The sequence below is a fragment of the Alkalithermobacter paradoxus genome (assembly GCA_002029295.1).
GTDB classification, from domain to species: Bacteria; Bacillota; Clostridia; order Peptostreptococcales; family Peptostreptococcaceae; genus Alkalithermobacter; species Alkalithermobacter paradoxus.
The window spans coordinates 115,344-173,014 of sequence record MZGW01000003.1; the positions used below are offsets into that span (position 1 = coordinate 115,344).

Consider the following 57,671-nt stretch of genomic DNA (forward strand, 5'->3'; position numbering starts at 1 on the left):
AACTTTATTAGTTTACAATCTATATTCATTATGGGAATATCTTGAAAAATCTTTGCTGTACAGTAAATAAAGAATCCTAGAGATAAGATGGAGAAATAGTTGTCAATTGCAGTTCTAATTAAATCTACCATACTAAATATCAAAAATACTCCCATAAATATAGCTAATGTCCATTTTAATTTATTTTTTTTATAGATTCTAATATATTGTCTTAACTTATTTTTAATAAGCAATTGTAATCCTTCAATCCCCATAACTATCACCTATAATTTGTGCTATATTTTCTTTTGTTAACTTATTAGGCATATACTCCAAAAGTTGTCCATTTCTTAAAATTAGATATACATCACAAATACTTCCCAAACTATCAATATCATGACTTGAAATTAATAACGTTTTTCCTTCTTTCTTTGATTTTAAAACTAATGTTTCTACTGCTGAAACTTGCACTGGATCTAATGCATTAAAAGGTTCATCCATAAGTATTATTGACTCATTTCTTATCATTCCTAAAGCAATATTTAAACGCTGTAGTGTCCCTTTTGATAAAGTATTTGGAAAATTATTTTTATATTTTGTAAGTTTTAATTCATCTAATAGTATATCAATTCTAGCAATTGCTTCTTTCTTTTCAACCCTTTGTGAATTGCATACTAATAATAAATGCTCTCGTACGGTTAAGTCGCTATAAAATATTGGCGAATCACTTACAAAAACTGCTGGAATTTTAAAAAAATCAACATTATCTACACATTTGCCATCAAGAAAAATACTTCCTTGATTTTCTCTAATTAAACGCATTATTACTTTTAAGAGAGTTGTTTTACCTGCTCCATTTTTGCCTATTAATCCATAAATCAACCCTGTTTTAAACTTATAATTTAAACTTTTTAGGATATAATCGCTCCCATAACTCATATTAATATTTTTAATTTCAATCATTAACTCGCCTCATTCCTATAATAATTGAATTTTCATTATCATTTAGAACATAAAAATTTTCAATAAAATCAACAACATTGGTATTATATATAAATCTATAAATTAGATTTTTCATTTCATCTTTTACATTCATTACAATAGACATAATACCTGTATTAAAAGAAATTAATGTTGCATGGTTTATAACATTATCAACAACTAAATAATTTTTCATATTTTCTAGTTTTTTATCGCTTGCTGTACTAAGTATTCTTTCAATGCTTACATCATAATCTAAAGTTTTTATTATACCATCTTTTAACAAATAAATTTCTTCTACTTTGTTATTAGTTAAATTTTTTATTTCAACAGTGATTTTACTATTAGTATTAAAAACTAAATTTTCATTCGCTATATACTTTTCCTTACAGTATTGCATTATCAATGATAATATAATTCTTAACGGTTCTTCATTTAATATTAAATATTCATATTTATTTATCTCTTCTATTTTACCTTGCCTAAATAAAATTTTTTTTTCTATTTTATGAAATAACTTCTCAAGTTCTGATTTGAATGTACTATAAGATTCTACTATAGCAGTTTCAATTATAGTATTTAGTTGAACTCCTAGTAATGGCACTATAATAGTTATAGTAATAAACTGTTTTTCCCATTTGCTATTGCTACTATTTTTTGCTTTTATATTTAATATTGTAGTAATTTTACTATTATCTACATTAGATAAAAATTTTATTTTTTTTATTTTTTCTTTCATTAAATTTATTTCTTCAATACAAATATTCTCTAAAACTTCGTGCATAATTATATCATCATTATAATCAATTAAACGATATGAAAAATAGTCCTTATCATTAATATTAATATATTCTATTTCTAAATCCACTTTATCCATTTTATACTCCCACCTTTTTTGGCCATTTGATACATACAGAAGGTGTGCAGTAATTTACTTTTACAACCACTCCAAATTTTCCACATAAACTCATGCAACTTTCTATATCGTTACATACCTCCATATCTGCCTCTATTAATTGTCTTATATTGTAGTTTAAGACAAATTCATCTAATTCTTCCTTAATTACACCATTATTTATAATATAAGATTTAGTAACTAAAATTGAAAAATCACCAGTATATACATTTACTTCTCCCATAGAGATTTTTTCAATCAATATTCCTTTATCTGTATTGGAAATTAATTCCTCAATATTATTAGGTTTTTCTAATAATTTCATATTCCTCATTCTAATAAAAGGATACATATATGTATTTTCAGTAATTCCATTACCCGTATTTTTAATTCCTAATAGATTTGAATAAACTTCATTGCTTAAAACATTATTTATATATCCATCCTTTATTAGTTGTATACTGTTGCATACATTGCTCCCATAATCATCCACATCGTAGTTATACTCAAGATTTTCAATTATTGTTATATTCCTTGAACAAAATTTATTATCTTTTAATAATCTTATAGGGGAATTATAATAATGATCAGCTTCTAAAAAATGTCCGATACACTCATGAAAAAACATACCTGCAGCAGTATTTTTTAATATTATATCAAAATTTTTAGTACTGTTCAACTGAATTTTTTTTGATAAACTCCATGTAATTTCATTCATAATAATATTGCTAATTTTATCAATATCAATATCATTAACAGAGTTGAAAACCATAAAATCGCTAATTAACATTCTGTTACATTTACTTATAGAATATGTAACAATACAATAGTTATCTTTAACATTATGCTGTCTTAATGAATTATAAATAAATTTTTTTATTTCTACTTCTTCTAAAGATAATTGTATATCAAATTTTACGTTAATAGTTTTTTCAATTTTTTCTTTAATAGTCTTACTAATACTAATTAGTTTTTGCTCACTTATTTTTTTATCATTACAGCTAGAAGTCAAAAATTTATTTATAGCACAAATATCTTTGTGATTTATATTTGTATATTTTCTCAAGTATTTTTTGATGTTATCCTTTGTGCATTGAAATATAGTATTGTTATTCTCCATATACAATTGCATTCCATAATTTTCAGTAACATAATGCAAGCAATTATCATTTTCATTATTTAAAAGAAAAGTATTTCTAATAGTATTTAACCCCATAAATGTTTTATAATTGTATATCACGTATTACTACACACTCCTCCCTCGATTTTTCCAACATACTTGCAATACAATTGCCACACATATTGTATTGTTCGCAATCACCACAAATATCTTTAGTTGGTGTCGGAATATTCATAACTCTTTCTATATTATTATGTTGTAATATTTCGCTGATACTTTGATTACGTACATTACCTAAATTTATTTTTTTTATTGCAGGACACATGGATACTCTACCATCTGCAAATATGTGAATTACATTGTATCCTGCCCCACACTTATTAGCATATTCTATACTTTCAAAAAAATCTTTTATTTTAGTTTCACAAATATCTAAACCAACAAAAAAATCTGGAGTTGAAAATTTATTATGTGATTCTACTAATTTAGATGCAAAATCTTTTGCAATTTTAGTCGGAATATTATTTTGTTTAGCTCTACCCGAATTAGATGTTAATCCAATATTTACACCTATGCAACCTATTTCCTTAGCTTTTTTTATCACCCCTTCCAATTCATTAACATTTTTATCATTCATTGTAAATGATATGGCAACAGGTATTTTAAATTCACAGAGTTTTTTTATATTTTTTATTGTTTTATTGTAAGCTCCCAAAACTCCTCTTATTTTATCATGAGTATTTTCTATTCCATCTATGCTAACTTGAATACTTATGTTTTTATGTTTAGAAATTAATTCAATTGTTTCTTCTTCTAACGTATAAGCATTACTTGCAATATTAACAGTTGAAAATTCTTTAGCTACAAAATCTATTAGTTTATTAACATCTTTTTTTATAAAAGGTTCTCCTCCTGTTAAAAATATAGTTTGTGTTCCAAGTTCTGAAAATTGTTGTGCTATATTAATAAATTCATTAACAGTCAATTCATTATCTCTCATAATTCCCGATGAATTAAAACAATGAACACATCTTAATTGGCAACTATTGGTTAACTCTAACGATAAACTAATAGGAATAATTAAATTTTCATCACCTTTTTCATTTATAATTATTCTTTCTTTCTTTTCACAATATTCTAACACTTCTTTTTCAAAATATTCTTCTAAAAATGACTTTATATTATATAAAATATATTCATCGTCAATATTATACATATTTCTTATAATTTCTATTATTTCACTCTCAGTATGTGTGCCATCACATAATAATAGTATTTCTAACCCGCTCGGATTGACATCAAAAATTTCTACTCCTTCATCACTATACTTAGTGATCAATGCACCCATGTAACTTTTTTTTATTTTAATTTCTTTTCTCAAACGAATGTACATTTTTTCTCTCCAATCCAATATATTTTTTGTAAATATCTACAATTTAATGACAAAAGAGTTATTATTTTGAAATAATAACCCTTTTTGTCTACAAATTACTAAATCCTACATGTCATTTCTATAACGCCATTAAGTATTGATTCCAGCAAGCTGTAACTACTCTTGCTTTGAATGGTGTAATCATACATGCAGCTATGTTAGATTGTCTTGTTCTTGGTATTAAATATTTCATTTTCAATCTTCCCCCCTTCTTTTATATTTTAAACTGTAACCATAAAATTATATTGGTTACAAAATTAAATAGACAATTTGTCTACATTTGTAATTTTACCCCCCCCCATAACAAAAATGTCAATAATTTCTTTGGTAAATTTTACGACACAGAATGACAAAAAGTTATTTAATACCATGCTATTATTTTAAATAAGAAATATAGTAAGAATTGATACACCATCTTCAGCTGGTTGCAAATTATCCCTCATTCAATTACAACCTCAATCTCCGTCCCATCAAGCAAGCTTACAATAATCTTTTCTCCATCAAACACCGTCATTTTCTCTACCAATCTAAAATACATATCAACATCAAACTCTTCTACCTTCTCTACATCAGCTAAAATATTTATAAACAGTTTTGCCTTATATCTTACCAATACATTCTCACTATCTAATTCATCCTCCCACTTCTTAATAAAATACTCCTTATTTTCCACCATCACATTAAACGTATTTATAAACGCATAATACAAAACCTTATCATCTATATGCTTATTTTCACAGCTCTTTTTTCCCTTTACTTCATATTTTTTATTACATCTCCAAACCACTCTTCTAAGCCTTTCATCTGTAGAATTCCAAACCTTCCTGCCAAAGGCACTGCCGCAGTGTCCACAGATAACTCTTCCTGCAAAGGGATTATCAACTGTAGCATAATCAAGTTTACTGATGTTATATTTTTCTGCAAAAGCTCTTCTTCTCTCCATTTCAAGCTGTACTGCTTCCCACGTTTCTTTATCAATAATTGCAGGGTGGCTTTCTTCTACGTAATACATTGGAACTTCACCGTTATTTACTGCTCTTTTTTTGGTTAAAAAATCAACTGTATAAGTTTTTTGCAGTAGTGCATCTCCCTTATATTTTTCATTACTGAGTATCTTTCTTATACTGCTTTCATACCATTTAGGTTTTCCATTCCAGTTAGGAACACCTTCTTCTTCAAGTTCCCTTGCAATTCTGTTTGGACCTTTACCATCAAGGTAATCTTTATATATTCTTCTTACAATTTTAGCCTGCTTTTCATTTATAACAAGATTTCCTTCTTCATCCTTATCATATCCTAAAAACTTTGTATGATTTATATGAAGCTTTCCCTGTTCAAACCTTCTCCTTATACCCCATGTGGAGTTTTCACTTATACTTCTTGACTCATCTTGGGCAAGGGAGCTGAGGATTGTAAGCAGTACTTCTCCCTTTGAATCTAAAGTATTAATATTTTCCTTCTCAAATATTACTCCAATGCCTAATTCCTTAAGCTGTCTTACGTAGTTTAATGTATCAAGTGTATTTCTTGCAAACCTTGATATAGACTTGGTTATTATCATATCTATTTTTCCAGCTTTGCAGTCTTCTATCATTTTATTGAACTGTTCTCTCTTTTTAGTGTTTGTCCCTGAAATCCCCTCATCTGCGTAAATTCCTCCGAATTCATAATCTGGATGATTTGTTATATAAGATGTATAATAAGCTACCTGTGCTTCATAGCTTGATAACTGTTCTGATTGGTCTGTTGATACTCTGCAATAAGCTGCCATTCTCTTTTTCTGCGGCTGTATCTGCTCTGCCAGATTGGTTCTGTTTGCTCTTGCAGGTATAACTGTAATGTTTCTTGCCATCCTTAACTTCCTCCCTCACAATTATCGGTTCTTCTATATTAAGCCTGCTTATAACCTCATCATCAATTGATGTTCCACTGCAGGCATTTTTTCCATTTTTAATATAATTACTGCATTGCCATACAATCTTTCTGCAGGAATGCTTGCTGTTCCAAGTTCTTCTCCTTAGAGTGGAGCCGCATTTACTGCAGAAAAGCATTCCTGTTAATGGATATCTATTGGTATATTTTTTTGTATCTCCTGTTTTATTTCCCTTTGCTTTTGCTCTTTTTGCAATTTCTATTTGAACCTGTTCCCACATTTCTCTTGAAACTATGGGAGAGTGATTATCTTCAATATAATAGCTGTCAATTACACCTTCATTTCTTACGCTCACTTTTCTCAGATGGTCTGGTGTGTAATATTTCTGAAGTATGGCATCTCCCTTGTACTTTTCATTCTTTAAGATATTTAATATTGTACTTTCCTGCCATCTGCCACCTGCAACAGTAGGAATATTTTCTTCATTCAATTCTTTTGCTATAGTAAATGTCCCTTTGCCTTTTAAGTAGTCTTCAAATATTCTTCTAACTATTTCTGCTTCTTTAGGGTTTATAACTAAATCGCCGTATTCGTCCTTATCATATCCTAAAAACCTTGTGGTATTTATAATCAGCTCCCCTCGTTCAAACTTCTTCTTTACCCTCCACTTTAAGTTGTCGCTGACATTTTTGCTTTCTTCCTGGGCAAAAGAAGAGAGGACGGTTAGCATAAGCTCTCCATCCCCTGATAAAGTTTTGATATTCTCTTTTTCAAATATTATTTCTACACCAATGTCCTTTAGTTCTCTTACTACTTGAAGCATTATTGCTGTATTTCTTGCGAATCTAGAGATAGATTTTGTAATGATTAAATCTATTTTCCCTTCTCTTGCAAGATTAAGCATTCTTTGAAACTCTGGTCTGTTATCTGTAGTACCGGTAATTCCTCTATCAGCAAACACACCTGCATATTCGTAATCAGGATTATTTGAAATCAGATTCTCATAGTATTGAATCTGGTTTTCTAAAGATTCCCCCTGAGCTTCACTGCCGGTTGAAACCCTTGCATATGCACAAACCCTTTTCTTTTTGTTTTCATGCTTTTTTACAGGTTCAATAATCCTAACACGCATTATATCTCCTCCCTTCTATCAATTTGGTACTACTATACATCACTCTAAAGGTGATAGAAGTCAAGCTAAATAAAAGAAAAACCGCTACTTAAAACCTTAAGTAACGGCTACTTATTAAATATCATAATTACAGCATCAAACCCTGCTGCCCTAAGCCTTTGCACCTGCTTTTCAGCATTTTCTCTTGACTTATATGAACCTGCCATAACCCTGTAAAGAGTCTGCTCGTTTTCTACTTGAGCTTTTGCTGAAGGTTCAATATAACCAATACCTAATTGTGCAAGAACTGCTTTAGTTATAGCCTTAACTATTTCATTTCTCTTTGAATCAAATAAAATATTATCTCCTGTGTTATCAATAAAACCTATCTCTATTAACACTGCTGGAGCCTTGGTTTCTCTTAATACATGATAGTTAGCTTCCTTAACTCCTCTATCTGTAAATCCTAATGCTGCAAGTGATGTTTGTATCCTTTGTGCTAATGCTTTTGATTTTGCTCCTCCATTTAAATATGTGTATGTTTCAACACCTTTTGCCTTTTCTGGATCATAAGCATTCCTATGAAAAGAAATGAAGTAATCATAGTTATTCCTATTTTCAAAAGCACTTCTCTCATTAAGGCTTACTGTGGCATCTGAAGTTCTTGTTTCATCAACTGTAACTCCATGCCTTCTTACCTCTGCTGCTACAGCTCTGCCTATGCTTAGAACATCATTGCTTTCCTTTCTTCCCTTATATACTGCCCCTGAATCTTGGCCACCGTTAATGGCCAGGATCAATCATTATAATCCTTGGCATTTAAACCACCCCCTCAATAAAACGACCCAAGGAATCTCTTCTCCTTGGGTGTAAAATATTGTTATGGCATCTAGCACATACAACTTGTAGATTATTTAAATTGTTATTATTTCTATTCTTATCTTTATGATGAATGTGCAGACGTGTACCTTCTTCTTCTTTCCCACAAACTTCACATCTTTTAGGCTTATTTGCAAGTGCTATCCTACGCCAGACATCACCTGAGATGAAACTGCGTCCATCTATATAACTAGGTGCTAAAGAACCTTTCTTTCCATACATAGGATTATTTTTTCCTGATACATCTGCATGATTAACACTTATTTTTAATCTAACTTCTGATTGCCAAGCTGGATTATCTATTTTATTTCTATATGACATCCTACACGACTTTGAACAAAATTTACCTCCATTATTTCGTATTTGGGACTTATATACATAGAACTCATCATCACACCATTGACAATATCTTTTTATCTTAGTCAACCTTATCATCCTCCTTATTTAGCTGTTTTAAAACATCCTTTAGTTTCTCTGGTATTGGTAAGCCTATCTTAGCAGAGTTCTCTATAATGCTTATTCCTTCATTGGAAATGTAGAAAAAAATAACAGCAGTACGAATCGCACTACCGTTTTTAATCAAATGAACATCTACTATATTTCCTATGCCCACCATTACAAAAATTAAAACTTTCTTAAATATCCCTCTGAATCCTACCTCACTTGACAGCTTTCTTTCCAGCACTGCTACCATGAGACCTGTTACATAATCAATTACAACAAAGGTAATCAGTGCATACATAAAGCCATCAACCCCTCCTAAAAGCCAGCCAATATAGCCGCCAATGGCAGCAAATACTGCCTGAATAAAATTAATTGAATTTTTCACTGTAAATCCCTCCACTCTAATAAAAATCTTCTCCATAGTTAATCAAATCTACCTCAAACATATACTGAACTTTCATTGTATTTGCTTCAGTTTTTTCAACAGGCTGTGCAAGCTTGGTATGTGCTCCAATAGGTCTGCTTGTTAAAAGGGCTTGGATACATAATTGAACATAGTTGTTATAAGCATAAGTGTATCTGCTTATCCATCTGTCAGTACCAAGGATATTATGATAATAATAATTACCATAACCATTTGGAAAACTAAAATACATTTTATAGGCTTCAAGTAAATTCCCTTGAGGAGTTATAACTTGATAAAAGCTTGTGCCGCCTTGGGTGCTTGTGTAATATAAATATATTCTATTGGCACTTCTATAAAAATTATAAACATAGCATCTTCTCTCAATATTTCCACTATCCATACCCTTATTTCCAAACCAAGTGCTATTACCAATCTTAGGTTTAATATTCATATCCTGAACCTTGTTTCCTGCGGCATCTACTCTAATCCATCTGTTTGTATAAACAGTTTCATTAAATTGGCTGTCTGTTCTTGAGGTGTATCCAATAATATCAATGCAACCATCAAGATAAATTCCATCACTAGAAACTGTTCTATATGTGAAAGGTACGTTATATGCTGTATCCTTAAAACTTTGGCTCATATTTATATCAACATAGCTTAATTGAACTCCTACCTTTGTCCACTTATATATTCTCATATAGCTTTCACTATTTATGCTGTAAAGGTAATACCCAATAAAAATAAGCTCTCCATCTGGTTGAATATACGGGCATACATGACTAAGTCCATCGTATTTTCTTACTGCATGACTACTGTCAATATTTAAGGCATTTCCATCTGAATTTAAAAGTTTAACCACCTTATCCCAAAACACAACATCATTTGTATTTATATCAAATGGAATCATAAGCCATTGTCCTTTTAAGCTGTCTGGAAATTGAATATAGCTTGACTGTGTTATGTTTGTATCCCTTGAATCTGCTAATATCCATCCCTTTGTTGGACTTGTAAATTTTATAGTTCTTGCATAAGAAAATAAAGTATTCACTGCCCAATACCTTTTAGGATTTGTAGTATTATATACAGCATAATCTGAATCAGCTGTTTCCCTTCCATAGATTGCAGTTCCCAAATAAAAATAATCTTTATTGTCTGGGTCACCTTCGGCCCAGTAGATGCTCTCAATTTTCCCATTTGCCGCATGGGTTGGAAAGTCAAATACAAAATTCATCTTTATTTTAGAATCTGTAACTTCAAATTTTGATTCTGCTCTATTTATAGTTCCTCGCCTTGTATCATTTCCAGAGTAAGTAGTATTTCTATGAGCAAAGCCTATAATATTTCCCATAATTCTTTGCTCATTAGCATTTTCTGGTTTATCGTTGTCGGTAAGATAAAGATACTCAAACCAGCTATAATTATCACATCTTCTTGTATTTCCTGCACCCATAATACCTTGAACAAAATGTCCTAAAAATGTATCTTTAAAATATAAATCCGGTATTATGTTTTCTGTGTATGCCTCTTTTATTTTCTCCTTAGTTTCTGCATTAAAAAGTTCTAATAAAACCTTTCCTTTAATACCTCTCTGCCTTTTACTCTTTTTACTTTCAGAAATCTCACCTGAAAGCAAATCTTTATTGTAAGCAATACTTTCATAAGATTGTCCTTCAATAAACATATCATCACCCCTCAGTTGTATAAAATTTTTATCTTCCTTAATTTACACACATCATTTAAGGTTGGTTTATCTAAAATATAGGCAAACCTCAGCTTTCTGTTTTGGCTTATCAAATTATTTAAAGTTACATAATCTAAGCTTGTAAGTATTGTAGGATTTATCCCGTTTGCAAGAAATGCAGCAGAATCTATAATATCAATACTTTCAAAGCTTGAAGTATTAATATTATAGGTAAGCCAGCTTAATCCCGAATCAACACTTAAAGCTATTCTTATCTTGCCATTGGTTGTAATATCATTTAAGTTTGAATCTTTCTTAGTGTATTGAACAATTGCTTCAAGTTTATTTATGGTTTTCCCATCATGTATATTTAAATCATAGTTTTGAATAATTACCTTCGGTTTACTTGTTACTGTCTTCTCAATAAAGAATCTATTGCTGTTTTTATTTGCCTTAATATCTGGATTATCCGTATAAATATAAAGAGCTGGTGAAGTGCCTGAAAGTCCTGTCATTGAAGCAGGAAGAGTATCAACACCATAGGTTTTAAACATTCCTTCTGTAAGAGGTAAATCTCCTATTTTAGTCCATGTGCTGCCTTGATAGTTTTTAACTCCCTCACTATCCACCATAAGAAATTTCGTTATGCATGGAATATATAAACCTTCCTGCACTGTGTAATTTTTGCCCAGTGAATCTGATGGAGTAAAAATATATGATTTTCCTTGTGCTAATGTCAATGATTGAGTGCCTACATTTGGATTTACAAAACTATTTGTTCCGTTATTAGGTATCTTCTCAACAACAAGCCTTATTACTCCAGTTTCAAATATTGAAAGTTCCCAGATAAGGTCATTGCTGCCCCAACTGCTATAGGAACTGTTTCCTTCAAACCTTATCCTGAAAAGCTTTGTGCTGTATTCTACTTCACTGGCATAATAAAGATTATTATAGCTGGCATCTCTTCTGTTAATACATAGATGCTCTGACGATGTTCCAAAACCTACCCAGGTATTACCGCTTGTGTAAAGCTGTCTTATGGCTGAGCCATTGTAATTAAAATAAAAGCCTATATCAGGAAGAGTTACTGTACTATCATCATTTCTTGTACCATAAAGTGTCATCCCTGCATTTCCTTTTGGGAGGGATATTTGATTTATTACTGGCATTATCCTCTCCCCCCTAACCTTGCTTAAGATATGCATTTATTGCAATCAAATCCTTATAAAGTGTTGTATCTGGCACATTTGCAGCATAAATTACGCCATTTCCTAAGTCCTGTATATATCCGCCTTCTCTTTTTAAAACAGGTTCTTTTATAGTAGCCCTATTATAAAAGTCATAGGTTCCATCTTTGTTTTTATCGTAGTCAGAACTGAACTCAACCCAATCGGCGTCAAAAACATAGCTACTTGATTTGCTGTTATTAAACTCTTCTATAATTCCCATTACATTCAAGATTAACTTTGGGTTTCCATGAGATATAGCAGCAATATTAAATCTTGTATTGAAATTCTCAAGACTATAGCTATCTACTCCACTCACATTGTTGTCTAAATAATGCCTAAAGCTATACCCTGTATTAAAACTGTATGTTCCAATCTTGATATTAAACAAATTATAAAGGAAGGTATAAACAATCTCTGCCCTTGGTATACTTGCACTAAGTCCACCTTCAAGCTCTCTTCCTTCAATACTTACCTGCAGATTATTCTTTTCAATTGTAAATGTTCCATTTGAAACCTTCATCTCCACCATAAAAGTATGTTCTCCTGCTGTTACCTGCGGCATTGGAAGGGGCAATCCTATAACATTATCTCCTGATGCTAACTTTTGAATTGGTTTAAAATCGTAGTATTTTCCATCCAAGGAAAACAAAATTGTTAATGTGCAGTCTGTACTTGCCTTTCCAGTCATAGTAATATTACAGTTTAAGTTTGTATCTGCCTTTGCAGTTATTCCAACTATCATTGCTGGATAGCTGCTAGTGCTGATTGTTATAGTATCGCTGTTTTTCTTGATTATTACACTGCTTAAAGTACCGCTTATTGCACTGTTTATTTCCTCTAAAAGCTTACTGGTATCAAGTTTTTCAATAATTGTATTAAGCGGGTCTCCAAGCTCTATCTTTGTATTTATAGGATTAATTAAATCTGTCTTTTTCTTTATAACTCTTAAATCAGTTGTTACTGCTATCTTTTCATTTCTTACCTTTACAAAATCACCAACGCTAACCTTAGTCAGATGGCTGTAATTTTTATACTCTTCAGTTTTGCTTAGCTCCATAAAATCTATTGTTATAAATACCTTTGGACTTGCAGCCTTTTCAGCATATTCTTCTGCCCTTACTCTAAGGCTTTCTACATCCTTGCATTCCTTAAACTCAACCCTTTTGGTTATGGGATAGGGAAGTAATTTTGCTCTTTCTCCCTCTACTTCTATATATCTTTCTGGCAACAATAAATTATTTGCTCCTACTGCATATATCCTTGTAGCAAGTTCACTGGTATCCTCAATAACCTTCATTCCTTTTATGTTTTTACCGTATTTTATTAAAATTCCATTGTTTTCACCAATGGACTCTTTTATCTCTATATTGAAGTTATCTCTAAAAAGTTCACCGCCATAAATTTCAATAAGTCTAAAAACAGCATCTACTGCATTAACCTCTTTAACAGCAAAAGGTGCTATATTTTCTTCCAATGCCTTAAATAGAAATAACCCTTGAAGTTCCGGAGGTATGCTTGCTTCAAGAGCTTCTTTCATATTTGCATTAAGCACCTTTGCTGATTCTATAAAATAAAAAGCAAGATCATAGAATATATGTCTTGCCCATACCTTAACTTTACTTATTTTATCCTGTGTTCTCTCTACTTTATATATTCTAAAAAGCTGTCCATCAGCTTTAATAATATTGAGTTCCTCTAAATACTGTGCTTTTTTAGATTGAGCAGGGTATTCAATTTCTAAACTATAATCTCCATTTAACTCTTCATTTATCTCAGCCATAAGGCATTCATCTAAAACAGCAAGCCCATTATTGTCAAAGTTTCCTCTGCTTGTCTTCTTATCATATACATAGATCATTATAACCACCGCCAATTTGGAACAATTTCTATTTTTGAAACACTACCTGTCCAATCAAATTTATTAGAACCTGTTTTTAATGTTATGAAATCACCATTTACTTTACTGTTTAAGTTATCTCCTGCATCATTATAGGCATCTTGAATGACTGAATCTAATATGATTTTTCCTGTTATATCATTTAAGTCCACAGTAGTTTCATTAACTTTAAGGCTTATCTTCCCAGAACCATAAACTGATATTATAGGTTCACTTTTAAGTGTTCCTGGATTTATTATTGAAACTCCATTTTCAGTAATAGTAAATATGTTATTCTGCACAGCATATTTAAAAGGCTTGCAGTTAAATATAATTGGAAACACAGATGTGTATTTGAATACTTGTTTAAAATCTATGGCATTAACTACTTGTGCTTTATATTTTTTATCATCTTGAAAACTAAATATTAAATCACTTTCTCCTGCTCCAAATAGCCATGCCTTTATATTATCTAGCTTTTCCGCTATGTTATTGCCTTTAATACTACATTCTACTGCAATTGTTATATCTTCAAATGTACCTTCATCATATCTTAAATTTGAATCCCTACCCGGGATATCTATATATGATACTCTTCTTTTAGGTGATGGCAGAGAGGGTCTTTTAGAAATAATAATGCCATAATCAGTATAGCTGTTTTTTCCACCAAAATTAAAACTAAGCATTAAGCACCACCCCTTCCCATTGAAACTCTTTGCCTGTAAAATTCAAGTTCATAAGCAAGTTGCTCTATATCTTTCTCTGTATTGTTAATGAAGTTTTCTATATGAAGTGTTAATCCGTTGCCACTACCTCCTTTTGCCTTTTCAATTGCTTTTGCCATAAGATCATCTAATCTATCAATAGGAAGTACAGCTTCAGTTCCTGCTTCACCAACACCGATAACACTTGGTCTGTTAAAGATTCCTCCCTTTGCATACCAATCTACACCTAAATGAGGTACACTTGGAGGATTTAAGTTGAATTCACCTTTAATACTGAAGTGTGGCAGGTTAATATGAGGAAATTTAATATCCAGTCTATCAAAGAAACCTTTTATTTTATCTAACTGATCCTTCACAAAATTCACTGCAGCATTGATTGGAGTCATTATTGCAGATTTAATATTATTCCATATACTAGTTGTAATTGACAAAATACTGCTCCATACATTAGATACAGTATTTTTAATGCCATTAACAGCATTTGTAAAAAGGCTTGATACTCCGCTCCACATACTTGAAAAGAAACTTGATATAGAGTTCCAAACAGATGTGGTGGTATTTTTTATTCCATTCCAAACTGCATTTAATGCTGATTGTATAGCATTCCATACAGTAGTTGTTACTGATTTTATGATATTCCAAGCTGTGGTTAAGGTGGACACTATGGTATTTATTATTGGGGTAATAAAATTCACTATTGAGTTCCAAACCGTATTTATTATTGATGAAACTGCATTAAACACCGTTGCTGTAACAGTTTTTATGTTATTCCATGCAGTAGTAATTGTATTTCCTATTGCTTGAATAATTGGATTTAGAAAACTGACTATACCATTCCAAACTGTACTTATAACCCCAGATACAGCATTCCACACTGTAGATGTTACAGTCTGAATAAGCTGCCAAGCAACGCTTATCACAGCCGTAACTATATTTATATAAGTTTGAACAATAGATGAAATAATAGTCCAAGCACTGATAAATATAGCTTTAATCACTTCCCATAGAAAAACAAATCCTGTTTTTACACCTTCCCAGATAGTTTTAATAACATTTGCTATTCCCTCAACTATTGGAAGTACCACAGCTTTTATTGATTCCCAAGTAGAAACAATAACTCCTTTTACAGCTGTTACTGAACTTTCAATAGTACTTTTCATTCCTTCCCAAATCGCACCAGCTGCTGATTTTATAGTATCCCAGTTTTTATATAGTAAAACTCCAACAGCAGCAAGTCCACCGATAACAGCTATCGCAATTCCAACTGGACCAGTTAATGCTGTAAATACAGCTCCAAGTGCCGCTGAAGCACCTCCTGCTGCTGCCATTGCCCCTGATATGCTTCCAATTACAGTAGAAAGTGTTCCTGCTATGCTGATTACTTTACCTATTATTCCTATAATAGGTCCAACTGCTGCAACAACTAAACCTATTTTAACAATCATCTCCTGTTGCTCTTTAGATAAGCCTTGAAATTTATCCATTAAAGGTTTTACTATTCCTATTAGTTTTTCAAGTATAGGAATTAAAAGCTGTCCGAACTGAATACCAAGCTGCTCTGCCTGTTCTTTCATGACCCTGATTTTATTTGTAGGTGAATCCATGGTTCTTGCAAGATCGCCTTGTGCATTTTTCGTAGATTCCATAATAACCCCGTATCTTGCCATTACCTTCTGCTGTTCTGTTAAAGCTTCACCTTGTTTTGCAATGCCGTGAGTGTAAGCATAGGTTTTTATTGTATTATCATTAACCAAAATACCCAATGATTTAAGAGGCTCTGCTTCTCCACTTATACCAGACTTTAATTTTTCAAATGCCTCTTCTGGTTTTAAATTATAAAAGGAAGCCATATCGTAAGAAAGCTGCGTTAATCCTTCTGACATCTTTAAGGATTCCTGTGCTGTTAATCCCATACTGGTTAACATAGAATTATAGGTAGCTACATTTTTTCTAACATTATATGCATTAAGTCCAAGAGCCTTTGAAGTTTCCTCTGACCACTTTCTAGCATCACCAGCCATAGATCCCATGGCTACTTCAAAGAGGTTTTCTGATTCAACAGCATCCATAGCCATATTGGTTGTAGCAACTCCAACTCCTACAAGAGGTAATGTAACAGCAGTGGATAATTTACTTCCAACAGAGGACATTTTTTCTCCTACATCCTTCATTTTTTCCCCTGCTTTATCCATACTTTGAGAAAGCTTATACCAAGCTGAACTTTTAGTATTTAGCTCAGTTGTCGTTTGCTTTAATTCCTGCTGCATCTTGTTTAATTCTGCTACTGCATAATTTAGTTTTATCTTAAGGTTTTCTGTCGCTTTAGCATCTTCACCCTTTTTCTCAACACTTTCTTGAAAGCTCTTATTTAGGGCTGCAACTTTTTCCTTTTGAAGCTCTATCTGTTTATTTAAAGTATCCGCTTTGAGCCTTAATCCTTCTTCAGATTTACCGAAGTCTCCAAGTTTGGAGCTTGCTGCTGCAAATTCACTTTGAACCACTTTAAGGCTTCTTTGAATTTTAGAAACCCCTTCTTGAAAGCCCCTATCATCGAGACCTACACTTGCAACTACGGTATTTGCATCTCTTGCCATCATCTCACCTCCCTGCTAGAAAATAATGTTATCTATATAATCAAGCTCCTCTTCTTCCTCAATTCCATTTACTCTTTTGTATACATTGAAAAGAGCTTGTAACTTCTTAGGTGTACTTTTCCAAAACTGCTCCTCAGTCATTTTTAAAAGATTTGTTCCCAAATAGAAAAGCCACTCCCAATCCCATCCTTCTTGATTGGTGTGGCTTTCTATTCCCCCATATTTTCAGTTATTTCTGGCATAGCTATATTTAACGCTTCATTAATAGCTGTCCCTAATCTCTCCATATCATTAAGTGTAAGCATTCTGCCTACTTCTTTAAGAGTTACACTTTCATTCTCTGCTTTAATTGCTGAATATATCAGTGCCCTAATTGCTTTAATCTTTTTATTCTGCAAATCCTCAAAGGCTTGATTAATGTCTCCATAAACTTCCTCTAATTCACAGAAGGTGTTCATATCAAATTTAAGTTCGTACTCTTTATTTGCCAGTGTAATTTTTATACCCTTGTTTTTAAGTTCTGATGCTTTCAAATAATATCCCTCCATTCTTTTTTAAGCGAGAAAAAACAGGGGTTAAAATTCCCTGTTAGTTAACAATATAAGAATGTTGTGTATCAACTAAAAATTAAATATTATTAGACTTAATCTTATTTATTTTTACGTCTTTTATCATATGCAAGCATAATGAATGGCAGACCAGTAAAATATAAAACATAGAAAATAAAGTTTATCCATCTATCAATAGACATTTCATTAATAAAACCTACAACTACAACAAATATTATTGCTATTAATTGTAATGTCAGCCCTATAATTAATAGTGTCTTATCTGGTAATGCCTTTATTTTATCTAACATAATCTTATCCCCCGCTTTAATGCACATTTATATACAACTGTGTACTAACTATATGCTTTATTATACCAAATACTTCTTTGCCATTAAATTAATTTCATATAATAATTTATGATGTTCCTATAGGCTCATCTGGAACCTCAGCAAACCATGAACTTATAATCGTTTGATCAATACCTTCAGCATCTTCATCTGCAATAAACCTATAATTCCCGTCAGATTCTCTCGAATAGAAATTTCCCTTAAGCTTTGCACTTTGTGCCTTTGGCTTTTCTGCCTCAGTGTCATATTCATCTGTAGCAAGTTCAAACTTCCCTTTCAGCAGCCACACATATCTATATTTTCCGTTATTCTTCTTTGATTTAAAGCCTAAAGCTATGGTTGGCGGTATATCATCTTTATTTTCAATAAGAACACCCTTCACAATTTTGGCTCCTTGAAGTTTTGCTCTGCTTACAAGCGAAAGCTGATTCACTTCAATTTCCACATCTACACCTTCAAAGGCAGTTATGATATCCTCAACAGAGTCATCAGAATAGATATTCTCTGAATTTAACTTTGGAGAAAGCTTGGCACTGATTGCTCTTTCAAGTTTTATTGGTGCACCATATACAGTTCCACTAGCATCATCGCTAGTTAAAATTGCGATATGAATATCTCTTAGTCCTATCTGTCTAGCCATTTATATCACTCTCCTCTAAATAATAAAATTTAAGACCTTTGTGAAAGATTTTTGTATCTTCTTCATAAAGGTCTATTTCATTTAATCTTTTGAACCCTGCTTTAAGCAAAAGTTCTTTTATATTTTTAACTATATCTGTATAATCAGCCTTTGACCACACATCTACTTGGATATAATGTGCTGTCAAAGCTTCTTCATCATCCTCATACTCTTCACCTGCAGTTAAATACTCATGAAAAGTAATGTAGTTTTCAGCCTTTCCAGTATATTTTTGAAAAGAAACCGGGATATTAAGCGGCTTTAAGGCATCTACTATAATTTTATTTATCATTTCTCAAGCCCCCTTTTAAGCTCATCCATTATGATTTGGTTGATTTCTTTTTTATTTTCAAGAACAGAGTTCTCCGCCCAATGCTGTGCTGGAATCTTTGCAGTTCCCCATTCAGTAAATTTGCTGTAGAAAAACTCTGAATTGTCCCCTTTATTCGGACCTATTTCAATAAAATCTATCCCATTTTCCTTCTCTATTTCAGAAACCTTTATATTATCAGTCATATGTTTTTTATTTAGTGGAGATACAGGAGCATTTTTCTCCATGCTAGTTTTAACTAAATCCCCAGCTTTATTAAGAGCCTTTTTCTTTATATCCTCACCTTTTGCACCAAGTTTATTAACTCTATCTATAAGCTCCTGCATTCCTTCAAGTTCTATTTTAGCCACTGTTATCAACCTCCATAGCCTTGATTTCTATGAATTTATTAGCGTATTTTATGTTATCGATAGATGTTATATTGTACTGCTTTCCTTTAAATAAAATTCTCATTGTTGTTTCAATATTTGGTACATACCTTATAGTAAATTTCACAGTGTTCTCAGCTTGAACTGCTGCGGCTTCAAAATATTCTCTGCCATGAAGATTTTCAGTTTTTGCCCATAGCTCTTTAAAATCTGCCCAAGTTTCAGTTTCAAAGCCATTCTCATCTGTTTGAACTGTATTTTTCTGCAATTTTATTCTATGTCTTAAATCTTCAGCCTTCATACTGGAATCACCCTATTCATAGAAAGAAGAGCATTTCTTGCTTCCTCTAACTTTGTTTTTTCCTCTGGTCTGTAATCATCATATAAAAGCTTCATTTGAAGTATCATTGCCCACTTCACAGTTTCAGGAACTTTATCCGGAGTATCTCCATACCCTGCAACTATTCTTACCCTTACAGCATTTACTGACTGAAGTTCTACTGTAGGCCAATGCTTTCCTCTATTTAGAACAACTCTGTTTACAAAACCATATAAGTCAACAATATAATTACTTTCATCAAATAAATACTCCTGTCTATTCTCATCATAATATTTTATACTTTCTACCTTTTGTATTGGTGAACAGCTATTAAAAACTATAGCATTACCATTAGGGAAAGTATCCAAAACAAGCTCTAAGGTCTGAGTTATATATTTTCTATTTTGATAGTCTTCACACCATTCTCTAGCTTGTTTTATTAGGCTCATGATTAAAATATCATCATCATTACCATCAACTCTCAAATGATTTTTTGCTTCCTCTAAAGTTATTGGTTCAACTATTGGCGGAGTTATTATTTTAATTGCCATTTTATCACCTCAAAAAGAAAAGGAGCACTAAGGCTCCTTGATTTAACTGCTGTATCTGCTGTCTATAATAACATCTGCACTTGCAAAATTAGCTGCTTGAGAACTTGCCCCGATTTTAATTCCGATACAAGTGAATCCTTCATTTATATCAAGCTTTGCAGGATCTATTTGAAAAACAATCTGCTTATTTCCTGCTGTTTCTTCTACTGTATATCCTGCTCCATCTGTTTTTAATAAAGTATCTGCAGTCGTATTCTCATTTGCCCATACTGGTACACTGCTGATTAATGCCTTTGAATCTGTTCCTTGTGTATCTTTTGCCTGATATATGGATATTTGTGTTTCATGAGCTGCTGCTTGAGTAAGATTTACAATTACTACAGCATTTACTGCATTTTTTAAATTTACATATCTGCTTTCTATACCTTCATTTGTTGTCTTTGGTGAAATGATCTGTATTACTTTATATTTTTCAATAAACATAATTTTTACCTCCTACCTATCTGCTAAAGTTACAAAAGGACTTAGTGGATTTGCACCCTTGTAAGGCATAATTGGCTTATTCTTATACGGCATTCCATTAAATTTATAGATGAATCTGAATACCTGCTCATCATATAAAAATCTTACATGGATAGAAACATCAGAAGTTAAACTTTTTTTATCTATTCCAATGTACTGTGTTGGATCTGCTAAAATAATATCTCCTTTTTTACCAAGAGGGGAGCACTGCTCTATTGGAATAATTGGTCTATTAAGTAAGGTACTGTACTGTGAAGTTGCAGCACCTCCAGAAGGCATAAACACAGGTGCTCCACCAGTTCCAATATTAAGAGCCATAGTGTAAAGCTGTGGTTCTATCTCTTGGTTTATATACCATACAGCATTTGCTCTAAGTCTTGCAGGCATACTGCTCCACATTTTAAGTATATTTTCATACTTTATAGTTCCCGCTGCCTGGTCTTTTTCTTTAGGTACAGTAACTAAAGCATCTGAATTAAGTATTCCAAGAGGCATTCCAACACCAGTACCATTAATAATTGCATCATCAATCTTAAAACTCATTTCATCTGCATAGGCTTGCCTTACTATAGCTTCTAAAGCTGTAGTATCTTCAAGCAAATCATCAGTTACATAGCAAAGTGCTAAAAGTTTTTGAAGGGACATTTCAATCTCTTTAAACTTTGGTTTACTTTGAGCTGCTGTTTCAGCTTCTGCTACCCAGTAAGCTTGAACTCCACCCCATCTACTTCCGTTTGCTCTGCTATTTTCGTCAATTCCAAGGGCTCTAAGCCTATTGGTATTAGCTCCTATAGGAATCATTCTTATTCTGTTTGCCACCTGACTTTGTGCCATCATGGATTCAAATAAGTCATTTATAAACTCATTTTCTAGTAAAAATCCTCCTTCTGAAGCTATGCTTTCATTAAGTCCTGTTGCTGAGTTCTGGTAAGTTAATCTGTTGTCCATCCTTCCACCTGGAGATGAAGCCTTTGCAACGGCACTTAAAAATTCTCCCATGCTCTTCCACTTCTTTTCATTGTGATTCTTTGGCTGAGCATATATTGGTTCATTTACAGGTGTCTGAGCCTGTTTTTCTCTTTCTGCATTTATTGCATCAATTTCTTTTTGTGCTTCAATCTTGGCTTTTAAAGCCTTAATTTCAGAAAGTTTTGCATTTATTTCATCAGCTGTAGCATCCTCTTTATTTATTAGATTTTTAGATTCTGTTTCTAAATTTGATAACTGAGCTAATAATTCTTTCATTTTTTCTGACATATACATTACCTTCCTTTCAAAATAATAAAAGCCCTAAAGTTCACACTCTAAGGCAAGTTTTGCTTTTAATAATTTTATTTTTTCTTCATCTTTATAGGTTTCTTTAAATCTTTGATTATACTGTTTTATAAAATCTCTAGTTCTTGTATTAACACTATTTTGAATAGCAAATCTGCTGAACATAAAAGAATTTTCCACTGTTTCTTCTTTATTTTCTGTATAAAGCATTCCATCAACGAATCCTTCAGCTAGTGCTTTCTTAGCACTCATCCATGTTTCTTCATCCATCATCTGTGATATTTTTGATCTGGATTTTTTAGTCTTAAGCTGATAAGCATTGATTATGGTTTCCTTTACTTCATCCAGCACATCAGCTCCATGTCTTAAATCCTTAGCTTCACCTTGAAAATTTCCCCATGGATTATGAATCATTAGAATTGAAGTTGGAGACATTAGAATTTCATCTCCTGCCATTGCTATAACTGAAGCTGCTGAAATTGCCACACCATCAATTTTTACTTTAACCTTTCCCTTGTGTTCCTTTAAAGCTGTGTAAATTCTTGAAGCTGCATAGACATCCCCTCCATAGGAATTAATCCAAACATTTATGTCTTTGCCTTTATATTTATTAAGCTCTGACATAAACCCCTTTGGTGTTACATTGTCATTTCCAAAAAGCATCGACCAAAAATCATCGTCCATGACAATGTCACCATCAATTCTAAGCTCTATCTCCTCCTCATTTTCTTCGCTGTTTTTAAAATTCCAAAACGGCATTTTATCACTTCCTTTCATTAATCATATTAAATATTTCTTCCCTTAGTGCTTTAAGCTGCTCTTCCTGTTTTCCTGCTTCGCTCATATTGAGAGGTTCGAGATATCTGTCACCGTTATCAATAGGATTCATATTTTCAAGCCTTCTAATATCATTAACAGAAAGCCATCCCCACTGTCTTCCCTGTGCATAAGCTTCATATCTTGATTTAATATCTCCACGAAGAAGTCCGCTTATATTGAATTCAAAGTACCTGTTCTTTCTTCTTGATTCCTTTGATAAAAGCTGAAGATTTAAATTTTCTTCCCATTTTTTAAACCACGGCAGCATAGTGTAAACAATAAACTCTAAGCTCTGATGTTCAATATTGTTATTGGTGGATCTTGTTAAATCCTGCACCAGATGAAGTGGTACTCTGAAAATTCTGCACACATCTTCAATTCTGAATCTCTTGGATTCTAAAAACTGTGCATCTGTAAGCTTCATAGTTATTTCCTTAAACTGACCGCCGCCTTCAAGTATCATTGGAACTCCTGCATTTGAAAGTCCTGTGTAGTTCTTCTTAATATCCTTTTTAAGCCTTTGAAATGCTTCATCTGAAAGCTCGTTAGGATACTGAAAAATACCGCTGCTTGAGGCCCTGTTATGATAAAAGTTTCTTTCAAAAGTGTCCTGCGATAATCCAATATCAATAGTAAGTGCTGCATAACTAAGAGGTGTTATTCCTATATAACCGTCTAAAGTTAATCCCGGAATATGAAATATTTCATCTCTTGTTTTAGGCTCTGTCTTTCCATCAATATAATAAAGAAGCCTTCCTGTAGATTTATCTATATCAATTCTTACTCTGTCCCATGATATAGGTCTAAGTTCTAAAAGCTCTCCATGCATATTAAAAACCTTTTGTGCTATAAAGTTTCCCCCAAGGTTTATATTTGTCATACCAAACTCTTTAAACTGCACTGGTGTCATTTCTGCATTTGGTGCATAATGAAGTACACCATATTCAGCAGTGTCTGTAACCTGCCTTCTGTTTCCTTTATCATCTTTTTCATAAAGCATTATAGGACAGCTTGCCAAGGTTTCAGAAAGAACTCTATTGCAGGCAAAAACTGCAGAAAAACTCATAGCGGATGCTGTATCTATTTTAAAATTATCTTTTACAACTTCTTCACCATTTAAAAAATCCTCCGAATATTTCTGAAGGACTTCAAACAAGGCATTCTGGGGCGTTAAAAATAACTTCACTCTATCTTTTAGTTTCAAAGCACCACCTCCTAATCAAGAAAACTTCTCATTCCTCTTTTTTCATAGACACTTTCTTTATTTCCATGCCTTATTGACCTGTCAAGTGCCATAATAAGTGCTACAGCACCATCTATCTTTTCAGTAGACTTTTCTTTATCAGGCTTTATATTACCTGCAGGATCAGTTTTTACATAAATATTATCCATCATCCACCTTAAAACAGGATGTCCTCCATGGGCTATTTTCTTTTCAAGGGTAATTTTCATAAGCTCTTTAGTCGGTGGACTCATATCTTTATAACCTTGTCCAAAAGGAACTACTGTAAAGCCTAAGCCTTCAAGATTTTGAACCATCTGCACGGCACCCCATCTGTCAAAGGCTATTTCTTTTATGTTGTATTTTTTCCCTAAATCCTCTATAAAACTTTCAATAAAGCCATAGTGTATAACATTTCCCTCTGTAGTCTTAAGAAACCCTTGCTTTGCCCACACATCATAAGGCACATGGTCACGTCTGACTCTAAGCTTTAAGTTTTCTTCTGGTATCCAAAAGAAAGGAAGTACATAATATTTATCATCTGTTGGTGTTGGAGGAAATATTAATACAAAGGCTGTAATATCGTTGGTACTTGAAAGGTCAAGTCCGCCATAACACTCTCTTCCTTTTAAGCTGTCTATATCTACTTTAAAAGCACACTCATCCCACTTATCCATCTGCATCCATCTTGTGGACTGCTTCACCCATTGGTTTAATCTAAGCTGACGGAATATATTTTCTTCAGCGGGATTTTCTTTTGCACTGTTAAAGGCATTTCTCACTTTTTCTATATCTATGGTATGCCCAAGAGAAGGGTTTGCTTTATACCAGTTTTTCTCTAATGTCCAATCGTCATTGTCATCTATTCCATAAATAACAGGATAAAATGTTGGATCGATTTTTCTTCCTTCTAATATATCTACTGCCTTTTGATGTACTTCATAGCATATAGAATTTCTATCTGTTCCGGCTGTGGTTATAAGAAAAAACAGCGGCTGCAATCTTGCATCACCACTTCCTTTAGTCATAACATCATATAAATCCCTGTTAGGTTGGGCATGAAGTTCATCAAATACCACCGAATGAATATTAAGCCCGTGTTTGGAGTAAGCTTCAGCAGATAATACCTGATAAAAACTATTTGTAGGCTTATATATTAATCTTTTTACAGAAAGAACAGGTTTAATTCTTTTCTTAAGAGCAGGACACTGTTCTACCATTTCAACAGCTACATCAAAAACGATAGAAGCCTGTTGTCTATCTGCAGCACAGCCGTAAACTTCAGCTCCCCATTCTCCATCTCCGCAGGTCATATAAAGAGCAACTGCAGCAGCAAGCTCGCTATTATGTGTAGGAATCATGGATTTACCTGCTAAATATAATCTTGATGGGCTGTCAACCTGAATACATCTCATTTTTGTCTTTCCTGTTTTTTCAATAGACTTTATATAATGAAAATGTGATCTTGTTTTAATATTTCTTTCTCTGCCTCTTTTAAGCTTTCTATCTAATCCTGATACTTCTAAGTCATTAAAAGCAGTAAACTTTATTAAATAACATATTTCACCTGTTTCAATTCCATATCTAGCTGATGGAGCTGTTTTTAACGTATTCTTTATTCCCAATGACCATAATAAATCCTGAACATCCTTGGCAAGTTCAAAAAGAATTGTCACATATATTGCCTGACTTTCAGCAGTGCTTACACATCCATCAGAATCTATTAACCCTTGTAATAATCTTTTTCTTTGCTGAGCTGATGCTCTTAAATATTCAATAGGTATCCTTTTTTCCCTAAAGTTTTTAACTAATATACTTTTAAGTTCTTTATATACTAAAATATCGCTGTTACCCTCCTGCTTATATCTATTATGAAGTTTATATGGTATATTTTTAATAACTTCGTCAACATCATCTCTCATTACAGTTATTTCAGGCTTTACAGCATTACCATTTCCTATCCAGTACCCAAATAGATACGGATCTATAGGAAGTTTATTTTCAGGCAAAATAAAAGCATCCGCTATTGGGATGCGAAATAATGCTCTATTTTCTTTACTTTTAGTTTTAAACTGCTTTTGATACATTTCTCCTGTTGTTAATAGTTTTTCTCTTCTGCCATTATTAGTAACTTGAACCTTCCATAGATGCCTTTCTCCAGCTACTATACTTGTTCCATCTCTAAAATTTATTTTATATGCCTGCTCCGTATCATCAATTTCACTTATTGCAACAACATTACAAGGTCTTCCCTTTTCATCAATTACCTTATCTCCTGCTTTTATTTCCCCCATTGTAGTCCATCCATCAGGTGTTGGAATCGGAGTATCAAGGGCTAACTGTTTTCCATTTTTCTTAGGAATTTCAACATAAGCAGTATTATACTGCCTGTATCCATTTTCTTTTACTGTTCCGAATATATCCCTTATAATTTTATCCTGCCAAGGCAGAAGATCAAAAGGAACACCACGCCACTGACCCTTTGTATGCTTTAAGCAGTTAATAAAGTTTACGGCATGCTGTGCTTTTGCTTCATCATACACTCTTACTGCCTCCTTTATAAAGTATAAGTTCCATTGGATCTTCTTCATCATTTATATTGTCAGTGACTATTCTGCTTCTTGCTGATGGAGTAAGTCCAAACTGTTCGCAGAATCTGTTCATGATTTTAAGGTAGGTTTGAGCGATAGATACCTGTGGCACCTGCTGCCAGTATCCCGATGGTGTTTTTACAATAGTTCCATGTTTAGTTATAAATTCTTCTGCTTCCTTCCACCTTGCATAGGCTTGACAATATCCTGCAAAGGCTGCCATATCTATTTCTGTAAGTATTCCCATTGCCTCAAGCTGCTTTGACATTCTCCTCCACTCTTTTTTAGCTTCAGCATCAAGCCAGCCTGGACATTTAGGTGCTTTTTTCTCAGGTTTTGGTTCATCTTCATTAAGTGGTCTTTTCCCTGGATTTCCTTCAAGTATTTTTAATGCTGTTGGTTTTGGTTTTCTTCCCCTTTGAGCCATAGGTATCACCTCCTCTTTTGGCTAACTAAAAAGAGCCTACAATCGTAGACCCTTAAACTTATTTTCTTTTTCCTTTTATACCCTTGTAGTTGTAATTCCCTTTCTTAACTTCTTCATATTCAGCTTCTACAGCTTCTTTATAATCACTACGTTTCCTTTCCTTTTCCTTGCAGCTTAAGCAAATGCAATCCTCATTATACATTGACATTATTCTACCCTCTTTTAAGCTTTCTCCACAGCGATCACAGGTTTTCTGAGTAAAAAATTTATCCATTTATTTCAGCACTTCCTTCCTGTTGTAATTTTCTAAAAGCACAACTGCCTTCAAGATTTGAAAGAAGTGTTTTCCTTATATCTTTATACCTACTTCCATTCATGCCAAGGCGAATGAGCCAAGTTCTGAATGCATATTTAGGGTTATCCTCCTGAGTCTGCTTAAAAGAGGTGTGTTTTAATTTTTGTGCGTTCACATTTATTAAAGATGCAAGTTCTATAAATGCGGATATTTTTTCATGGCTTAAGGTTTCACCTAATAGCTTAAAGGTAAAAGTTCCTTTCTCAAAATCAAAGGATATGCCTTTGCAACCATCAGTTCCAACTTCAGTAATAGCATTTTGAAATTCTTCTAAAGTTTCTGTTCTCTTTAAATTCAAATTCTTTATAAAGGTTTCCTCAATAAAAGGTTCTTTTAATTCGAAGGTTTTAACAATTAGCTGCTGTTTACTGTAAAGCATATTTAAAATATTTATTAGCGTTTTTCCCGTATGCTCTCCTAATGGAATTTCTAAATTAAAACTATCAATAGTTGTATCCTCTATTTTTTCTTCAGAATCCTCTCCCTTTAAAATTTCGTTAAGTGTAACAACCCTACCTTGCGAAGTTATAATGGTTCCCTGCCTATCTATTGTGTAGATTTCCTTTTCCGTTTTAATTTCATAGGCAAAGCTTGGTGCTCCAAGATACTTTGCTTGAGAACCTAAGGCTTCACTTAAAATTTTAACTATTTCTTTTCTATCCATCTTCATTCCTCCCTGTGTTTTGGTAGTTACATATATCACTCTAAACACAGTTAATAGCAAGTACTTTGTATAAATATTTTAAGAAGAAAACAGGCCCTTCAGTCTGCTTCTGTCTAATTTTCAATCGCTGTGTACCTTGGGTAGGTGTAGCCTTCTGAATCTACTAAAATGCTTTTCTTTGTTTTTGTGTTCCTAACCCTTATGCATCTTAGCTCTCCTTTTTCGTTGCAACCACCATCTTCTTTGGTTATCCAAGGCTGGTCTTTGCAGAAGTCTTTTGCAAATTCTTTAAATTCCTCATCTCTTAGTTCAATTTCTTTTGTAACTTCGTAGGCTGTTCCTTTTACTCCATCCTTCTTAGCTTCTTTTGTAAGTTCTTTAAGTTCCTTTAAATTTAAAACCTTTCTTCCAAATAATGCTATCATTCTAAAACCTCCAAGTGTGTTTTTGTTATACTATATATCACTCTAAAACACACATATATCAAGCTAATTCTTAAAGTTTATATCTATTATTTTTGCTTATAGCTTCAGCACTTACTTTCAATGCTTCTTCAATAAAACCTATATCAAAACCTGAAGATGTATATCCTTCTTTAACTATTCTTAGATACCTTTCACTTGGAAGGTTTAAGTTAATCCTATCTTTTATTTTATTGGTCATGATGTACACCATAGCAGTTACTATTTCTCCACTTTCAAGCTCCACCTCTAAATCTTTTTTATAATAAAAGTTTGGGAAACCTTCGTAAATGTCTAAAGCTTTCTCATCTTTAGGTTTAACCTCCCAAACAAGTACTGGTACCTTTCCACCCTTAAAAGGTTCAATAGTAGCATAAGCATTATTAGGTACTCCTTTAAAAAGCAACCTAAAATCCTTTAACTCCCCCTTGCCATAAACCCTAGCCGTAGGACATCTTTTTTCCATCTGCTGAAGATTTAAGTTTGAACCATAAGCAATATACAATCTTTTCATCTATCAATCCACCCTTTCTGAAAGCTTCTAATTGGGCCACAGTTCCCCTGTATTGCCTTAAGTTTAATTCCTAGCCCATTAGTTCCTTCTACTACCCTAAGGGCGGTAATTCCGCCCTGTGGCTTTATGAAGCCAGCCGCCTATCTATGCGGCTCTCTGAAATCTCCAAGCTGCTGAGCCTTGAAGGTGCTTTATAAGGTGTTCTCTGCAGTTTTTGAATTCTTCACCTATAAAGCCTATTCTGTTAAGCCAGGTCCTCATTGCAAACTTTGGATTTTCAACCTGTGGCTTTTTACTGCTTGCACTCTTTTGAGTAAGGGCTTGATGGTTAAGTGCCAAGGCTAAAACTATATTTGACCTAATAACTCCTGCGTGCATGGTTCCATTAAAACCTCTAAGTTCAACTGTTCCTGTTCCGTTGAAAAAGCTGTGTAGGTTTAAGAAGTGGTATCTGCTTTCATGGTAATGCCTTTCTCTATTTGAACCGTATCCCTCGTACCAAATATCCTCAATCTGCTTCATGGTAGTAGGCTTTTTCTTGTTTATCCTTTCCACCAAATCTGCATCCATCTTTTTGCAGTATCTCATTCTTTCTCTCTCAATCTGAAGGCTTTCATAAAGCAGGTCATTTCTTGAGTAGATTATGTTTATAAAGTTTCTAATACTTCTTGGTGTATGGTCAGCTCCATCAAGGTGTATGTGAATCCCTGTGCAGTTTTGCTTTTCTGAAAAGGCTCCTGCTTTTCTAAGCTTTCTTACTATCTCCTGCAAAGTTTCTATGTCTTCTTTGTAGGTAAGTATTGGACTTACTAGTTCTACACTATACTCTTTTGTAGCTGCTACCTTCTCGTCATTTACTTTCTTTTGGGTGTAAATACTTCCGTCATACATAAGCTTCCATACTCTTCCGTCTGCTGCTGTTACCTTATAGGTATCATAATAATCATTTTCTCTTTTTATACTTCCTCTTAAAACTTCTGCAACAACCTTTGCGGCCTTGTTTCTTGTAACTCCTGTCATTTCAATTTCAATTCCAAATCTTGCTTTTAAAAAATCTGTGTTTTGCATTTTTGTTTCCCCTTTCTTAGTGTGTTTTTGGTCATGTACATATATCACTCTAAAGGGGAGTAATAGCAAGTATATTATCAAAGATTATTAACACTATTTTTATTTAATAGATTGTGCTACTGCAAAAGCAACATTTACAGTTACTGCATTACCTGCCTGCTTATATAGCTGAGCATCTGAATTTACAGCCCTTGCTTTTTCAAATAACTCATCTGGAAAGCCTTGAAGTCTGAAGCATTCCTTCGGTGTAAGCCTTCTAATACGGTAATTTTTGTCCAATGTAGCCATTTGGCATCCTGTATCTAGAGTATTTGATATACCTTTTCCAACCCTGCCTCTTCTTGTTTTTGAATTAGGTACTGAAATATTTATGCTGTCTCCAATCTCAGCTTCAGCATAGCCTTTTTTTGTAGCTTCTTTAACTGCAACTCCATGTCTGTCCTGCCCTGTTAAAGTAAACATTGGTTCATCTGCATTTTTAAATCTCCTTCCATTCTGACGTTTATTTTCTCTTTCAGGAGTTATAACAGCCCTTGCTTCAAGAACAGCATTTTGTGTTTGATTTCTGTTTAGTCCTCGCCAATCACTGGCACTGATTGTATGTGCTATTTTTATTTCATCAAGAATACCATCATTTCTATTAAACTCAATTGGAACACTCTCTAAAACTCCGCTATTCATTGCAGTTCTATTTACAACTCCTGCTGTATAACGGGAAGTAATACATCTTGATGTATCTGTGAGCTTTGGCTTTGTGTAAGACTGGTCTATAAAAATTTTGCTTCCTTCGCCCTTATTAGTTGTAACTGCTGGAGCAATTCCTTCTGATGAATAAACATTTCCATTCATACCTTTGCCGCTTGGATTTATATTTCCTACGCAGTAAAGACCAGTCTTTGCTCCTCCACCTCCACCACAACCTGTAAGTGTGCAAGCTACTCCTTCTGCATCATAAACTCGCTCACCTTGACAGCCGCCTATAATCTGCTTAAGAGCTGCTGCGTTTTCTCCTCTGACAGGTAGTATTTTTCGTCTACCTCTGGTTCTAAGATTTGCAATAATGAACACACGCTCTCTGTTTTGGGGAACTCCGAAGTCTTTAGAGTTAAGCACCTGCCAGATTGCATCATACCCTGCTTCGGATATACAATTGAGATAGTTTGTAAAATCGAATCCTCTATTACTTGATAAAAGTCCTTTAACATTTTCAAAGATAAGGTATATGGGTTTATCCTTTTCTTCTTTGACTTTAACGAGTTCAATAAATTTAAAAAAGAGTCCACTTCGCTCTCCTGATAAACCTTTTCGCTTTCCTGCAATAGATACATCTTGGCACGGAGTGCCTCCACACCAGATATCTGCATAAGGTATGTCTTCTGATTTGAGTTTTGTAATGTCATCTGCATACCACTCTCCTTCCGTATCAAACATAGCTCTATAGCTTTTTACTGCAAATTTATCTTTTTCACAAAATCCTATACATTTATGTCCTGCAAGTTCTAACCCCAATCGAAAGCCGCCTATTCCTGCAAAGAAATCAAGGAAGGTCATATTAATCACAACCTTCCTTTTTGATATCAGCATATTTAATTTTATTACCATCTCTTAAAAGAAACACATCTTCATCAGCTCCCATTTGCTCTATATATCTCTTTACAATAACATCAGCATACTTTTCATCAAGCTCTATGGTATAGCAGATTCTATTAGTCTGCTCACAGGCAATCAAAGTAGAACCACTGCCGCCAAAAGGGTCAAGAACAATACAATTGCTCATGCTGCTGTTTTGAATTGGATAAGCACAAAGAGCTACTGGCTTCATTGTTGGATGGAGAGCATTCTTAGATGGTCTGTCAAAGCTCCATATAGTACTTTGTTTTCTATCAGAGTACCAATTATGCCTGCCTTCCTTCTTCCAACCAAAGAGTACAGGTTCATGTTTCCACTGATAAGGACTTCTGCCCAGTACCAAGCTTTGCTTTGCCCAGATACAAACTCCGGATAAATAAAATCCAACAGCTTTAAAAGCCTTTCTAAAGTTTAATCCTTCTGTATCTGCATGGAATACATAAATTGAAGCATCTTTCTCCATAGCATCATACATATTAGTGAACGCCTTATAAAGGAAATTATAAAACTCCTCATCTTTAAGGTTATCATTTTGAATCTTTCCGGCTTTTGCTTCATATGCAACATTGTAGGGAGGGTCTGTAACCACTAAATTAGCTTTTTTACCATCCATTAAAGCCTCATATGTTTCAGCTTTAGTACTATCCCCGCAAATAAGCCTGTGCCTTCCAAGCAGCCACAAATCTCCCTGCTTTGAAATTACAGGTTCTTTTAAAGCATCTTCAACATCAAAATCATCTTCTTTTATTTCCTTGTCATGAACATTGCTAAACAGTTCTTCTATCTCTGGCGGTTCAAAACCTGTAAAGGAAACATCATAATCTATACTCTGCAAATCTTTAATAAGCTCAGCAAGAAGTGCTTCATTCCACTCTCCGCTTATCTTATTAAGTGCCACATTCAAAGCCTTTTCCTTTGTTTTATCTATATCAATAACAACACAATCAACTTCTGTATAGCCTAAGCTTTTTAAAACCTTCCATCTTTGATGACCGCCAATAATTGTAAGGTCTGAATTTACAATAATGGGATCTACATATCCAAATTCAGTTAAACTGTTTTTTATCTTTTCATATTCCTTATCACCCGGCTTTAAATCTTTTCTCGGATTATATTTAGCTGGTACAAGGCTGTCTATTTTTAATTTCCTAAACTGCATCTTATTAAACCTCCCCAAACCTTGATTTTATATAGCAGCTGTGACTGCAGTATTTTCTGTTTTTATTTCCATAAGAGCTAAACTCTTTTCTGCAGTAGGCACAGGTGTATTTATAAACAGCTGTATCCTTCCTGTTTCTTTTGTCTTGATTATTTTTCCACCAGATTCTTCTGCATTCTTCAGAGCAGAATTTCCTTACTCTCCCTTTTTTCTTTTGTTTTAATTTCTTACCACAGTGAAGGCATACAAAACTCTGCTTTTTCATCTCTTCAATGTTCAAACTTACTACAGAAACATCACCGCAAAGACCATTCCTTTTACAGTAGCTTTTTACTGAATCTCTTGATAAACCAAGAACTGCAGCTATTGCTTTATATCCTAAACCTTTAAGCCTTAGTTCATGAATCTGCTGTTTTTCCACCTCAGTCAATTTCTTTATGCCTCCTTTCCTTTTTGCGATAAGATTAATGCAAAATCTTTAGAAAATGCCATAAAAACATTTAAAAATCACTCATTGAACTTGATTTTTGAATAGTTTTTATATAAACATCAAAAGCCTATAAATCCTTGTATTTTCAAGGTTTACAGGCTTTTAATCTTCTGATTTTTACAGATACTTATCTGCAAAATATAAAACAGCTTAATGGCTGATTTTTCAATAGTTACAGCTGATTTTTCATAAAATATATGCTACCCCCCTTATTAAATTCTGCGAAATTTCGTGCGAAGGGAGCCGCCCGACGTAGGGGGTTCAAGTGGTGAGGATAATGATGCCCCCTACCCTTTGTTGAAGAATTATCAACAGATTGTCCACAGGTTATTAACATATCATTGTTGATAACTTTAATAAGAATAGACTCGTCCTTTCCTTCCCCATCTGCCGTCTTCCTTAGCAGTCTTTCTATCATGACAGCTTTTGCATAAACTCTGCCAATTGCTCTCATCCCAGAACAACCTTTCATCACCTTGATGTGGTTTAATATGATCCACTACAGTTGCAGCAGTAACAATACCTTTTCTTTTACACTCTTCACACAGTGGGTGTTTATGCAGAAACTGTTTCCTAAGTCTTCTCCACCTGCTACTGTTATAAAGGTATCCATAGGGTCTGCAGTTTTTATTGTAGGTTTTATTTATTTCCTTTTGATGTTTCTCACAGTATCTGTCGCAGGTAAGTTCAGGACAGCCAGGATAACTGCAGGGTCGTTTAGGTTTTACTGGCATATATATCAGTCCTCCCAAGTTATGTTTTTACATATGAAAACCACCACAGTTTTTCTGTGATGGCTTCATCTGTTTTTTCACTTCGTCTATTATAATACTACTGCGGATACAAGGGTGTCTTTCAATGTCTTTTAGTGTCCTCTTTAATAGATATCTAAATTCTTTTTTCCTAATTATAATTTAATCAGATTTTAATACTCTCTTTCTATCACATTTACTCTCATCTTTTGTTTTTATTCTAAAAATTTCCGTTTTTAAAATAGTTTTTTTAATTTTTTTACAATCAGAACAGATATAATTATAATTTGGTACATAGTTACATGACATTACTTCTGTACCACAAAATATACATCTAGGGTAGTATCTAGCTTGTTTACCTTTTTGTTCAATCCTAATCCCGTCTAACAAAGCTTCTTTATAACTCATCTTTCTAATCCTCCAATTATAATATAAACACATTTTGATACTCTCTTTCTATCACATTTACTCTCATCTTATGAAATATTTATTTCTTTTAAAGCTTTATCATGAATACGAAATATATGCTGTAAACTGTATCCCATATCAACAGCAATCTGTTCCCATGTCTTAAAACAGAGATATCTAAGTTCCAATAGAGTCTGATATTCTGTATTATCTATTTTTCTAATAACTGAAACAAACTCCCTTTTTAAATCCACAAGAATATCAATATCTCTATTTATTTCATTTTCTAAATCAACTATCTTAGCTATTATATCCTCCATAGAATGCACATTACGAGTTCCACTAGGTGGTGTATCGCTTAAAGTAGATGTTGCCTTTGTAGCTAATGCCCTTAAGGAAATAATCTGCTCTAACTTACTATTAATTCTTTGGTCTATATGATAAGCCTGTGATAAATATTCTTTGGCTGTCATGCTAAATCTCCTCCTTTAGCCAAGGCATTTTATTGTCATAATAGGACTCTGCAATATGCATTTGTGTACCTTTATCTAAGGATTTAATCCTTTTAAAAGTTAGCTTCTTTTCCTGCTGAAGCTGCTGCTTAGTTTTATAAAAACTACAACTTAGGTCATCACATTTTTTAACATTTAGCACACTGCATTTCCCTTTTCTTAAGGCAAAACAGCTATTTACCGCCTTTTTCTTTTTTAATTCCTTTATTCCATTTCCGACAGCCTTTGCAGCTGTAGAATCTGAGTATGCTTGTCTATCGCTCATTTACAATTCCCCCTTACTTAGGGAGTACATGATACCTAGTTATATATATATATTTCTTTTTTATATAGTAATATTTTTATATATACTATATCTTATTATATAAAGGGTATATACATCTTAGACATCTTGTACCCCATTGATTTTACTACGTTACAATCTTGTACTTATGTTGAACTCATATAGAACCCATCTTGTACTTACATTTTCACAAATATCCTATATTTCTTCCCATCAATTTTTTTATCTATAGTTTTATAACCGAACCTCTTGGTAATCTGTCTTGAAAATTCTATATGACTAAGTGGCTGCAGATTATTATTTAAACAAAACTCCAAATAATTCTTATAGACATTTTTCGTTGGCTCATTTTCTACTTTTGTTTCATATTCTTCATAGAATTCAATAATTGGATTGTTGGTCTTCTCATATTCTTTAAGCTCATGCTCCACTTGTATGGATTTTGTGAACTTTTTATTTTGTAGGATTCTTTTAAGCCCCTTTAAACCCAGTAAAATCAAATATTCCATGGACTCTTTTGTCCTTAATTCATATTTAATATCTGGTCTGAAATCAGGATCATCTGCTGTAAACTTTGCCTTAAACGGAATTATAAGAAGTCTTCTTTGGACAGCTCCTGTTTTATCCTTAACCCTTGGAACATTATTGGCTGAAAATAAAAGCTTGGAGTAATTATTAAAATCAAAAGGGTCTTTGCCTTTCCTCTCTGCATTAACTCTATCCCCTGTAACAAGCTTCTTAAACATTGAAGGCTCTGCAATAAATTCATCTCCAATATCGTCACCAATATTTGCAAGCTTTCCAAATAATTCTGCTGTTTTAAATCGCTCTCCCAACTCCTTTAAATCAAGAGCTGCAATATTAGAAATACCTATAAGTGTAGTTACCATATCCAAAAATGTTGATTTCCCATTTTGTTTTTCACCAGTTAAAATGAAAGCTTTTCCAATTTCATTTCTTCTATAAAATGTGTATCCTATAAGTTCTTCAAGCACACTTCTAATTTCAGCATCATTGCAGCTGATTTTATCTAAGGTTTTATCTGCTAATTCAAAATAAGCATTTGGGTTATAATCCCACGGAATTCTGTTAGTGATGATAAAATCTGGAGAATGTTCTGTAAAAGAATCATCTATTATGTTATAAATTCCATTGTTAAATGCTATGCGATTATAATCTTCAAAGCTTGGAATAACGTTATTAGTAATAAGTTCTAGGTAATTTATAGTTTCATTCCTCTTTGCTTTATTAAGCTCTGGTAAATGTTTAATCATAACTGATTCAATTTCCAAAGTACTATTTTTATAAATTCCGTCCTTATAAACATGGAGCTGGTTATTAATTTTAATAATGTGCTCTTCATCCCTTATAAATCTTGCAAACTGGTCATGTAAGAATTTTGACTTTTGATAAAACAAAGGTTTTAAAAATGCTTCATCTCGAAGTATTGTATCTATTTCTCTTTGTTCTAATGGTTCTTTTAAAATATATTTGTTTATGATATTTATAATGTTTTTAATACTATCCTTACTAAAACCTTCTGATTGAAGGGTTAATATATAATTGAATAATGCTTGATTTCTTCCATCTCCTTCTTTCATATTTAGAAAATCCGGTGCTGTTTTTAATGGTCTTAGCCATTCTGGAAGATAGTCAACTTCTTCTGTTTTGTTTAACCATCTTCTTGTTACCCCATTCACTCTCAATGGCACAATACAATTCTTTGAGCCAAGTCCTATGTCAATTGTTACTCCTAAAGGAGTCTTTGTCTTGATTTTTCTTGTTTTTAAATCTGTGTTTTTAAAATAAAAATGCATCCCTCTATCTGTCTTTAATATGCAACATTTAATATCTAAATCTGTTATTATGTTTTTTACAACATTTGCTTCTTCTATTGAATCAAAATCTATTTGAATAATATCATCTTGTAAAACTGCACCGTAATCTTTGCCTGTTTTTCTTATATAGTCATAACAATAAAATTTATTTCTGTCCTTATATCCCTCTAAAGGTTTTTTTCCTTTTAAAGGAATGTATCCTTTGAAAATATCCATGGTGTTTTCACCCGCCTTTTGGTAAGAATTATATAGTAAAAAGGATGTTTTTTTGCCCATTTTCATATACTTTTTGGGTTGTTTAATCATAAAATTTATATGTTTATTCCCAAAAGTCGCTTTAAAAATCTTAATATTACCCTTAAATTGCTTTGAAATTTAACCTTTTTGATTAATATTTCCCAAATTCCTATAATTTTTTATCTGATTTCACCAACAAAATCTTCAATTCTTTTCTTTGCTAAATTTATATACCACTCTTTATCAAGGCGTCTTGGTACTCTTTTGCCTATAACACTGTCATTTACTATAAAACATCTTTCCGGAGTATTTGCTATTTTTTCAACTCTGCCATTAGGCTTTACTTTAAATACACCTTTATCCTCCTCATTCTTTGATGCAAAAACTCTTAAAGTTTTTTCTGCTAATGGTTTGTCCCCATAAAGAGCATGAGAATATTTATAAGTAAGCTTTACAACCTTTTGAAACATTAAAAGCTCCTTACATTCCGTTATGGTTTTTTCAACTGGAAAACCTTCTATGAAATATTTCTTTAAAGCCAAGTTTATTATAGGCAGGTCATTATCAATACTATTTAGTTCCTTGACATAGGCACCTTTAGATTTAAAACTGCCGTCTTCTTTAATAATGATGTAGTTATTTACATCCTTTTGATATATCTTCTTAAAGATTTCAAAATCAAGCTTCATATAAGTCCTATCTTCCCATTCCTTACAGATTTCTTTGATTTTATCTAAATCTGATTTCCTTTTTATTTTTCCTATTAAACCATCAGTATTGGACTGAATTAAACTCCAATGCGGTTCTAGCCTTTCTATTAAATCTAAAAGTAAAAGCTGTCCTGCTACGCATACATTATTAGCCTGTCTTGGGTCATAGAGGTTATTGTATTTGTATTTCATAGCACCATAGGTACTGTTAAGAACAATTTTATAAGGCTGCTGCATTGGGTTCTTTTCAGCTTTTAGCTTTATACGTTCCTTATATATTTCTTTATAAAATGTTGGGTCTTCTACATTCCTTGATAAAAATCCATACTCTATCATCAAAGACGGGTAAAATGAAACTACATCTACATTTAAAAGAATTCCTTCACCTGTATATTTTTCTTTTGCACCATGAAGCCCACCCCATGCAAATACATGCGGTACTCCACTTATATTTATTTCTAATGATTTATCATAACTGTGATTACTTGAATTTTTGTACCAATCAAGAACCTCATTATATTTATTTATTTTTAAATTACTTGGTATATTTAGTTCAAATTCATCGCAGCGATTTATTTTATTAGCTTTTAAAATAACTGCTGCAAGCTGAGCCTTTGTTTTACTTATATATTTAAGGGGCAGTTTAAAAGCTTTAAGTAAAGCTATATGACTATCAAATTCCTCTTTTCTGTGAAGAAATATTTCTATAGTCTGCTCAACATCATGAGTACAATATTTAACAACTTCCTCTAATTCTTCTTCTGTTAACTTTCTATCTATTGAAAAACTTACAGTGCTTTCTCTTATGTCATTTCCCATAAAACCCTCAAGTTCTTTTAAACCGTGAGTTGTTGTCATAATATCAAATTCATAAAGCTGTATCTTTTGAAATAGAGAACTATACTGCCAGCCTTGATTTTTTTCTGCTATAATGAAACTGGAGATACTATATGGGTCAAAACCGCAAAGGATACCTTTTAAAATATACTGATCATAATGATGGCTGTTATAGCCAATCCAGATATGTTCTTTATGTTCTTCATAAAATGATGCTAATTTCTTAGCATCATTTATAAAGACATATTTTTGATGATTAATAGGATCTATTACGACGAAGAGCCAATCTTGCAGGAAAACCTCTGCGTCAAAGAATAGAATCATACCTATTAAACCTCAAAAACCTCAGTTATTTTAAAGGTCTTAAATCCTTTGTTGGTTTCTCCATACTCCACAGCATATTCTAAATTGCCATCAATTGCTTCATGAATATCAAGTATTAAATCGTAGTATTGTGAAAAACTTTCAAACTCTACTTCTATTCCAGCTTCAAGAGATCTTAAAAATTCATTAGCGTTATGAAGCCCAAAAGCTGTGTTTATAACTTGGTTCATAAACAATATGGAATTTTGATATTCACCAGATAAGATTTTCATCCAGCAGGATAACATAGGTTTACCTGTCTTTGATTCTACAAGTTCCATTTTTTCAATTTTTACCTCATATGTTCCAAGAGGTACATCTTTGTATTGTCCTTCTCCTGTCCCTACATTTTTTAAATCTTCCTTTAAGCCTTGAATATCAAATTCCTTATCAAACTTTGCAAATAAATTTTTTGTTGACATAATTAATTCCTCCTCAAATTATTGTTGTTTTCTTGAGCGTCTGCTCTTTTTTACTGGTTCTTCTGTCTCTGATACAGTTGTATCCTCTACTGCTGCTGTATTATTAGAAGTATCTGCTCCTTCAACAGCTACTGTTTCTGCTTTAGAATAAGTTTTTACACCTTCTTGTGCATCTTCTAAAGCTTTCATAAACTCATCCTTATCAAGTTTCACTTTTGGAACCTTGAAGTTAAACCTGCCTCCACCGAAGACATTCTCTTTCTTCTCTAGTTGAAGATATCTTTCTTCGCCATCCATATAAGCTCTTACAGTTAAATCTACTGTTCCAGCTAAAACGTTAGCTATTTTTTCATTGATGTTAGGTTTAATGGTTGTAAGCTTGGCTCCATTTTTAAGAGTTATCTCTGTAGTTACTTCCTTTGAAATATAAATTATCTGATATCCTAAGTTTTTAAGCCTTTTAATAGCTGATAGATATTCAGTTCTCACCATATCCCAACCTTTTCCAAAACCTGCATCTTGCTCGTGATCTATGCCTAACTTGTTATACATGAAAAGCCTGCAGTGTTCATATAAATCCTCAACTAAATCAATGCACACTCTTTTGAAATTGTTATCTTTCTTTTCAAGCTCAGTAATAACATCTAAAAACACTTCCCAAGCCATTTTGACTTTTTTAAGTCTTCCTTCAAAAGTTACTTCATCAGCTATCCTTACAACTGGACTTGTGGTATTATCTGTATTTCCATCGGTATTTAAGAATAATAAATCATCAAACTGATCAACAAAAGTTGATTTTCCAACGTAACTGTCGGCATATATCCACATATCCGGATACCTGTCTATTTGTAGTTCTCTTCTAACGTTTTGTGGTAATAACATATATGTTTGTCCTCCCTCACAATATCCTTGATATTCACACCAATCACAAAGTCTTGATGGTGTTTTTTCATATTCTTTTTCATTAATAATTTCTTTGCATCTTAGCTTAAATTCTTGAACCTTAGTCTCATCATATGGAATTTGAATCACCTTAACTTCCATAGTTTCTAAAGTTTCATGAAGCCTTTTTCTAAACTGATATAAATCCTCAGTTTTCTTTTTTCTTATAGCTGTTTTAGGAATAAAAATAAACCCTATTTCTGATACCTTAAAGCCTAATTTTTCTAAGTAATACTTATATAAATGCAGCTGTTTTGACTCCAGATAATGCTCTATATTATTGCTGTATTTAAAATCATAAATGCTAAGGTTTCCATCTTGGTTATAGATAATTAAATCTACAAAGCCAATAAACTCTGGGAAGTTTATCTTAAACTCATATTTTTCAGTAGGCTCTTTATTATGAAGCATTTTATTTATTACAATTTGAGCCTTTTTTACTAATGATGTAAGCTTAATTACTTCATTTACATGAGCATCAGTAATAACCGGATACTGATTATAATAATATTGCTCCATTGCCTCTATACCTTCCTCAATACCAAGATGTAATGCTGAGCCAACTATTAAAGCACTATCTGCTGCCAGTGAAGGTATTGTTCTTAATTTGTCTTTATATCGCAGTTTGAATTGGTACTTGCACTTTTCAAAGCATTCAACTCTGCTGTGGGAAAATTGCACATCAGCACCCCCTCTATGAGTTTTTTAAATTCTTCAAATCCTTTAGGGTATAAAATGATTCCAATGCCTCCTGCTTCATTTATATTTTTTATATTCATTTTTTGAAGTTCTGTTGCTTTTCCTTTCTCTGCTTTCATCTCAATTGCTACAAAAGCTCCATTTATACAACAGATTAAATCTGGAATACCACTTCTTTGGAATCCACCTCCAAAAACTTTAAAAAACCAAGTATTAGAAAGTGTTTTTAAGTATCTTATAACTTTAGTTTGAAACTGTTTTTCTGTCATAACATCACCTTTTCAAATAGCTCTACTGTAAAATCCCGCCTTTGTTTTAATACTTCAAGTATCTTTTCTTCTATGCTGTTTTCTGTAATAAGATAGTAGTAAAAGCAGGTCCTATTTTGCCCTATCCTGTGTATTCTCTTTTTTGACTGCATCCAAAATTCACTAGATAGTGGAAGGCTGAAATAAATAATTCTATTTGCCTTTTGTAAATTAACTCCAGATGCCCCTGATTGATACTGAACCAATGTAATGCTGTTTGATTTATTTTCATAATTTTCAAGGTCTGTTCCGTCTCCATTAATATAGGAAATGGGTCTATCTATCTTAAAACATATGTTTTTTATAATCTCAAACTCTCTTTTAAAATTGTAGAAGATAACAAATCTATCATTACTGGATTCAAAGATATCTTTTAGCACCTGATGTTTATTTGAGTTGTAAATAGATGTTAACTGCCTTAGATACAATAACTTTGTAAGTGCTGTATCTCCTGTTAAGGTTTCACTATCAATTGTAATAACTCTTTCTTTTTTAAACTTTTTATATTCTGCTGTATTTGCAACACTTACTAAGGTTTCAATCTGCTCCGGCAGGTCAAATACTTCTTCTGTTTTCATAAATACTGCACCATGGGATTTTAGTTTTTCCTTTAACCTATCAACATTTTTATAGCCTTTTACAACTGGAATTTTAAATCCTCCAACATCAATCTTTTCTGTAATTGTGTAGTGATTATAAAAGGAGCTTTTACTAATATTCCATCCAAGAAGTCTAAGCTGTGACCACAGCTCCTCATATTTTCCACCTGTAGGAGTACCAGAGAGAAGAATTACATTTGCAGGATTAAGGCTTAAAATAAATTTTGCCCTGTTGGATGTTTCATTCTTGATATACTGCGATTCATCAAGTATTAATGTAAAATCCTTTAGCTTTTGTAATTGCTTCCTTCGCCACACCAAATCATAATTAATAATAATTACACTATTTTGTGGTATGCTCTCTATAGGTTGATTCTTAAAAATTATAATTTCTAAGTCATAGTAGCTTTTAAAATGCTCTTCCCAATCCTTGATTTTAGACTTTTGACAGATTAGAAGATTATAAGGTGTATTTAATTTTTTCATTTTCTCTGAACCTAAAAATGTCTTGCCTAAGCCCACTAGGTCACATGTCGAGATAATAGGCTACCTTTGACTTATCCATTGTCTCCTCCAACACATGCTGCTGATGTTTAAATAGCTTTATCTCTGACATAAAAACCACCTCCCTTCCAGTAACAGCTGCTAAATTTCAAATTTGCATCCATACTGGTTCATGATTTCATCAATAAACTCTAATGATTCAGGAAGCCACACATTTGTCTTTATTTTCATTCCATTTTTCAAGGTATCAGTAATAACCTGACAGTATTTTGTATGGCTGTATTCAGCTGTCATAACGTAGTATGGATTACGACCATAGAAGTTGTTATCAACTTTTTTAATTACACCTGCATCCTGCATTATTCTGTTAAACTCCTGTGCCGTTATTCCATAGTACATACCAATATCTGAAGCTCTAAGCATTTCATTTAAACGCTGAAGATTTCTAAATAATTCTAGTTTCTTATCCTGTTCTTCAATCTTTTCTGTAAGCTTTTGTATCTTTTTTCTTTCTTCTTTTAGTGCCTGAAGTGTTTTTATCATTGTATCTGGGTTATTTAGCATTTCTTCCATTACCTTATCCGTTGCATAAATTCCGTGTTTTCTTATAGAAGGTAAAACTTCATCAAAAACCCATCGTTCAAAACGTTCTGCTTTAGGTAATTTTGATTTAACAATTAATCTATAAAGATCTCCTTCTGGTATAAACTTTATTTCCTGTTCACCACCACTTGTAAGGACTCGGTGTTTCACCGACCCCTTTGTATGCCTATTAATTGCATCATAAGGATCTGAATATCCAAGCATCCTTGCACAATCAGTTGCTGGAAAATATTCTTTTCCGTCAATAATTAAAACGTTCAATTCTCCAAATTCTGTATTTTTAAAAATCTGTAATTCATTCATTTTTTTACCTCCATTTTTTAGTTTAAAGTTTTTTAGCATCTTCAAAAATATCAGCATAATCTTCAAGTTTAACTTCAATTAACTTCTCTGCACCATATTTTCTTAATAGTGCTTTAATTTCTGTTATCTTACCTTTTTTCATTTTCTCTGTTAGCACCATGCTTATATCTTGAATGCTTATTTGATCATTTATTGTATGGTTCTTTGCTTTTGCTCGATATTCTGCTGCAAGTCTTTCTAGTTCTTCTGCAAGAACTAAATTTATATCAGTCATAAATTCCACCTCCTTCACTTTTATGTTTTTAGAGCAAAGTCTTTAATAATGCTATTCATTATGGCAAGGTCATCACCTGACAGCAGGATACTTAATCTTTTTAATAATTCCACTTGTTCTGGCTTTAAATATTTTTGATTTAACTTATAACCATCTGTAATCTTGATACCTCCACCATGTCGTCCTCGAATAGTTTCTATCGGGTAAGAAAGCGATAGGATATCAATATCATTTTTAATGGTTCTAATACTAACCCCAAACTCATTTGCTAAGTTAGCCATTGTGTCTTGCCTTCTATGACATAATCTTTCTATGATTTCTATGCGTCTTTCATTTGGTCCCATCGCTTTCTCACCCCCTTTCCTTTGCTCTGTGATATAAGAATAAAAGTTAAATATGCAGACTTTTTGCTTATTTAAAAAAATTTTTAGAAAAAAACGTGTTTTATTTTAAACTTGAAATACTTGCAAAAATCCGTGCCATTATTGATTTTACTTAGATTTACATACATAAATTTTTTTTTTAAAGTTTTAGTTCCTATCTAAAAAAGGAGCTACACCGTATTGGATGTAGCTCCTTTTCAATCTTTTTCTAGACACAAAAAAACCACGTTATCATCTCAATGATGACTTCGTGGTCTTTTTATTTTTAATTTGTATAATATAAAATTTTTTATTTAGTAATATATATCTTCTGGTTCTTCATCTAATCTTATAATGCACATATGAAAATTATAATTACTATAAAACTTCGAATCTATCCAACATAGACTATCTTCTGAAACATTTTCAAAAAAATCAGATGAATTACACTGTTTTATTCCAAATGTTGTATTTAGAAAATCAGCATCAATATTTCTTGAAAGCTTTATAAAATTACTATTTTTAGAATATGTACTCCATTTTAATTTACCATTCTCAAAATATAAAAGTACTGTTGGATCTTGAGAAAGATTTACTAATTTTATAGCCGTTGCAGTAACTGAAACATTACGCTCACTTGCCAGTTGCTCTGCAAGTTCTATAGTCACTTCATTTCTTTTAAGAATAGGTACAATAGCATTACGAGGCATTAATAATTCTGATGCAAACAAATTTGCATCTTGTTCCTCGCTTAAAGTATTTCCTTGCCAATTTAAATCATCTTTATTGCAACAGCGTAATCTATGCTTTAATACAAGATGCCCTATTTCATGAGCAAGAGTAAATTTTTCTCTTCCTTCATTATTTAAATCTGGATCTATTGCTATAAGTTTATTTAATCCAACAGCTTTACATGCGCCTAAAACACCTTGTCCAATTTTATGTTTCTTTACAACAATATTAAGTTCATGTGCAACAAAAAATGGATCAATTGGCTTATTCATATCCAACCCTAATTCATTGATAATATTTCTAGCTTTATATTCGGGGTCAATTTTCCCAAAATATGACTTACTCATCATCCCCGAATTCCTCCTTAAATAATTTCTCTAAATTATCCATTGCTTCTTTTGCATCAGCTCCTTTATTTTTTCTGAAACCTGAAGCATTAGGCAATTGTTCTTCATAACATTCATTCTTGAATTTATCAATCTTTGAAAACATTTTATCAAAGGAATTATTTGTCTGTGTAGACTTTGCTAATTTAACAAATTCAATAAGCTCTAAGAATTCTTTGTAGTCTTCTTTAGTTAATTTCTTTTCAAAAAAGGTCAAATCTATTTTTTCGTTAGAATTAAGTTTATCTGTATATATTCCTAAAGCCTTTTCTACTGTTAACATCTTTCACACCTCCTATTATTTAATGGCAAAAAACTTAAAAAGTCGTCGCTATTTATAATATATATTTTCAAAATTCTTTTTAAATGCCTTAATAGCTCTATAAAACATCGAATTAACAGCATCTTCGCTCATCCCAACCATTTCTGCAATTTGTTTAGCTGTCATTCCATTCAATCTTAGTTGTATTACCTGTTGATGATCTCTAGATAACATTTGTTGCGCTTTAGCGACGGTCTCTCTTAATTCTTTGTCTATAATAATATTAAGAGGATTATCAAAAATACTGGTATTTTCTTCTATATTAATAATATTATTCTCTTTTTCACTTTCCTTTATACTGCTCTTAATTTTTTCAAGTATTTTAAACTTTGCAATACCACAAACATATGTAGAAAATGAAGAAGTACCATTATAATACTCTAATTTTTCAACACTTGTCATCATAGTTTGTGATAAAATTTCTTCTTTAACTGATTCTGTTAAAGTTTTGGCATTTGTATGATTCCAAATAAACTGCTGCACAAGAGGGTAAATGCTTGCATATAATTCTTGTCCAGCATCTCTATCCCCACATAAATATCTATGTACAAGGTTATAATCCTTTGCATATTTAGTCTTTACAATCATGTCATCCCTCCTTAGCTTTTCAGTCATTATATACGGTTCCATCTTATTTCATTTTCCTTATAATTTTTTTAATTAAAACTCAATTTCTGTATTACAAAATTTATCTCTTACATCTTCAAGAGATAAAATGCCTCTTTTAAAATATTCTGCACCTAATAAAAGATGCTCTACACTTATTGCACCACCAAGTATTCCCGTATTTATACTTATACGTTCAAGTTGTTCTTTAAAATTCCCCTTAAAATAGGCACTTACAAACAAAAACTTATAATCATTAATCTTTGAAGGAAACACTTCCCACCATCTATTTGGATTAACTACTTCATTTCTATCTATGTTTTCTCGAATATATCTTTCCATTTCATCGGCTTGAGCTATAGGTAAGTTATAACCATCTTTATATGCTTTTGTATCTACAATAATTCCGTAGTCTTTTGAAAGTCCTTCTGTATATAATATTCCATCTGGTTTACGACTACCACCTAGATGACTACCATTGTAACCAAATTCATTTATAAACAAATCCATAACTTTCATTTCAAATAAACGATTTTGTTGTGAATCCTGTGATATATCAACTAGCTGCAAATAATCATGTGAAATTACATTTAGCTGTGTTCTCAATTCAGATTTTAATTCTTCTATAGAACTTTTAATAGTTTGTTCGTGTTCAATTACTGGTATAGTGAAATCATTGATTGTATCTTTCAAACTATAACCTCTGCTACTTTCTTCTATATTTAATCCTATGTTAATTAAACCTTTAATATCATCTTTTATTGTTTCTATATTTTCATCTAGTCCTTTAGTAGTTAATATTTCTTTTATTTTATCTAATGTAATTAAACCTGATGATTTTTCCAAAGCTTTTAAAATATATGCTCTTCTAGTTCTTACATACACTCTATCCATTTTTTTAGTCGCAAACATTTCCCAATAAACTCTTTTTGTAATTCTCTGAGCTTTATTTACACCTCTTGCCCTTCTCAATTGTCTTAACCCTTCTGGAGTAATTTTAAACGCATGTGCAATACTTACAGTCTTAGTTACACCATCAACAATTACATTAAAGTTTTTACTTATTTTAGAAACTAATCCAAGTTTAGATAACCAACTTCCAATCATTCTTGCATATTTATCAGATGAGCCATCCCAATCTGACTTCATTCTATTGCATTCTTCATTATTGTCACATATTGCTAATGCATTTATTAGAATATTCTGAGGTAATGATGTAAATCCTGCTTCCCCAGAAAAGCCTAACATCCTTCCTATATCATATTTTGTTAAATGGTCGCCATTTGAAAGTAAATCTAATACTCTAACAGCAGGCGGATATGACAATATTGCCTTTATTAAAATATCTTTTTCACCTTGACTATCATTCTCAGCTCTTGAATAATCAAAACCTAATTGAGTGATAAAAAATGTATCAGTAGCATATTCATAGTCAATAAAACCTAATGCATGTGCCCATCTAATATAACCATCTGCAGACCAATTATCTACAAATTTTTTTCCACCTTGCCCCTCTACAATTGCTTGTATAATTCCATTGCATCTTGCACTATTTCTTGGCTTAAATCCTGTTCCAACTAAATCCGCATACTTTAATTTTAGTGGTATTTTACTTAATTCTTGAATAAACCTATCTCTTCCATCTCTTTCTTCGATTAAAGAAGGAATTATTACATTTTTTAATTTTTCATGTGTATTAGATGTATGATCAAAAACTTGCACCACTTTTTTTAATTTATTAAAATCACCTGGATTCTGAATCCAACCAAAAGTTCTAACTGTTATATCAGCTAACCTAACTTGTTCCACAATACATCCCTCCCATCATACTTATAATATCACAAAAATAGGAAAAACCGAATAACAATATAATAATTTTGTTATTCGGTGTAGTTAGTTATTAAAACCTCTTCGCTTTCTCCCCTAGTTGTATTGTGGCTTGAATTTGAATAGCTTGTTTTTAAATAATGAATATTATATTTTTTTGACCATTCAATTAAAATTTTGTTTTCTTTACCTTTATGGCGTAATACATTTGACAATGCAAATCTAATATTTCTTTTACTTAATGAATCTAACAAATTAAGCAATTTTATTTCTTGCTCTATATTCCAATCCTTGAATCCACGATTACCATCATTATAAGAGCCTGTTGTAATTAAATATGGTGGATCACAGTAAACAAAGTCATTTTCTTTGATTTTATTAAAATCAAAATACTCAAATTCACTACATATAAATTCGACATTTTTATTATGCAATTCTTCAATGAATCTAATAAGTTTTTTCTTTAGCTCATCTGAAAAATGACTTCTATTTCTTCCAAAAGGATTATTATACTCCTGATTATTATTAAATCTGAACTGATAATTAAAAGAATAGCATATTAAAGTATATAAATCCAAAGGTTTCTTTGTAATATTATAATAATCTCGGAATTTTCTAAATCCTTCTTCGTTTTGTTTTGATAAGCCGAACTCTTTAATTCTATTTTCAATATACCTAACTACTTTTTCTATTGAAGTATTTTTAAATGTATCTAAAATTTCTACTACATAATTATTAATATCATTAGCATATATTTTTTCTGCATTAACATTTATTCCAACATTAAAACCACCTGCAAATAAATCTACAAATGTATGTATTTTTTTAGGAAACAACGGTATTATTTGATTTAACAATTTATACTTCCCACCAATATAATTTAACGGACTTTTTATATATTCTTTTCCTTTATAAGTATTCACTTTAGCTTTAATTTGCTTAATGTCCTTTTTAGGATTATTTAAATCTTTTTGTATATAAAATATATATTCATAAAGTTCATTATATAATTGCTTATGCTTACTTTTATATTTTCTATATGGAATTTTATAAACCTTATATGTATCTTTAATACCATATTTTATCATTATACTTTTTATTTCTTCTTCAGTAAGCAATCCATCAGAACTATAACTAACAATAATATTTCTAAATTTTGCTTTCTTAATTAATTCTTCAAATACATTAAACACTTCACTTTTTAAACAATATAATGATTTATCTTTTTCATAAGGTCTTAATCCAGTTTTACCGTAAATTGATGGTTCATCATACCTCGCAATAGTTTCAAGTAAATGATAATTTGTTATATACTGTCTCCCATTATACGGTGGATCAATATATAAAATATCTCCTCTAACTTTCTTAATTAGTTCATTAGCATCTTCATTATAGCATTTATTATTTCTTTGATTATCAATAATGTCAATCCTTCTTAATTTTAAATTGCTTAAAGCTCGATTATCCCAATGTTTTAAATATGCTCCATAAGTACCTGATATATTCGAAATATATGGTACTGCTTCAATTAAAGTCGCTAACAAATAAGCAAATTCTTTTTCAGTAATGTATGACTTTTCTTTCCATTCATTTATTTTTAATCTAATAAAATCAATTCTACTAGCATTTTCAACTGTAAAATACATCCTTTCGCAATCAAGATAAGGTGAATAATTCTTAGTTATAAAAAACTTATCTGTAATTTCAAATTTTTCATTTTCTAAATAATATAATGGATCTTCAATACCTATCTTTTTTAACCCTAAAAACTTAGGTATTGAATTATTTTCAATCTTTGCTTTCTGCAAAATATATGAAAAATATAAAATATCATTTGAAATGATACGATACTTTTTTTTAAAAAATTCTCCTACCGTACCAGTTCCAGAAAACAAATCCATAAAAGTATCTACTTTGTCTGTTATATTTTCATTTACTACTATTTCAATATTTTCCAATAAATTTGACTTGCTTCCAATAAATCTCATATACAAACTCACATCCTATAACATCCTTGTTTATATATTTTATAATAGAATTTTGATAAATGCAAATAATATTTTTATACCTTAATCCATTTAATAAGTATATACAAAAACAAATTCTGATTACCAATTTAGTATCATTCTATTTTATAATTTTATTTATATCTCCCAATATATATTTGCGAAAAAGTGCACCCCCGGGGGCAATGTCATCAACTTAATATTGAATATTTTGGAAAAATACAATATCTAGTGATAAAAAATTCATAATAAAAAGAGCTTTTTCTTAATAGTCATGTTTATATTTATATTATTTATATTTTAAGCACAACAAATAAACCTTCACTGCTTTCAATGAAAGTTTTTTCCATAAAAAAATATATATGTATTTTATAAAGCTCTCTTTTTGTTCATTTTGTTTACCATCTGAGTAGAGTTATTATTTTTTCTTTCAAACTGCCTATCAGGTCTAATTGGAATTACATTTTTTTCAATTTCTTGCTGAATAGATTTTAACATTCGTGAGCGTTTCCACGGGTTATTTATAGATATCAAAGTAATTAATTTATCTTTAAGCTTACCTATAAGTACGTTAGTATTAACTTTATATTCATACTTTAAACCTTTTTCTTTATATTTTTCTTCAATTACTTGATTAGCATCTTGTTTCGCTAATGCAACCATATTGGCAAGATACATAGTAGCATAAAAATCTTGTTCTATTGCTATTGGTGTTTCACCTGTAAAATTCTCAATTTGCAGTTTGTTTTTTATTTCATTATATTTAACTTCAATTCCCCATCTTTTAAAATACAGCTCTTTAAAGTCTGCTACTATAAAATCTTCATCAAATATATTAGTTATTAAAATTTCCGTAATACCTGAATTCAATTCAAACTTTAGAACTCTCATATTAACAGAACTTCCTTTATATGAAATATTCATAATTTGATCTTCATTTGGAGCATTAACAACAGCTTTAAAAAATTTAGAGCTAACTCTCATTAAATATTTAATATTTTTTGATTCAATAAACTTTATGAAATCATGTGATGGATAACCTCTATCAAACAATATTAAATCATTATATGTTCCTATTTCACACATTTTATTTATCAAAGTTTCAGCAATCTCTCTTTCACTTGCTCTATAATGTGTCAGCTTAGAAGCTATTATCATATCATTTTCTATATCATATAATGCCGAAGCTCTTGCACGAGCCACTTTTGCATTTTGATTTTCAATATACCCAAAAGTATTTCTTAATTCTTCACTATTATGTAATTCTAATACTGTACTATCAATAGCTAATAGCCTATATCCACGATATTTTTTAAATGATGCATTATAAAATCCTTCATTTACTTTGTCTAATAGGTATATAAATGCCTCAGGTAAAACCTTTTGGCGAGCCTGTGAAAAAGCTTGTTTGGTAACAATTATATCAGTGTTAAGTACTTTTTTAAAGAAATCATCTAATTCAATTTGTAAGCTCTTTTTTACAAAATTAAGTATAAATAATATTATGTCCGTAAATTTCATTTTACTTCTTCCCATCCTTGTAAAATAAGTTTCTTTAGTTCTAAAATCATATAAAAACATTATATCATTTATAATTCTATTTGTAGTTTCTATTCCTTCTTTAAAATCATACCTGTTAAACATAAAAAATTCCTCCATCAATACCTTAGTGTGGTATTAATTATAGAGGAATTTTCATAAATATCTTATTTTCTGAATATTTCATATTGTAATTTTACAATTTATTGAAGCTTAGCTTTATGACATTGCCCCCGGGGGTTCAAATCCCCTCAAAACCTTAGTCTACGGAAACATAAAACACACATTAAAAAAAGGGGCAAATTGCCCCAAGCCTTTGATTTCAAGCTATTTCTTCTCTATCTTCACGACGCACTCAACATGAGGAGTATTTGGGAACATATCCATTCCCTTAACCTTTAGTACCTTGTATCCTGCTTTTTCAAGCTCTGCTAGGTCTCTAACAAGAGTCTTTGGATTACAGGAAACATATATTATCTGTTGTGCATTAAATCTTATTATATCCTTTAGTGCATCTTTGTGTATTCCTGGTCTTGGTGGGTCTAGTACTATAATATCAGGTCTTTCTTTTAATGTTTTTACCTTTTCTCCTACATCTCCTGCTATAAAAGTACAATTAGTTATGTTGTTTAGCTTTGCATTTTCATTTGCAGCTTCAACAGCTTCTTCAATTAATTCTATGCCAATTACTTTCTGAGCTTCTTTTGAAAGAACTTGACCTATTGTTCCAGTTCCAGAATAAAGGTCAAATATCACTTTATCTTTTTTCTCTCCTATAAACTCCCTAACTATGCTATAAAGCTTTTCGGCTCCTTTTGTATTAGTTTGAAAGAAAGAGAAAGGAGATATCTTAAATTTAAGGTCAAATAGCTTTTCATAAAAATGATCTCTTCCATAAAGAACTCTTAATTCATCACATTTAACTGCATCTGCTAGTGAATCATTTATAGTATGCAATATTCCAACTATTTCTGATTCTAAATCAAGTGATAGCATAACATTTTTGTACTCACTTAAGTCAAAATTCTCTTGTGAAGATGTAACTAAATTTATGAGAATTTCTCCTGTATTTATTCCTTTTCTCACAACTAGATTTCTAAGATATCCCGTGTGCATCATTGTTTTGTAATATGGAAGATTAGTCTTTTGGAAATATTCAACTGTAGTTCTTAATATTTTTCTATAATCTTCATCTACTAAAAAACAATCATCTACTGTTATTATGTCATATGCTCTTCCCTTTTTATGAAGTCCAAGTGTCAAAGGTCCATTTTTTTCTTCGTCTCCAAAAGTATACTCCATCTTATTTCTGTATTCATGCCAGTTTGGACTTTTTTCTACTCCTAAAAACTCGAATCCATTTATATTTTCCTCTTTAAATAAAGAAATTAATTGATTCTCTTTTATTTTTATTTGATCTTCATAAGGGACTGAAAGCATAGAGCATCCTCCACACTGTCCATAGTGCTTACATACTCCCGCTTTCTCAAGTGAAGAAGGCTCAACTACTTCCATTAACTTAGCTTCTACTTTATCTTTCTTTACTCTTTTTACTAAGGCCTTTACAACTTGACCTTTTATTCCGCCCTTAACCTCAACTTTCTTATTTTCAACATATCCGTATGAGTTTCCTCCAAATTCCATATCTTCAACTACGAATTGTAGCATCTCTCTTTTTTTCAATTTTATTCCTCCGTTTGTATTAAAGCTTTAAAATCCTGTATATTTTTCTTTCCTTTTTGTTCTAGATAATTTATAAGTTTGTGTATTGATGTATTTATTATAAGGTCTTCGCTCATTCCTATTTGCTCAAATACCTCTTTTACATAATCAAATTTCCCTAGCTGAAATGATATATGAGTATCACTTCCAACTGCCAGATTAAGATTCATTTCTTTAGCTATCTTAGCTATTCTTATGCAGTTTTCTTTACTTCCAGGTCTACTCTTTCCGAATGATGAATTATTTATTTCTATTAATACGTTTTTTTCTTTAGCGGCTTTTAAAACTTTCTCTTCATCTATAGGGAAAGCTGGATTTCCAGGGTGAGCTATTATATCTACATATTTATTATCCATAGCTTTAATTATTGCTCTTGTATTTTCTTCTTTACTTCCTGGCTTTATGCAAACATCGTGAAGACTTGCTATAACTAAGTCTAGTTCTTCTAGATAGTCATCTGGAACATCAAGTTTTCCATCATAATCTATTATGTTTGCTTCTACTCCTCTTAGTACAAATACTCCATCTATAATTCTTGGAATTACTTTCTGATTTCCTATATGGTATACATGAGGTCCTCCCGGCATAGCTGGGCCGTGGTCAGTTAATGCAAACATTTTTAGATTTATACTTTTAGCTTCTCTTACTAAATCATGAACGGTACTATATCCGTGTCCACTAGCTATTGTATGAACATGTGTATCTAACTCAAACTTCAACTATATCACTACCTTTCCTCTAGAAGCTTTATTTCTTCTTCTGTAAGTTCTCTATATTCTCCTAGTGCTAAGCTTTCATCTAATTTTAGGTTACCCATAGATATTCTTTTTAAGTAAATTACTTTTTTATCTACTGCTTCAAACATTCTCTTAACTTGATGATATTTTCCCTCATATATCTTAACTTCTATTTCTGATATCTCATCAGACCTTAATATTTTAAGGTATGATGGCATAGTTTTGTATCCATCATCTAAAGTTACTCCATCTTTAAAAGCTTTCACATCTTCATCAGTTACTAAGCCATCTATTTTTGCGTAGTATACTTTTGGAACATGTTTTTTAGGTGAAAGTACTCTATGAGAAAGTTGTCCATCATTTGTAAGTACTAAAAGCCCTTCTGTATCTTTATCAAGCCTTCCTACTGGAAATGGATCAAACACTTTGTACTCTGGATCTATTATATCTATTACTGTTTTTTCTACATCATCATAAGTTGCTGATATGTAACCTTGAGGCTTGTTTAGCATTATATATATGTATTTTCTATAGTTTACTTTTTCTCCATCAAATATTATCTCATCATTTTGTGGATCTACATGAACTGATGAATTTTTAATAACTTCTCCATTTACAGTTACAATTCCATATTTACAGTATTTTTTTATTTCAGTTCTACTTCCGTAACCTAAGTTAGACAGTATTTTGTCTAATCTTTCTCCTTTTGCCATAATATCCTCCTAGAAATGCTGTCCATTTTCGTAGTATTTTTCTTTTTCAAACACAGTAAACGCTAAATCTAAAGACTGTATACCCAGATTTTCTCTTATAGTGTCAGTTATAATTTTTGCTACTATATCTTGTATTTCTTGTCCTCTATCAAACCATGCTACCTCTATAAATGGGTATGCATTTTCTACTTTTCCATCTCTTATAGCTACTGAAGATATACATTCTATCTCAAAGTAATCTCTTGGAGCTTGAACTACATCTACTAAATCATCTACTAGTTTCTTACTTATCTTACATATTTCATTAGCATCTATTCCTCTTATTTTTATTTGCGGCATTTTCATTCCTCCCGATACTTTATTCTGCATATATTATTATACTTTTAAATGCTCGTTATTACAAATCTATGTGCTTTAAATTTTAAAATGAAAAAATAAAGATTTTTTTATTTCATATTTTATAATTTTAGATTATAATATTCATTGTATGTTAAATACTAAATAATGTGATTTTTATTAAAATAAAATATGGAGGTTACATAATGTTAATTTCAGCTAAAGAAATGTTAAACAAAGCAGTAGAAGGCCAATATTCTGTTGGTCAATTTAATATCAATAATTTAGAGTGGACAAAAGCAATTTTATTAACTGCTCAAGAAAACAATTCTCCAGTGATCTTAGGTGTTTCTGAAGGTGCTGGAAAATATATGGGTGGTTTTAAAACTATCGTTGGAATGGTTAAAGGAATGATTGAAGAATTAAATATAACTGTTCCTGTTGCACTTCACTTAGACCACGGTAGCTACGAAGGAGCTTTAAAAGCTATCGAAGCTGGTTTTTCTTCAATAATGTTTGATGGATCTCACTACTCTATCGAAGAAAATATAGCTAAAACAAAAGAAATAATCAAAATATGTGAAGAAAAAGGTATCTCTGTAGAAGCAGAAGTTGGTTCTATAGGTGGAGAAGAAGATGGAGTTGTAGGTTCTGGTGAAATTGCAGATCCTAATGAGTGTAAAGCTATTTCTGAATTAGGTATTACAATGTTAGCTGCTGGTATCGGTAATATCCATGGTAAATACCCAGAAAATTGGGCTGGATTAAACTTTGAAGCACTAGCTGCAATAAAAGATGCTACTGGAAATATGCCTTTAGTTTTACACGGTGGTACTGGTATTCCTGAAGATATGATTAAAAGAGCTATATCTTTAGGTGTTGCTAAAATAAATGTAAACACTGAATGTCAATTAGCTTTTGCTAAAGCTACTCGTGAATATATAGAAGCTGGAAAAGATTTAGAAGGTAAAGGATTCGATCCTCGTAAAATATTAGGTCCTGGATTTGAAGCTATTAAAGCTACAGTTAAAGAAAAAATGGAGTTATTTGGCTCTATAAATAAAGCTTAATTTCCTTTAGGGTGTATATAGTATATCTTTTTATTTAATTAGTATACTATATATACCCTTTTATTTTTTTATTATTAGGTTTATAATCTTTATGTACGAATTTTTTATATAGGAGGTATTTAAATGCCATTAATTAATTCTAAAGAAATGTTAAAGCTTGCACACGAAGGTAAATACGCTATAGGTGCATTCAATGTAAACAATATGGAAATAGTACAAGGTATAATTGAAGGGGCTAAGAAAGAAAATTCTGCAGTTATACTTCAGGCTTCTGCAGGAGCTAGAAAATATTCTAATCCTATATATCTTAGAAAGCTGGTTGAAGCTGCTGTTGAAGAAAGCAACCTGCCAATAGTTCTTCACCTTGACCACGGTGATAGCTTTGAAACTTGTAAGCAATGTATAGATGATGGATTTACTTCTGTTATGATAGATGGATCTCACTATCCATTCGAAAAAAATATAGAGCTAACAAAAAGAGTTGTTGAGTATGCTCACGAAAGAGGAGTTACTGTTGAAGCTGAGCTTGGACAATTAGCTGGTATTGAAGATGATGTTAATGTTAGTGCTGAAGATGCTACATTTACAGATCCTGATCAAGCTGTAGAATTTGTTGAAAGAACTGGAGTTGATTCTTTAGCAATAGCTATAGGAACAAGTCACGGAGCTTATAAATTTGCTGGTGAAGCTAGACTTGATTTTGCAAGACTTGAGAAGATAACTAATCTTTTACCAGGATTCCCTCTTGTTCTTCACGGTGCTTCTTCTGTACCTCAACAGTTAGTTCAAATGTGCAATAGCTTCGGTGGTGATATTCCAGGAGCTAAAGGTGTGCCTGAAGAAATGTTAAGAGATGCTAGTAAGTTTGGAGTTTGTAAAATAAATGTTGATACTGACTTAAGACTTGCAATGACAGCTGCTATAAGAAAAGTTCTTATAGAAAATCCTGCTGAATTTGACCCTAGAAAATATTTAGCTCCAGGTAGAGATGCTATAGCACAGTTAGTAGCTCACAAATTAAGAATATTTGGTGCTAGTGGATCTGCTGCTAAATTAATGAAATAATGGATAGGCTTTGCCTATCCATTATTTTTTCTAAACCTTAAATCTATTTATAGTATCCTTTAAATCTATAGCTATTTGATTTAG

Annotated in this window: 63 protein-coding genes (2 of these 63 cut by a window edge); 2 read left to right on the plus strand and 61 right to left on the minus strand. The window is 31.9% G+C overall.

The window, feature by feature from the left end:
* The 60 genes from CLOTH_RS05170 to CLOTH_RS05460 form a co-directional block, all read right to left on the minus strand.
* Nucleotides 1-254 carry the 5' portion of a hypothetical protein gene (locus CLOTH_RS05170; RefSeq protein WP_079411873.1) on the minus strand. Its footprint begins 943 nt before the window's first position, so only the first 254 of its 1,197 coding nucleotides appear in the window; it begins with the start codon at nt 252-254; its stop codon lies beyond the left edge, outside the window.
* On the minus strand, nt 244-942 hold the full coding sequence (locus tag CLOTH_RS05175) for an ABC transporter ATP-binding protein (RefSeq protein ID WP_074366695.1): 699 nt from the start codon (nt 940-942) through the stop codon (nt 244-246). The genes CLOTH_RS05170 and CLOTH_RS05175 overlap by 11 nt, the downstream gene beginning before the upstream one ends.
* The gene (locus CLOTH_RS05180) at nt 935-1,837 is read right to left on the minus strand and encodes a hypothetical protein (protein WP_079411875.1); all 903 of its coding nucleotides are present in this window, start codon (nt 1,835-1,837) and stop codon (nt 935-937) included. Before CLOTH_RS05180 ends, CLOTH_RS05175 begins: the two co-directional genes overlap by 8 nt.
* Nucleotide 1,838: 1 nt before the next feature.
* A complete protein-coding gene (locus CLOTH_RS05185) occupies nt 1,839-3,095 on the minus strand; it encodes a metallopeptidase TldD-related protein (RefSeq protein ID WP_074366698.1) in 1,257 nt (418 codons plus the stop codon).
* Nucleotides 3,079-4,356: a PqqD family peptide modification chaperone gene (locus CLOTH_RS05190; protein WP_158080469.1), complete on the minus strand. Its 1,278-nt coding sequence runs from the start codon at nt 4,354-4,356 to the stop codon at nt 3,079-3,081. The genes CLOTH_RS05185 and CLOTH_RS05190 overlap by 17 nt, the downstream gene beginning before the upstream one ends.
* Before the next feature lie 490 nt (nt 4,357-4,846).
* A complete protein-coding gene (locus CLOTH_RS05195) occupies nt 4,847-6,238 on the minus strand; it encodes a recombinase family protein (protein WP_334293163.1) in 1,392 nt (463 codons plus the stop codon).
* A complete protein-coding gene (locus CLOTH_RS05200; protein ID WP_079411881.1) occupies nt 6,123-7,412 on the minus strand; it encodes a recombinase family protein in 1,290 nt (429 codons plus the stop codon). Before CLOTH_RS05200 ends, CLOTH_RS05195 begins: the two co-directional genes overlap by 116 nt.
* A gap of 107 nt (nt 7,413-7,519) precedes the next feature.
* Nucleotides 7,520-8,191 carry an N-acetylmuramoyl-L-alanine amidase gene (locus CLOTH_RS05205; RefSeq protein ID WP_011838204.1) on the minus strand — a complete coding sequence of 224 codons (672 nt, stop codon included), beginning with the start codon at nt 8,189-8,191 and terminating at the stop codon, nt 7,520-7,522.
* A 19-nt stretch (nt 8,192-8,210) separates the two neighbouring features.
* Nucleotides 8,211-8,696 (minus strand): HNH endonuclease, encoded by a 486-nt coding sequence (locus CLOTH_RS05210; protein WP_041734290.1) that lies wholly within the window; start codon nt 8,694-8,696, stop codon nt 8,211-8,213.
* Nucleotides 8,689-9,099: a phage holin family protein gene (locus CLOTH_RS05215; RefSeq protein WP_011838206.1), complete on the minus strand. Its 411-nt coding sequence runs from the start codon at nt 9,097-9,099 to the stop codon at nt 8,689-8,691. The genes CLOTH_RS05210 and CLOTH_RS05215 overlap by 8 nt, the downstream gene beginning before the upstream one ends.
* 16 nt (nt 9,100-9,115) lie before the next feature.
* Entirely contained in the window at nt 9,116-10,804 is a 1,689-nt protein-coding gene (locus CLOTH_RS05220) for a hypothetical protein (RefSeq protein WP_079411883.1), read from the minus strand.
* 11 nt (nt 10,805-10,815) lie between these two features.
* Entirely contained in the window at nt 10,816-11,973 is a 1,158-nt protein-coding gene (locus tag CLOTH_RS05225) for a hypothetical protein (RefSeq protein ID WP_079411885.1), read from the minus strand.
* 13 nt (nt 11,974-11,986) lie between these two features.
* A complete protein-coding gene (locus CLOTH_RS05230) occupies nt 11,987-13,891 on the minus strand; it encodes a phage tail spike protein (protein ID WP_079411887.1) in 1,905 nt (634 codons plus the stop codon).
* The gene (locus tag CLOTH_RS05235) at nt 13,891-14,595 is read right to left on the minus strand and encodes a distal tail protein Dit (RefSeq protein ID WP_079411889.1); all 705 of its coding nucleotides are present in this window, start codon (nt 14,593-14,595) and stop codon (nt 13,891-13,893) included. Before CLOTH_RS05235 ends, CLOTH_RS05230 begins: the two co-directional genes overlap by 1 nt.
* Nucleotides 14,595-17,228, minus strand: a complete 2,634-nt coding sequence (locus CLOTH_RS05240) for a phage tail tape measure protein (protein WP_079411891.1) — start codon at nt 17,226-17,228, stop codon at nt 14,595-14,597. Before CLOTH_RS05240 ends, CLOTH_RS05235 begins: the two co-directional genes overlap by 1 nt.
* Nucleotides 17,229-17,243: 15 nt before the next feature.
* Nucleotides 17,244-17,390, minus strand: a complete 147-nt coding sequence (locus CLOTH_RS10595; protein WP_158080470.1) for a hypothetical protein — start codon at nt 17,388-17,390, stop codon at nt 17,244-17,246.
* A gap of 47 nt (nt 17,391-17,437) precedes the next feature.
* A complete protein-coding gene (locus tag CLOTH_RS05245; protein ID WP_079411893.1) occupies nt 17,438-17,761 on the minus strand; it encodes a tail assembly chaperone in 324 nt (107 codons plus the stop codon).
* Between the two features lie 116 nt (nt 17,762-17,877).
* The gene (locus CLOTH_RS05250) at nt 17,878-18,087 is read right to left on the minus strand and encodes a hypothetical protein (RefSeq protein WP_079411894.1); all 210 of its coding nucleotides are present in this window, start codon (nt 18,085-18,087) and stop codon (nt 17,878-17,880) included.
* 106 nt (nt 18,088-18,193) lie between these two features.
* Nucleotides 18,194-18,766 (minus strand): major tail protein, encoded by a 573-nt coding sequence (locus CLOTH_RS05255; RefSeq protein WP_079411896.1) that lies wholly within the window; start codon nt 18,764-18,766, stop codon nt 18,194-18,196.
* Nucleotides 18,759-19,097, minus strand: a complete 339-nt coding sequence (locus CLOTH_RS05260) for a hypothetical protein (protein ID WP_079411897.1) — start codon at nt 19,095-19,097, stop codon at nt 18,759-18,761. The genes CLOTH_RS05255 and CLOTH_RS05260 overlap by 8 nt, the downstream gene beginning before the upstream one ends.
* Nucleotides 19,094-19,486: an HK97-gp10 family putative phage morphogenesis protein gene (locus CLOTH_RS05265; protein ID WP_079411899.1), complete on the minus strand. Its 393-nt coding sequence runs from the start codon at nt 19,484-19,486 to the stop codon at nt 19,094-19,096. Before CLOTH_RS05265 ends, CLOTH_RS05260 begins: the two co-directional genes overlap by 4 nt.
* A complete protein-coding gene (locus tag CLOTH_RS05270; RefSeq protein WP_079411901.1) occupies nt 19,479-19,805 on the minus strand; it encodes a phage head closure protein in 327 nt (108 codons plus the stop codon). Before CLOTH_RS05270 ends, CLOTH_RS05265 begins: the two co-directional genes overlap by 8 nt.
* Nucleotides 19,802-20,374, minus strand: a complete 573-nt coding sequence (locus CLOTH_RS05275; RefSeq protein ID WP_079411903.1) for a head-tail connector protein — start codon at nt 20,372-20,374, stop codon at nt 19,802-19,804. Before CLOTH_RS05275 ends, CLOTH_RS05270 begins: the two co-directional genes overlap by 4 nt.
* A gap of 42 nt (nt 20,375-20,416) precedes the next feature.
* Complete coding sequence (locus CLOTH_RS05280) at nt 20,417-20,857, minus strand: hypothetical protein (RefSeq protein WP_011838219.1); 441 nt, start codon at nt 20,855-20,857, stop codon at nt 20,417-20,419.
* Between the two features lie 12 nt (nt 20,858-20,869).
* Nucleotides 20,870-22,153 (minus strand): phage major capsid protein, encoded by a 1,284-nt coding sequence (locus tag CLOTH_RS05285; protein WP_331722017.1) that lies wholly within the window; start codon nt 22,151-22,153, stop codon nt 20,870-20,872.
* A gap of 33 nt (nt 22,154-22,186) precedes the next feature.
* On the minus strand, nt 22,187-22,930 hold the full coding sequence (locus CLOTH_RS05290) for a head maturation protease, ClpP-related (protein ID WP_079411906.1): 744 nt from the start codon (nt 22,928-22,930) through the stop codon (nt 22,187-22,189).
* A 4-nt stretch (nt 22,931-22,934) separates the two neighbouring features.
* Entirely contained in the window at nt 22,935-24,194 is a 1,260-nt protein-coding gene (locus CLOTH_RS05295) for a phage portal protein (RefSeq protein WP_079411908.1), read from the minus strand.
* Nucleotides 24,195-24,205: 11 nt separating this feature from the next.
* The gene (locus CLOTH_RS05300) at nt 24,206-26,755 is read right to left on the minus strand and encodes a terminase TerL endonuclease subunit (protein ID WP_143715426.1); all 2,550 of its coding nucleotides are present in this window, start codon (nt 26,753-26,755) and stop codon (nt 24,206-24,208) included.
* A complete protein-coding gene (locus CLOTH_RS05305; RefSeq protein ID WP_011838224.1) occupies nt 26,748-27,230 on the minus strand; it encodes a phage terminase small subunit P27 family in 483 nt (160 codons plus the stop codon). Before CLOTH_RS05305 ends, CLOTH_RS05300 begins: the two co-directional genes overlap by 8 nt.
* 58 nt (nt 27,231-27,288) lie before the next feature.
* On the minus strand, nt 27,289-27,438 hold the full coding sequence (locus CLOTH_RS05310) for a hypothetical protein (protein ID WP_278406592.1): 150 nt from the start codon (nt 27,436-27,438) through the stop codon (nt 27,289-27,291).
* Nucleotides 27,439-27,496: 58 nt separating this feature from the next.
* Nucleotides 27,497-28,249, minus strand: coding sequence for a hypothetical protein (locus CLOTH_RS05315; RefSeq protein ID WP_079411911.1), 753 nt, complete (start codon nt 28,247-28,249; stop codon nt 27,497-27,499).
* Nucleotides 28,250-28,362: 113 nt separating this feature from the next.
* Complete coding sequence (locus CLOTH_RS05320; RefSeq protein WP_011838226.1) at nt 28,363-28,674, minus strand: hypothetical protein; 312 nt, start codon at nt 28,672-28,674, stop codon at nt 28,363-28,365.
* A 70-nt stretch (nt 28,675-28,744) separates the two neighbouring features.
* Entirely contained in the window at nt 28,745-29,224 is a 480-nt protein-coding gene (locus CLOTH_RS05325; protein WP_011838227.1) for a gamma-glutamylcyclotransferase family protein, read from the minus strand.
* A gap of 144 nt (nt 29,225-29,368) precedes the next feature.
* Nucleotides 29,369-30,292: an amidoligase family protein gene (locus CLOTH_RS05330; RefSeq protein WP_011838228.1), complete on the minus strand. Its 924-nt coding sequence runs from the start codon at nt 30,290-30,292 to the stop codon at nt 29,369-29,371.
* A 99-nt stretch (nt 30,293-30,391) separates the two neighbouring features.
* A complete protein-coding gene (dcm, locus tag CLOTH_RS05335) occupies nt 30,392-31,894 on the minus strand; it encodes a DNA (cytosine-5-)-methyltransferase (protein WP_331722018.1) in 1,503 nt (500 codons plus the stop codon).
* Complete coding sequence (locus CLOTH_RS05340) at nt 31,845-33,080, minus strand: site-specific DNA-methyltransferase (RefSeq protein WP_079411913.1); 1,236 nt, start codon at nt 33,078-33,080, stop codon at nt 31,845-31,847. Before CLOTH_RS05340 ends, dcm begins: the two co-directional genes overlap by 50 nt.
* Before the next feature lie 4 nt (nt 33,081-33,084).
* Nucleotides 33,085-33,510, minus strand: coding sequence for an RNA polymerase subunit sigma-70 (locus CLOTH_RS05345; protein WP_079411914.1), 426 nt, complete (start codon nt 33,508-33,510; stop codon nt 33,085-33,087).
* A gap of 413 nt (nt 33,511-33,923) precedes the next feature.
* Complete coding sequence (locus tag CLOTH_RS05350; RefSeq protein ID WP_011838232.1) at nt 33,924-34,304, minus strand: HNH endonuclease; 381 nt, start codon at nt 34,302-34,304, stop codon at nt 33,924-33,926.
* A gap of 180 nt (nt 34,305-34,484) precedes the next feature.
* The gene (locus tag CLOTH_RS05355) at nt 34,485-34,730 is read right to left on the minus strand and encodes a hypothetical protein (RefSeq protein WP_020458081.1); all 246 of its coding nucleotides are present in this window, start codon (nt 34,728-34,730) and stop codon (nt 34,485-34,487) included.
* 68 nt (nt 34,731-34,798) lie between these two features.
* Nucleotides 34,799-35,203, minus strand: a complete 405-nt coding sequence (locus tag CLOTH_RS05360) for a DUF1492 domain-containing protein (RefSeq protein ID WP_011838233.1) — start codon at nt 35,201-35,203, stop codon at nt 34,799-34,801.
* A gap of 1 nt (nt 35,204) precedes the next feature.
* Nucleotides 35,205-35,507 carry a hypothetical protein gene (locus tag CLOTH_RS05365; RefSeq protein ID WP_079411916.1) on the minus strand — a complete coding sequence of 101 codons (303 nt, stop codon included), beginning with the start codon at nt 35,505-35,507 and terminating at the stop codon, nt 35,205-35,207.
* A 197-nt stretch (nt 35,508-35,704) separates the two neighbouring features.
* Complete coding sequence (locus tag CLOTH_RS05370) at nt 35,705-37,669, minus strand: phage/plasmid primase, P4 family (protein ID WP_331722019.1); 1,965 nt, start codon at nt 37,667-37,669, stop codon at nt 35,705-35,707.
* A 110-nt stretch (nt 37,670-37,779) separates the two neighbouring features.
* Nucleotides 37,780-39,471 (minus strand): hypothetical protein, encoded by a 1,692-nt coding sequence (locus CLOTH_RS05375; RefSeq protein ID WP_079411918.1) that lies wholly within the window; start codon nt 39,469-39,471, stop codon nt 37,780-37,782.
* A 5-nt stretch (nt 39,472-39,476) separates the two neighbouring features.
* Complete coding sequence (locus CLOTH_RS05380; protein ID WP_079411920.1) at nt 39,477-39,932, minus strand: DUF669 domain-containing protein; 456 nt, start codon at nt 39,930-39,932, stop codon at nt 39,477-39,479.
* 18 nt (nt 39,933-39,950) lie between these two features.
* Nucleotides 39,951-41,555, minus strand: a complete 1,605-nt coding sequence (locus CLOTH_RS05385; protein ID WP_079411921.1) for an AAA family ATPase — start codon at nt 41,553-41,555, stop codon at nt 39,951-39,953.
* Nucleotides 41,477-41,842, minus strand: coding sequence for a VRR-NUC domain-containing protein (locus tag CLOTH_RS05390; RefSeq protein WP_079411923.1), 366 nt, complete (start codon nt 41,840-41,842; stop codon nt 41,477-41,479). Before CLOTH_RS05390 ends, CLOTH_RS05385 begins: the two co-directional genes overlap by 79 nt.
* Entirely contained in the window at nt 41,839-43,002 is a 1,164-nt protein-coding gene (locus CLOTH_RS05395) for a DEAD/DEAH box helicase (RefSeq protein ID WP_331722020.1), read from the minus strand. The genes CLOTH_RS05390 and CLOTH_RS05395 overlap by 4 nt, the downstream gene beginning before the upstream one ends.
* A gap of 123 nt (nt 43,003-43,125) precedes the next feature.
* Nucleotides 43,126-43,890 (minus strand): BRO-N domain-containing protein, encoded by a 765-nt coding sequence (locus CLOTH_RS05400; protein ID WP_079411925.1) that lies wholly within the window; start codon nt 43,888-43,890, stop codon nt 43,126-43,128.
* A gap of 22 nt (nt 43,891-43,912) precedes the next feature.
* Nucleotides 43,913-44,164, minus strand: a complete 252-nt coding sequence (locus CLOTH_RS05405) for a hypothetical protein (RefSeq protein WP_079411927.1) — start codon at nt 44,162-44,164, stop codon at nt 43,913-43,915.
* Between the two features lie 20 nt (nt 44,165-44,184).
* Nucleotides 44,185-44,508 carry a helix-turn-helix transcriptional regulator gene (locus CLOTH_RS05410; protein ID WP_079411928.1) on the minus strand — a complete coding sequence of 108 codons (324 nt, stop codon included), beginning with the start codon at nt 44,506-44,508 and terminating at the stop codon, nt 44,185-44,187.
* Between the two features lie 332 nt (nt 44,509-44,840).
* Nucleotides 44,841-45,608: an ImmA/IrrE family metallo-endopeptidase gene (locus tag CLOTH_RS05415; protein ID WP_079411930.1), complete on the minus strand. Its 768-nt coding sequence runs from the start codon at nt 45,606-45,608 to the stop codon at nt 44,841-44,843.
* Entirely contained in the window at nt 45,598-45,927 is a 330-nt protein-coding gene (locus CLOTH_RS05420; protein ID WP_079411932.1) for a hypothetical protein, read from the minus strand. The genes CLOTH_RS05415 and CLOTH_RS05420 overlap by 11 nt, the downstream gene beginning before the upstream one ends.
* A gap of 48 nt (nt 45,928-45,975) precedes the next feature.
* Nucleotides 45,976-46,554: an RNA polymerase sigma factor gene (locus tag CLOTH_RS05425; RefSeq protein ID WP_158080471.1), complete on the minus strand. Its 579-nt coding sequence runs from the start codon at nt 46,552-46,554 to the stop codon at nt 45,976-45,978.
* 72 nt (nt 46,555-46,626) lie between these two features.
* On the minus strand, nt 46,627-48,381 hold the full coding sequence (locus CLOTH_RS05430) for a restriction endonuclease FokI C-terminal domain-containing protein (RefSeq protein WP_079411935.1): 1,755 nt from the start codon (nt 48,379-48,381) through the stop codon (nt 46,627-46,629).
* A 71-nt stretch (nt 48,382-48,452) separates the two neighbouring features.
* The gene (locus CLOTH_RS05435) at nt 48,453-50,387 is read right to left on the minus strand and encodes a Dam family site-specific DNA-(adenine-N6)-methyltransferase (protein ID WP_079411937.1); all 1,935 of its coding nucleotides are present in this window, start codon (nt 50,385-50,387) and stop codon (nt 48,453-48,455) included.
* A gap of 387 nt (nt 50,388-50,774) precedes the next feature.
* Nucleotides 50,775-52,049, minus strand: a complete 1,275-nt coding sequence (locus CLOTH_RS05440) for an IS4 family transposase (protein WP_079411938.1) — start codon at nt 52,047-52,049, stop codon at nt 50,775-50,777.
* A gap of 222 nt (nt 52,050-52,271) precedes the next feature.
* A complete protein-coding gene (gene rlmD, locus CLOTH_RS05445) occupies nt 52,272-53,627 on the minus strand; it encodes a 23S rRNA (uracil(1939)-C(5))-methyltransferase RlmD (RefSeq protein WP_079411940.1) in 1,356 nt (451 codons plus the stop codon).
* A 2-nt stretch (nt 53,628-53,629) separates the two neighbouring features.
* On the minus strand, nt 53,630-54,385 hold the full coding sequence (locus CLOTH_RS05450) for a phosphatase (RefSeq protein WP_079411942.1): 756 nt from the start codon (nt 54,383-54,385) through the stop codon (nt 53,630-53,632).
* A gap of 8 nt (nt 54,386-54,393) precedes the next feature.
* Nucleotides 54,394-55,116 (minus strand): pseudouridine synthase, encoded by a 723-nt coding sequence (locus CLOTH_RS05455; RefSeq protein WP_079411943.1) that lies wholly within the window; start codon nt 55,114-55,116, stop codon nt 54,394-54,396.
* A gap of 9 nt (nt 55,117-55,125) precedes the next feature.
* On the minus strand, nt 55,126-55,455 hold the full coding sequence (locus CLOTH_RS05460) for a DUF1904 domain-containing protein (protein WP_079411945.1): 330 nt from the start codon (nt 55,453-55,455) through the stop codon (nt 55,126-55,128).
* Between the two features lie 203 nt (nt 55,456-55,658).
* Between CLOTH_RS05460 and fba (CLOTH_RS05465) the strand changes: the two genes are divergently transcribed.
* Together fba (CLOTH_RS05465) and fba (CLOTH_RS05470) are read left to right on the plus strand one after the other, a co-directional pair.
* The gene (fba, locus tag CLOTH_RS05465; RefSeq protein ID WP_079411946.1) at nt 55,659-56,522 is read left to right on the plus strand and encodes a class II fructose-1,6-bisphosphate aldolase; all 864 of its coding nucleotides are present in this window, start codon (nt 55,659-55,661) and stop codon (nt 56,520-56,522) included.
* A gap of 123 nt (nt 56,523-56,645) precedes the next feature.
* A complete protein-coding gene (fba, locus tag CLOTH_RS05470; protein ID WP_079411948.1) occupies nt 56,646-57,587 on the plus strand; it encodes a class II fructose-1,6-bisphosphate aldolase in 942 nt (313 codons plus the stop codon).
* A 30-nt stretch (nt 57,588-57,617) separates the two neighbouring features.
* Here fba (CLOTH_RS05470) and CLOTH_RS05475 read toward each other — a convergent pair whose 3' ends face one another.
* Nucleotides 57,618-57,671, minus strand: partial view of a methyl-accepting chemotaxis protein gene (locus tag CLOTH_RS05475; RefSeq protein ID WP_079411950.1) — the 3' portion only. It continues 1,344 nt past the right edge of the window; only the last 54 of its 1,398 coding nucleotides appear in the window; the start codon falls outside the window, past its right edge; it ends in the stop codon at nt 57,618-57,620.

What these genes read in the sequence shown, in the direction of transcription:
- CLOTH_RS05175 (WP_074366695.1), bottom strand. Translation starts at nt 942, where the DNA reads ATGATTGAAATTAAAAATATTAATATGAGTTATGGGAGCGATTATATC.
- CLOTH_RS05180 (WP_079411875.1), bottom strand. Translation starts at nt 1,837, where the DNA reads ATGGATAAAGTGGATTTAGAAATAGAATATATTAATATTAATGATAAG.
- CLOTH_RS05200 (WP_079411881.1), bottom strand. Translation starts at nt 7,412, where the DNA reads ATGCGTGTTAGGATTATTGAACCTGTAAAAAAGCATGAAAACAAAAAG.
- CLOTH_RS05220 (WP_079411883.1), bottom strand. Translation starts at nt 10,804, where the DNA reads ATGTTTATTGAAGGACAATCTTATGAAAGTATTGCTTACAATAAAGAT.
- CLOTH_RS05225 (WP_079411885.1), bottom strand. Translation starts at nt 11,973, where the DNA reads ATGCCAGTAATAAATCAAATATCCCTCCCAAAAGGAAATGCAGGGATG.
- CLOTH_RS05230 (WP_079411887.1), bottom strand. Translation starts at nt 13,891, where the DNA reads ATGATCTATGTATATGATAAGAAGACAAGCAGAGGAAACTTTGACAAT.
- CLOTH_RS05235 (WP_079411889.1), bottom strand. Translation starts at nt 14,595, where the DNA reads ATGCTTAGTTTTAATTTTGGTGGAAAAAACAGCTATACTGATTATGGC.
- CLOTH_RS05240 (WP_079411891.1), bottom strand. Translation starts at nt 17,228, where the DNA reads ATGGCAAGAGATGCAAATACCGTAGTTGCAAGTGTAGGTCTCGATGAT.
- CLOTH_RS05250 (WP_079411894.1), bottom strand. Translation starts at nt 18,087, where the DNA reads ATGTTAGATAAAATAAAGGCATTACCAGATAAGACACTATTAATTATA.
- CLOTH_RS05255 (WP_079411896.1), bottom strand. Translation starts at nt 18,766, where the DNA reads ATGGCTAGACAGATAGGACTAAGAGATATTCATATCGCAATTTTAACT.
- CLOTH_RS05260 (WP_079411897.1), bottom strand. Translation starts at nt 19,097, where the DNA reads ATGATAAATAAAATTATAGTAGATGCCTTAAAGCCGCTTAATATCCCG.
- CLOTH_RS05270 (WP_079411901.1), bottom strand. Translation starts at nt 19,805, where the DNA reads ATGAAGGCTGAAGATTTAAGACATAGAATAAAATTGCAGAAAAATACA.
- CLOTH_RS05275 (WP_079411903.1), bottom strand. Translation starts at nt 20,374, where the DNA reads ATGGCAATTAAAATAATAACTCCGCCAATAGTTGAACCAATAACTTTA.
- CLOTH_RS05280 (WP_011838219.1), bottom strand. Translation starts at nt 20,857, where the DNA reads ATGTTTATTGAAAAATATAAAGTAATACAGATCATTTCACCAAAGACA.
- CLOTH_RS05285 (WP_331722017.1), bottom strand. Translation starts at nt 22,153, where the DNA reads ATGTCAGAAAAAATGAAAGAATTATTAGCTCAGTTATCAAATTTAGAA.
- CLOTH_RS05290 (WP_079411906.1), bottom strand. Translation starts at nt 22,930, where the DNA reads ATGCCGTTTTGGAATTTTAAAAACAGCGAAGAAAATGAGGAGGAGATA.
- CLOTH_RS05305 (WP_011838224.1), bottom strand. Translation starts at nt 27,230, where the DNA reads ATGGCTCAAAGGGGAAGAAAACCAAAACCAACAGCATTAAAAATACTT.
- CLOTH_RS05310 (WP_278406592.1), bottom strand. Translation starts at nt 27,438, where the DNA reads ATGTCAATGTATAATGAGGATTGCATTTGCTTAAGCTGCAAGGAAAAG.
- CLOTH_RS05315 (WP_079411911.1), bottom strand. Translation starts at nt 28,249, where the DNA reads ATGGATAGAAAAGAAATAGTTAAAATTTTAAGTGAAGCCTTAGGTTCT.
- CLOTH_RS05320 (WP_011838226.1), bottom strand. Translation starts at nt 28,674, where the DNA reads ATGATAGCATTATTTGGAAGAAAGGTTTTAAATTTAAAGGAACTTAAA.
- CLOTH_RS05325 (WP_011838227.1), bottom strand. Translation starts at nt 29,224, where the DNA reads ATGAAAAGATTGTATATTGCTTATGGTTCAAACTTAAATCTTCAGCAG.
- CLOTH_RS05330 (WP_011838228.1), bottom strand. Translation starts at nt 30,292, where the DNA reads ATGCAAAACACAGATTTTTTAAAAGCAAGATTTGGAATTGAAATTGAA.
- dcm (WP_331722018.1), bottom strand. Translation starts at nt 31,894, where the DNA reads ATGGTAATAAAATTAAATATGCTGATATCAAAAAGGAAGGTTGTGATT.
- CLOTH_RS05340 (WP_079411913.1), bottom strand. Translation starts at nt 33,080, where the DNA reads ATGCAGTTTAGGAAATTAAAAATAGACAGCCTTGTACCAGCTAAATAT.
- CLOTH_RS05350 (WP_011838232.1), bottom strand. Translation starts at nt 34,304, where the DNA reads ATGCCAGTAAAACCTAAACGACCCTGCAGTTATCCTGGCTGTCCTGAA.
- CLOTH_RS05355 (WP_020458081.1), bottom strand. Translation starts at nt 34,730, where the DNA reads ATGAGTTATAAAGAAGCTTTGTTAGACGGGATTAGGATTGAACAAAAA.
- CLOTH_RS05360 (WP_011838233.1), bottom strand. Translation starts at nt 35,203, where the DNA reads ATGACAGCCAAAGAATATTTATCACAGGCTTATCATATAGACCAAAGA.
- CLOTH_RS05365 (WP_079411916.1), bottom strand. Translation starts at nt 35,507, where the DNA reads ATGAGCGATAGACAAGCATACTCAGATTCTACAGCTGCAAAGGCTGTC.
- CLOTH_RS05370 (WP_331722019.1), bottom strand. Translation starts at nt 37,669, where the DNA reads ATGATTAAACAACCCAAAAAGTATATGAAAATGGGCAAAAAAACATCC.
- CLOTH_RS05375 (WP_079411918.1), bottom strand. Translation starts at nt 39,471, where the DNA reads ATGATTCTATTCTTTGACGCAGAGGTTTTCCTGCAAGATTGGCTCTTC.
- CLOTH_RS05380 (WP_079411920.1), bottom strand. Translation starts at nt 39,932, where the DNA reads ATGTCAACAAAAAATTTATTTGCAAAGTTTGATAAGGAATTTGATATT.
- CLOTH_RS05390 (WP_079411923.1), bottom strand. Translation starts at nt 41,842, where the DNA reads ATGACAGAAAAACAGTTTCAAACTAAAGTTATAAGATACTTAAAAACA.
- CLOTH_RS05400 (WP_079411925.1), bottom strand. Translation starts at nt 43,890, where the DNA reads ATGAATGAATTACAGATTTTTAAAAATACAGAATTTGGAGAATTGAAC.
- CLOTH_RS05405 (WP_079411927.1), bottom strand. Translation starts at nt 44,164, where the DNA reads ATGACTGATATAAATTTAGTTCTTGCAGAAGAACTAGAAAGACTTGCA.
- CLOTH_RS05410 (WP_079411928.1), bottom strand. Translation starts at nt 44,508, where the DNA reads ATGGGACCAAATGAAAGACGCATAGAAATCATAGAAAGATTATGTCAT.
- CLOTH_RS05415 (WP_079411930.1), bottom strand. Translation starts at nt 45,608, where the DNA reads ATGATGAGTAAGTCATATTTTGGGAAAATTGACCCCGAATATAAAGCT.
- CLOTH_RS05420 (WP_079411932.1), bottom strand. Translation starts at nt 45,927, where the DNA reads ATGTTAACAGTAGAAAAGGCTTTAGGAATATATACAGATAAACTTAAT.
- CLOTH_RS05425 (WP_158080471.1), bottom strand. Translation starts at nt 46,554, where the DNA reads ATGATTGTAAAGACTAAATATGCAAAGGATTATAACCTTGTACATAGA.
- CLOTH_RS05435 (WP_079411937.1), bottom strand. Translation starts at nt 50,387, where the DNA reads ATGAGATTTATTGGAAGCAAGTCAAATTTATTGGAAAATATTGAAATA.
- CLOTH_RS05440 (WP_079411938.1), bottom strand. Translation starts at nt 52,049, where the DNA reads ATGTTTAACAGGTATGATTTTAAAGAAGGAATAGAAACTACAAATAGA.
- CLOTH_RS05455 (WP_079411943.1), bottom strand. Translation starts at nt 55,116, where the DNA reads ATGGCAAAAGGAGAAAGATTAGACAAAATACTGTCTAACTTAGGTTAC.
- CLOTH_RS05460 (WP_079411945.1), bottom strand. Translation starts at nt 55,455, where the DNA reads ATGCCGCAAATAAAAATAAGAGGAATAGATGCTAATGAAATATGTAAG.
- fba (WP_079411946.1), top strand. Translation starts at nt 55,659, where the DNA reads ATGTTAATTTCAGCTAAAGAAATGTTAAACAAAGCAGTAGAAGGCCAA.
- fba (WP_079411948.1), top strand. Translation starts at nt 56,646, where the DNA reads ATGCCATTAATTAATTCTAAAGAAATGTTAAAGCTTGCACACGAAGGT.